Raw genomic sequence first — 56,668 nt, 5'->3', positions numbered from 1 at the left:
CGGCCATCACCTTCGGCCCGTTCGGCAGCGCCGATCGCTTGAACTGGCTGAACGCGAAGAAGCGCTTGATGAACACCTCGAGCCAGGACCGGATCTCCGGCAGGTCGTACGCGATCCGCTTGTCCTGCGGGTATCCCGCGGGCCACTCACCGGTCGTGTCGTCGTGCCACCCGTGCCAGGCGAGGAAGGCGATCTTGCTGGGTCGGTAGCCGTAACGGAGCGTGTAGAAGATGTTGAAGTCCTGCAGCGCATACGGTCCGATGGCCTCCTCGGTCGACTGCGGCTTGTCGCCCTCCTTGCTGGGCACGAGTTCGGGGCTGATCTCCTGATCGACGATCGCGGTGAGCACCTCGCCCACCTCGTCGGTGAACAGTTCGTGCGCGACGACCCAGCGAATGACGTGCTGGATCATCGTCTTCGGGATACCCGAGTTGACCGTGTAGTGCGACATCTGGTCGCCGACGCCGTAGGTGCACCAGCCGAGCGCCAGCTCGGACAGGTCGCCGGTGCCGAGGACGATTCCGTTCTCCTTGTTGGCGATCCTGAACAGATAGTCGGTCCGCAGGCCGGCCTGCACATTCTCGAAGGTGACGTCGTAGACCGGCTTGCCCTCGCCGAACGGATGACCGAGGTCCTTCAGCATCTGGGTGGCGGTCGGCCGGATGTCGAGTTCGGTGAAGGTGACGCCAAGTGCCTCGCCGAGCTTCCAGGCGTTGGTCTTGGTGGAGTCGGACGTCGCGAACCCGGGCATCGTGTAACCGAGGATGTCGGTACGCGGGCGCCCCATCCGGTCCATCGCCCGCGCGGCCACGATCAAGGCGTGGGTGGAGTCGAGACCGCCACTCACGCCGATGACGATCTTCGGGTTGCCGATCGCGCGCAGGCGCTGGACGAGGCCGGCCACCTGAATGTTGTAGGCCTCGTAGCAGTCGAGGTCGAGGCGGGCGGGGTCGTCCGGCACGAACGGGAAGCGGTCGACCTTGCGCAGCAGGCCGATGTCGCCGGCGGGCGCCTTGAGTTGGAAGTCGACGGTGCGGAACTCCAGTACCCGGTCGGTGTAGGTGCGCGCGTTGTCTCCGATCGACCCGTCGCGCTGCCTGTCCTGCCGGATGCGGTCGAGGTCGATGTCGACCACGGTCCGACGCGGGCCGTCCGGGAAGCGCTCGGTCTCACCCAGCAGGTCGCCGCACTCGTAGACCATCGTCATGCCGTCCCAGGACAGGTCGGTGGTCGACTCCCCGACCCCGGACGCTGCGTACAGGTAGGCGGTCAGGCAGCGAGCCGACTGGGCGCGCACCAGCAGATGACGGTCCTCGGCTCGGGCCACGGTGATCGGGCTGCCGGAGATGTTCGCCAGGACGCTCGCGCCGGCCAGCGAGGCGATGGACGACGGCGGGACCGGCACCCACATGTCCTCACAGACCTCGGCGTGCACGACGAGCCCGGGCACGTCGGTCGCATTGAAGAGCAGATCGGGACCGAAGGGAATCTCGTTGTCCCCTAAACGGATCGACTCACCGATCTGATCATCGCCGGGCGCGAAGTGGCGCTTTTCGTAAAACTCGCGGTAGTTCGGCAGATAGGACTTCGGGGCGACGCCGAGGATCTCACCGCCGTGGATGACGACGGCGCAGTTGTACAGGCGCAGACCCTTGCGCAAAGGCGCGCCGACGATGACCAACGGTCGCAGTCGCCTGGTCGCGTTCGCGATGGTCGCGAGCGCGTCTTGGACCGCCTCCAGCACCGGGTCCTGCAACAGCAGATCCTCGATCGCATAACCGCTCACGCAGAGTTCGGGGAAGATCGCGACGGCGACTCCCTCCGCATGGACAGCTTTGAGTTCCTTGACGATCGACGCCGCGTTGGTCGCCGGTTCGGCGATCGCGGTCGGGACCGTGCACGCCGCGACGCGTGCGTAACCGTGGGCGTACGCCGACCAGAAGTCCGTGCTCGAAGCCATGCGGAGAGTCTGCCAGTCCGACGCCCCACACCCGCGTGGAGCCGCTCATCGACGCACCGGCACCGCTCGGCGAGACAAGCGCCCCCGTGTGACCTGGCTCACTTACGCTCGCGAAATGACCGAGCCGTCCGCGCAGCTGTCCCACACCCACGGCGAGACCGACACTCCGCTGATCGAGCAGACGATCGGCGACAACTTCGACGCGACCGTCGCGAGCTTCGGCGATCGGGGAGCCCTGGTCGACGTCGCACAGGGCAAACGCTGGACGTACGCCGAACTGCAGTCGGACGTCGATCGGTTGGCCCGCGCGCTGCTCGCCGCCGGCGTCGCCAAGGGTGACCGCGTGGGCATCTGGGCACCGAACCGCAGCGAGTGGGTCCTGGTTCAGTACGCGACCGCGAAGATCGGCGCGATCCTGGTCAACATCAATCCCGCCTACCGTGCACACGAGTTGAAGTACGTGCTGAAGCAGGCCGGCATCTCCTATCTGTTCGCGGTCAGCGAGTTCAGGACCAGCAACTACGCACGGATGGTGCAGGGCGTGCGGCACGACTGCCACGATCTGATGGACGCGATCTACTTCGAGACCCCGGAGTGGGACGCCCTGCTGGCCCAGGCGGACGACGTCACCCCGCAAGCGCTCGCCGACGTCCAGTCGGGCCTCGACAACAACGACCCGATCAACATCCAATACACCAGCGGCACAACAGGATTCCCGAAGGGTGCGACGCTGAGTCACCGCAACATCCTGAACAACGGTTTCTTCGTCGGAGAAACCTGCCGCTACACCGAGCAGGACCGGGTGTGCATCCCGGTGCCCTTCTACCACTGCTTCGGCATGGTGATGGGCAACCTTGCGTGCACCAGTCACGGCGCCTGCATGGTCATCCCGGCGCCTGCGTTCGACCCGGCCGCCACTCTTCAGGCGACCCAGGACGAGAAGATCACCAGCCTGTACGGCGTCCCGACCATGTTCATCGCCGAGTGGGGTCTGCCGAACTTCGCCGACTACGACCTGTCGAGCGTCCGTACCGGCATCATGGCCGGCTCACCGTGCCCGGCGGAGCTGATGAAGAAGCTCATCGCCGCCGGCATCGAGCAGATGACGATCTGTTACGGCATGACCGAGACCTCGCCGGTCAGCACGCAGAACCGCACCGACGACACCTTCGAACAGAAGGTCGGCACCGTCGGACGCGTGATGCCGCACCTGGAGATCAAGATCGTCGACCCCGTCACCGGTGAGACCCAGCCGCGCGGCAGCAGCGGCGAGTTCATGACCAAGGGCTATTCGGTGATGCTCGGCTACTGGGAACAGCCGGACAAGACCGCCGAGGCCATCGAGGACGGCTGGATGCACACCGGCGACATCGGCGTGATGGACGACGCCGGCTATGTGCAGATCAGCGGCCGGATCAAGGACATGGTGATCCGCGGCGGCGAGAACATATATCCGAGGGAGATCGAGGAGTTCCTCTACACCCACCCCGACATCGTCGACGCACAGGTGATCGGGGTGCCGGACGAGAAGTACGGCGAGGAGTTGTGCGCCTGGATCCGCCTGAGGCAGGGCGCCGAGCCGATCACCTCCGAGTCGTTGAGGCAGTTCTGCTCCGGCCAACTGGCTCACTACAAGATCCCGCGTTATGTCGAACTCGTCGACGAGTTCCCGATGACCGTAACGGGCAAGGTACGCAAGGTCGAGATGCGCGAGACGACCGCCGCGAAGCTCGGCCTCGGCGGAGGGTGACCACTTTTTTTCGGATAGTGCTTGTTCCCCAAAATATCAATGCGGAAGATCTCGGTACGAGACGATGATCGTTGCGTAATACGGTGAGGGATCGTGGCCGCTCGCAAGGGGGACGACGGGGTATGAGCTGGGGAAAGATTCGGGGTGCACCCCGGCGCCTGCCCGCCGACGAACACGACCTGTTCGACTCCTCGATCGACGTCGCGGCACGCACTGCCTGGTTGCTGAGGGTCAGCAGAATGGCCTCACCGTGGGGAGCCCGCACCGCGGACTCGTTCGTCCATCGTCTCGCCGAGGTCGGCTACCGGATCAAGCATGGGTCACAGGTATCGCATTGGGAAAGCGGACGTTTCACCGCTCCGCTCGCTCTGGTCGCTGCCTACGAACGCGCGCTGAGCCTGGCACCCGCCGAGTTGCTCGGAGCCGTCGCGAGCATGCAGCAGACCTACCGGGTGGCGGTGGCCGAGCCGATCCCCGACGACCGTGACCAACTCTTCACGCAGAACTCGATGCTCAACGAGGCGATCGCGGAAGGCAGGGCCACCGGTCACGACTGGTTGACCCTGGTCATCCTCATCACCGACCCCCGCATCACCCCTCCGCCGCGCGGCACAGCGCGAATGATGGCACACGGTCTGACAACCGAGATGCTGCGGGCGGGACATTTCGACTACTCCTCGCGTTGGGCGGCGTTGTCGATCCTGCTCGGCGACAGCCTCTACCAGGAGCTGGCGGAGCAGGAGATCGTCGCGGTCGCGCAGCAGCCCGGGGCCCCGTTGGCCCGCAATGCCTGGGACGCGTTGTCCCAATCGACCCGCAAGGGTGTCGCCGCAACCCTCATCGAGCAGTTCGTGCCCGGCGACGACGAACGGGTGCTCGGCGTCTCGTTCGGTCTGGCGACCATGATCGGCCGGCGTCAGCTCGGCGCCCAGGATGTCGAGGCCTTGCAGGACCGGCTCCGGGTGATGGCCCGGGAAGGATCCCAACAGGATCGCGACATCGCTTACAGCCTGGCGGGTCGGCTCGGCGGACGCACGATGGCCGCGGTCGGCCACCCACCACCGACACAGTGGAGTCAACGCGGCTTCGTCGAGCGCCCGCCGCACTACGACGATTACCTCGCCGCCGTCCGCGAGACCTCCGGCTTGGACGACGACCCGATCATCGACCGCCTCCTGCAGGAGGCGCTGTCGAACCTGTGGCTGGAGAAGCGACAGTTGGCGCAGGAACTCATCGGTGCCAGCCCCTACCGGGACGCCGTGGCACGCACCGCGATCCATGTGGCGACGACGTCCGCCGTCTGCCAGGCGCGTCGCAGCGCCTCGAACCTGTTGCGGCAGCTGACCCCGGACGACCCATCGTTGTTACGCCGGTTGCTGTTCGCGACCGACCCGAAGGTGGTCTCGGACGGACTGATCGCGATCGGACGTGGTGGCGTACTCGATCCGGCAGCCTTGGCTCCCTTCCTCGATGACCCGACGACGCGGGAGGACGCTCTGATGGCCGCCGGAATGCTCGGCCACACGGGCGTCGCGGCGACGGACGAGGAGCAGGTCGCAGCCGACTGGTGGGCTCGCGGAGGCGGACGACGCACGACTCCGGGCACCCCGGTAGGCGGCTGACGCAGGTCAGATCCGCCCACGACACCGTCGATGCCGGTCGTTCCGTCAGGCTTGCGAATATCGTCCTCGCGGACGCGCAGCCAGGCGTTCTCATAGATCGGGCGGCTGTCGAGTTGCTCCCAGCTCATCGAAACGATCAGCGCCTCCCGCGCTCGACGAACTGCGGTGCTTCCCGCTTCAGGCCCGCTGCCCGGGCGATCTTCGCGTTGCGGCCGAACAGCAGTTTCACCTGCTCGCGTCGCTCAGCCGCGAAGGTGCGCCGGGCCGACGAACTGTGGTGCTTGTCGAACAATCGCTTGGCGGCGGCGAGGGCGTCCGGCGATTTCGTCGTCAGCGTGCGCGCCAACTCGAACGCGGCCCCGCGCGGGTCGGCCGCGACGGTGCCGGCGAGACCGAGGTCATGGGCGTCCTGACCGCTGAGCACCTCGGCGGTCATCGTCAGTCGCTTCGCGGTCTCCACCCCGACCAACTCCGAGAGCGAGCGCACCCCGCTCATATCCGGGATGAGGCCCCACTTCCCTTCCAGCACAGACCATTTGGCGTCCGGCGTCGTGATCCGGAAGTCGGCGGCGAGCGCGATCTGGATGCCGCCGCCGTAACAGTGGCCGTGCACGGCGGCGATCACCGGGACGGGGACACGTCGCCAGGCCCAGCACGCCTCCTGGAACACATTGGTGCCCCGCCATGGCACCGGCACCAGACCCACGGGGATCTGCCAGGGCTTCTTGGACACCGAGCCGAAGTCGAGTCCGGCGCAGAACGCGTCACCGTTTCCGCTGATCACGACGGCGCGCAGCGTTCGGTCCTTGCGCAGCCGGTGCGCGGTGGATGCCAGATCGCGCAGCATCTCGAAGGTGAGGCCGTTGTACTTGTCCGGGCGATCGAGGCGGACGTCGGCGATGCCGTCTCGGACGGTGCAGCTGATCAAGGAGGTCACACGCTCACGCTACTTCGCCGCGGCCCGACACCTGCGGGAATGCTGCGGCCCGTGAGACGTTGGACGAACAGAACCCGATTTCAAGGAGGGCCGGCATGGCCACCACCACCCTGACCACCGAGAACTTCGTCGAGACCATCCAGAACAACGACATCGTTCTCATCGACTTCTGGGCCGACTGGTGCGGCCCGTGCAAGATGTTCGCTCCGGTGTACGACGCCGAATCGAACAAGCACGAGGACATCGTCTTCGGCAAGGTCGACACAGAGGACCAGCGCGAACTCGGCGGCGCAATAAACATCAGCAGCATCCCGACCGTCATGGCCTTCCGTGAGGGCGTGATGGTGTTCAGCCAGTCCGGTGCGATGCCGCCGGCGATGCTGACCGATCTGATCAAGCAGATCCGCGATCTGCCGATGGAGAAGATCCACGCCGAGATCGCCGAGCAGCAGGCCGCCGAGGGCGACGCCGCCCAGCAGTAATGACTCAGTAATGACTCACTACTGACTCATTACTGACTTACTACTGACTCGATCAGTTGAACGCCGCGGCCTTCGGGTTGCGGCGTTTGCTGCATCCGGCTACTCAGGTCCGCCCGGATTGCAATAGGCGCTCACGACCTGGTCCATCGGGACGACCATCCGCCAGGTTTCCAGGTTCCAGGTCGCTTTGGATCGGGCGTAACGCCAGTGACAGGCGAACTGGCGTTGCATCGACACTGTGTCGGCCCGCGGCTCACGCCTGGCGACCTCCGCCCAAGCAGCCGCCTCCTTCTCCTCCCCCAGCACGGCGCGTCCGGCGCCGGTGGGCGTGACGATCAGGTCGTCACCGTGCCGTCCGGGCCGCCAGGTGAGCGTGCCGATGTAGGGCGGACCCGGCTGCGGTGTGCTCGTCGATGTCGTGGCCGGCGACGGCCGGCTCGAACTCGACGTCGAGCTCATGGTGGACCTGTTCGGGGAGGACGTGGTGGTCGGCTCGGTGCTCGAGCAGCCGGTACACAGCAGCGCGACTGCGAGGACGACGACCCGGCGCACGGTCTCAACTACGCGATGTCGGGCGGCGCAGGACTCGCAACGAACCATGCACCTCGACCTGCTCGAAGCCGTCCGTGAGCGCCGACTGCACCACGTGCCAGGGCGCCTGGCCACCGTCGGCAGGGTCGGGGAAGACGTCGTGCACGAGCAGCAGACCGCCGGGGACGAGGTGCTGCGCGAACGCGCGGTAGTCGTGCTGCGCGGTCTCCTCGGTGTGGTTGCCGTCGAGGAAGAGCACTTCGAGCGGTGTCGCCCACCAGGCGCCGACCACCCGGGTGTCGGCGACTACGGCACTCAGCACGTCGGCGTACTCGTCGAGCACCGGGCGGAAGGTGGCGAAAGTGTCAAGGCGTCCGGATCGTTCGTCGACCATCGACTCGTCGTGCCACTCCCAGCCGGGCTGGTTCTCCTCGGACCCGTGGTGGTGATCGACAGTGACCAGCCGGGCACCGGCCTGCCGTGCCGCGTCCGACAACAGAAGGGTCGACTTGCCGCAGTACGTACCGATCTCGAGCCAGACGTCGGGCTTGGCGGCAAGCGCGGTGGCATGCAGCGCCTCGCCCTCGTCGTCCGGCATGAATCCCTTGGTCGCGTCGACCGCCGCCCGCAGTTGCTCCGAGATCAACTCGCCGCTCCTTCGATCGCGCCGCCCCAGCCACTCCAACCACCGGCATCACGAAACAGCGAGGCTCCCCCGGTGGCTTGTCCTAGCGCGTCGGCCGCGAGCAGGACGGCCGCGGCCGACCAGGTGGTCTGTTCCACCGGCCAGACCTGCTCGTTCGGAATGTTCATGCCGGTCCAGTAACCACCGGTCTCCTCGTCGAAGAGGAACTGCACGTCATTGAAAAGCTCTGTGGCACGGTCGGATTCACCGATTGCATCCAGAGCTGCGACGAGCTCGACGGTCTCGGCCGCGGTCACCCACGGCTCGTCGGCCACACAACGGATACCGCGTCCGGGCCATCCGAAGGTCTCCCAGCCGGAGTCGATCAGCCGCGCGGCAGCTTCGTCGCGCACGGCCCCGGTGAGCACCGGGTAGTACCAGTCCATCGAGTATCGACTGCGATCCTCGAACACCTCGGGCGAGTTACGGATCGCGTCCCGCAGCCCACGACCGGCGGCCCGCCAGCGCGGGCGGTCGTGACCCAGCGTCTCGGCGATGAGACAGGCGCATTCGATGGCCTGCAGGGTGCTGCACGAGCCGGTGAGCAGCGCCTGGTCGTCCCATTCCCGCTCGACGTTCATCGCCCAGGAGATCGCGCCGGACGCAAGCTGTCCACGCACCACGAAGTTGATCGCCGCTTCGACCGTCGGCCAGAACCGCGCCAGCGTCGCGCTGTGTCCGGTGACCAGGTAGTAGTGCCAGACACCGACCGCGATATAGGCGCACTGGTTGGTGTCGGCTGCGGCTTCCTCGACGACGCCGGCGGTCTGCTTCATCGGCCAGGATCCGTCGGGCCGCTGGGTACGCGCCGACCACAGGTAGGCCCGGATCGCCTCGTCGTGACGACCGGCCACGGTCAGACCCATCGCGGCCTCGACGTGATCCCAGGGGTCGAGGTGACCGCCGCGGAACCACGGCAGCGCACCGTTCGGATCCTGTTGCGAAGCAATGAAATCGCCGATCCGGACGACGCGCTCGTGGGTGAGCGCGTCGTGCAGCGAGAGGTCGCGTGCGGGTGCCGTCATGAATGCTCCGGCTTGCGGAGGTAGACCACGAAACTCTTGCCGAGCACCGGGTCGAGCGACTTCTCGGCGAGCCGGGTGACCAGCGGCGCGCTCATCATGTCCCAGACCAACAGGCGGTGGTACGTCTTCGTCGCGAAGTTGTCGTTGTCGCTGCCGACCGCGCACTTCAGCCACCAGTACGGGGCGTGCAACGCGTGCGCGTGGTGCTGCGCGTACGGCTGGAATCCGGCGCGGGTGAGCCTGTCGACGAGTTCGGACGCCTTGTAGATACGGATGTGTCCGCCCTCGACCTCGTGGTACTCATCGGAGAGCTTCCAACAGACCTGCTCGGGCCAGTTGCGCGGCACGGTCACGGCGACCAGACCACCGGGTTTGGTGATCCGGAACAGTTCGGCCATCACGGCCTCGTCCTCATGGATGTGCTCGAGGATCTCCGAGGCGATCACCCGGTCGAAGCTGCCGTCCTCGAACGGCATCGCGCGGGCGTCGCCGGCCTGCACTTGGGCGATGGCTGGGAAGCCCGCTTCACCCTCGGCCTCCATCGCACCGAACATCGTCTTCACGTCGGCCAGGTCGGATTCGTTCATGTCGAATGCAGTCACGTTGCAGCCACGGCGATAAGCCTCGAAGGAGTGCCGTCCCTGACCGCAACCGACGTCGATCAGGTTCATCCCGGGTGAGACCGGGAAGCGGTCGAAGTCAACGGTCAACATGTTCGTTCTCCTTCATCGTGCCGGGCGTCCGTCGAGCACGGATCACGTCCCGGTAGAGGTCTGCTGTTTGTTCGGCGACGGCACGCCAGCTGTACGTCGCCACCGCGCGCCGTCGACCGGCCGCGCCCATGGCGGTACGAAGATCCGGCGAACTCAGCACTTCGGTCAGTGAATTTGCCAGTGCGACAGGGTTGTTCGGCGGCACGAGTGCACCTGCGCCACCGGACACGAGCGTCGGCAGGGCGCCGACCGCGGACGCGACGACCGGCGTCCCACACCCCATCGCCTCGATCGCCGGGAGCGAGAATCCTTCGTATCGCGAGGGCACGACGAGGGCTTCGGCCGACCCGATGAGGCCGGCGAGTTCGAGATCGGTGAGGCCGGAGCGGAAGCTCACCCGGTCGAGCAGGCCGGCGTCTGCCAGCGACTTCTGGGTGCGTTCGCTCGCGGCTGCGACGATGATCAGTTCCGACCACGCGTCGGTGCGCATGTTCTTCAGCGCTTCGATCAACACCGGCACGCCCTTGAGCGGCACGTCCGCCGACGCGATCGTCACCAGCCGCCCACGGACGCGCGGCAGCGACGGCGGCGCGAACGTCTCGACCGCCACCCCGACCGGGACGATGCTGATGCGTTCGCGGGGCACGCGGAAGTCGGTGACGATGTCCTGCGCCGAACCCTCGGACACCGTCAACACGTGTGAAGTCTTTCGAGCGACGCGAGCCTGCATCTGGACGAAGCCGTAGAACCGACGCTTGGTGACGCGATCCCACCCACGGGCGTGCTCGATCTCCAGGCGACGGTCCCGGCTGATCGGGTGATGGATCGTGGTGAGCAACGGTAGCCCGCGTCGCTCCAGTTCGAGAATGCCCGGAGCGAGCGTCTGGTTGTCGTGCAGCACGTCGAACTGCGACAGCCGCGAGCGCAGCAGGCGATCCAGGCGAAGACCGAACACGCGGGGCTCCGGGAACCCCGCAGTGCACATCGTCGCGAACTCCAATACGTCCAGATCGGAACGAAATTCGCGAATGTTCGGGGTACGGAAGGGGTCGGGCTCGCGGTACAGGTCAAGCCCCGGGACCGTTGTCAGCCGCACCCCTGCGTCCAACTCGGGATAGGGCGGACCGCTGAACACCTCGACGTCGTGGCCGAGTGCGACCAGTTCCCGCGAGAGGTTGCGGACGTACACGCCCTGGCCGCCCGAGTGCGGCTTGCTGCGATACGACGACAGCGCGACCCGAAGGCCGCGCTCGGCGCGTACGTTCTGCGGCACGGACTCACACCACCGCGGGAGCGGCGATCTCCTGGATGTCGTGCTGCTCCGCGCGACGGACGAACGTCATGTCCTTGCTGACGTCGGCTCGCCGGGTGTCGCGCCGGTCGCGCAGGTAGTTCTGGTGCAGGAACCACGGTGCGCGGTCACCCTGCTTGGGGAACTCGGCCATCGACCGCAGCACGTACCCGGCGTCCAGGTCGAGGGCCGGTCGGGCGTCCATGGCGGAGTCGACGTGCGGGTAGCCGTACGCGTACCCCTGGGCGTCCAGGTGGTTGATGAACGTCGCGAAGTACTGCGACGTCAGATCGGCACGCAGCGTCCACGAGGCGTTGGTGTAACCGACGCACATCGCGATGTTCGGCACCCCGTTGATCATCATGCCGCGGTAGATGTAGCGGCTGCCCATGTCGACCTTCGCCCCGTCGACGGTGAGCGTGATGCCGCCACCGGCGAGCATCTTCAGCCCGGTCGCGGTGACGACCGCGTCCGCCTCGATGACCTGACCGGATCCGGTGCGGATGCCTTCGGGCACGAACGAGTCGACGGTGTCGGTGACGACATTCGCCTTGCCACTCCTGATGGCCATGAACAGGTCGCCGTCCGGCACGATGCACAGCCGTTGGTCCCACGGCCCGTACGGCGGGGTGAAGTCGCGCTCGGTGACGTCGGTGCCGCGCACCTGGGCCATGACGCCCTTGCGCAACATGTTGCCGATCGTCTTCGGCGCCCGGCGGCTGGCCAGGTAGAGGGAGAGCGCCTGGGTGGCGTTCTTCATCCGGATCATGCTGTAGGCGCGTTGCGGTGACAGTGTCCGTTGCAGCACGTTCGCGATCGGGTCGGTGTTCGGCAGCGCCAGGACGTAGGAAGGCGTGCGCTGCAACATCGTCACCTCTGCGCCCCGGTCGGCGAGCGCCGGGACGAGGGTGACGGCGGTCGCGCCCGAACCGATGACGACGATCTTCTTGCCTGCCGGGTCGAACTCCTGCGGCCAGAACTGCGGATGGATGACCTCACCCCGGAAGTCGTCACGGCCGGTGAACGCGGGGTCGTAGGGCTCGTCGTAGTCGTAATAGCCCGAGCAGAGGTAGACGAAGCTGCTGCGTACGGTGCTTTCGCCGCCCGGGGTGGTGAGCGTCAGCGTCCACTCGGCGGCGGCGCTGTCCCAGGAGGCGTCCGTGACCTTGGTGCGGTGGACGATGCGCTCGTCGATGCCGTGCTTGGCCGCAGTGTCCTTGAGGTAGTCCAGGATGTCGGCGCCGTCGGCGATGGACTTCTTGCCGGTCCACGGCTCGAACGGCAGCCCGAGGGTGAACATGTCCGAGTCGGAGCGGATGCCCGGGTACTTGAACAGGTCCCAGGTGCCGCCCATGCTCTCGCGGCCTTCGAGGATGACGTAGTCCTTGTCCGGACACATCGTCTGCAACCGGTAGCCGGCATCGATCCCCGACAGACCGGCACCCACCACGACGACGTCGTAGCGGTCCTTGAGGGCAGGGTGCTGCCGCGTCTGCTCGTGCATCTGCTGTTCGGACACCGTCGGCTCCTTGCTGTTGCGGCTGACCCAGCCTAAGTTACCGGCGAGTTCAGGGGAACCGTCACGGGTGGACGAACGAGTCAGCCCTTCGCGGGACGAGCCGTCGTCGTCCGCGCGGTACGGCCCTTGTTGGACGTCGAAGTGAGTTCGGCGCTCTCCTGACCGATGGCGACCGAGTCGTCGGCCAACCAGCCCTCGGGTCCGTCCGAGCCGGCCTTGTACTGCTGGATCGGCACCAGATTCTGCTCGAATGCCTTGATCGCCGGAGCGACGATCTTCCAGCACAGTTCGGCCGAGTCCGCTCGCACGCTGAGCAACTGGTTGTCGTCCATCAGGTAGCGCAGCACTTCGCCGTAGGCCGTCATCTGCGCTCCCGCGAGATCGGCCGACAGCGTCTTCTGCTCCAGGTCGAGCGGGTCACCCTCGGCGTTCATCGACAGCTTGAACGACACCCGTCCGGGCTTGAGATCGATGATCATCGCGTCACCGGTGTGGTCGCCGATGAACCCCTTGGGCAGGTGCGGCACATCGCGGAAGTAGACGATGACCTGCTTTCGGGGAGCGCCCATCGCCTTCCCGCTGCGCAGCACGAACGGGACGCCGGCCCACCGGTTGTTGTCGATCTGGACGGTGAGCTGGGCGAGCGTCTCGGTGTTGCGCGAGGATTCGACGCCCTTCTCCTTGACGTACGAGGGCACGCTGCGGCCGTTGATCGAACCGGCGGTGTAGCGCGCGCGCTGCGCGTACTCCTTCGGGTTGTTCTCCCAGATGTGGGTGGCACGCAGCACCTGAGCTTTGAGATCGGCCAGTTCCTGCGGATCGAGACTGGCGATCGGCTCCATCGCGAAGATGGCCAGGATCTGCAGCAGGTGGCTCTGCAGCATGTCGCGCAGCGCACCTGCCTGGTCGTAGTAGCCGGCGCGGCCCTCGAGCGCGAGGTCCTCGTCGTAGAGGATCTCGACCCGCTCGATGTGCTCGGCGTTCCAGATCGGTTGGAGCATGCGGTTGGCGAACCGCAGGCCGATGAGATTGAGGACGGTTGAGACGCCGAGGAAGTGGTCGACGCGGAAGATGCGGTCCTCGTCCACCACTCGCTGCAGTTGCTTGTTGAACTGCCGGGCCGACTTCTCGTCGGCGCCGAACGGCTTCTCCAGACCCAGACGGGTGGACGCGGGCAGGTCGAGCTTCTCCAGTTGGGCGCAGACCTTCATCGAGATGGCCGGCGGGAGCGCGAAGTAGACGACGAGTTCGCCCTCGGCCGCCTGGACGAGGTCGGCGAGCGCGGTCGGGTCGAGCAGGTCGGCCTTGATGTAGTGCGCCTTGCCGGCGATGCGCCCGGCGGTCTTCGCATCGGCGCCGCCTTTCTTCAGCCGATCGCGCACCAGGGCGCGGAACGAGGCCGTGGTCAGGTCGGCACGGTCGGCACCAATCACCTGCACCTCGCGGTCGGACTCGACCGCCAGCAGGCTGCCGAGTCCGGGGAGCAGCAGGCGCTGGGTGAGGTCACCGCCGGCGCCGAGGATGAGGAAGGTGACGGACTTGGTCGTCTGCTTCGTCGTCATGGTGACCGATCGTGCCACTCCCGGCGTCGTGGCGGGCGACTGCCGACCTCAGGCGTCGGTCACCTCGACGACCGTGTGCTCGCCGTCGCCGGTGACGAAGGTGGCGCGCACGGTCATCCGTGATCGCAGTGAACGGGCGATGAAGCACTCCTGGTGAGCGATCCGCAGCCAGCGCTCCCACTTGTCCGGTTGCTTGCCGCCGCTGATCTCGATGACCGGGTTGAGTCGGATCTCGTTGACCCACAACGGTCTTTCGTCGTTCGCCATGACCGCTTCGGCGTGGTCGACGTACGAACGCACGTCAGCCCGTGCGCGTGCTGCGACGGCGAGAAAGGACAGCAGTTGGCAACTGCTGGCTGCGGCGAGCAACAGTTCTTCGGGGTTGGTCAGGCCCGGGTCGCCACGGAAGGCGGGGTCGGAACTGAGGGTCAGATGATGCTTGCCCACGACGTCGATCTGGTGTTGCCGCGAGTAGTCGTCGTACCCGGTCGCCGTCGTCCCTTCCCACCGCAGCGAGGTCGAGTAGGAGTGGTTCACGCGGTCGCCGCCACCGTCGAGGCGGCCGGTGTACGTTCGGCCAGTTCCACGGTCTCTTCGATGACTCGCGTGATCAGCTCGGGTTCATCGAGCATCGGGACGTGCCAGCAGTTCGGGAGGGCGACGTGGCTTCTGGCTGAACAGCCGGATGATCGGCAACGGTGCGTGGCTCGCCGCCTTCATCGACAGCAGCGCGGCACCCGCGACAGCGAGTCCGGTCGGCAGGTAGAACCCGGCCGGCGAGATGGCCGTACAACTCGCGACCGAGCCTAGCGGCTCGAACGAAGGCGCGATTGGCGCGACTTACGCCCCGGTACGCGGCACTACCGGGGCGTAACGCGCGACTGTCGCGCTTTGCGCCCGGCGGCATCCAGATCGACGCAGGTGACGAACTCGCCGACGAAGTCGTAGCCGATGGTCGCTGTGACCACGTCGCCACGCAGCACGTTCGGCAGCCAGATGCGGTCGTCGTCCCACATGTCCGCATACGGGATCTCCTCCAGTGGGCACCAGAACGGCGACAACTCAGCTGACGCCTCGGCCTCGCCCGTCCAGCGCTCGATCATCACCAGCGACACCCGGAACGGCGTCCGCTGCGGGTCGGCCCAGGTGAACAACAACTCCCCCACCGACCGCGCGTCCCGGACATCCGCACTCAGGGACGTCTCCTCCACCAGTTCCCGTACCGCCGCTTCGAGCGCGGACTCTCCCGCTTCGAGCTTCCCACCGGGTGCGATCACCTTGCCCTCGCCGAACCCCCGCAGCTTGCGACCCAACAAAACCCGTCTCCGCTCCAGGTCGACGACCAGCGCAAGGCACATGTCGATCGGTTGCTCGGTCACCTGCGAATCCTTGCACCCCGCGCCGAATTCGCCGACTCGCATGTTGAGCAGGCTCGCGGGGCGGTTTCGCCGACCGGCGGGTAGCAGCCATGCTTGACCACGTGAACATCGGCATTCTGACCAGCGGCGGCGACTGCCCCGGCCTGAACGCAGTTATCCGTGGTGCGGTGATGAAGGGCGACCGCATCTACGGCGTCAACTTCCAGGGCATCCGCGACGGATTCCGTGGGCTCGTCGAGGACGACATCCGCCCCCTCCCCCGCCACGACGTTCGAGGGCTCTCCCGCACCGGCGGCACGATCCTCGGCACCTCCCGCATCGGGCCGTTCGGCGAAGGTGGCGGCGGCTCGGCTCGGGTGAAGCAGGTGATGGAACGCAACGAGATGGACGCGATCATCGCCATCGGTGGCGAAGGCACCCTCACCGTCGCGCGGATGCTGCACGATGACGGCATCAAGGTCGTCGGCGTGCCGAAGACGATCGACAACGATCTCTCGGCGACCGACTACACCTTCGGTTTCGACACTGCGGTGTCGATCGCGACCGAGTCGATCGACCGGCTGCGCACCACCGCGGAGTCGCACCACCGCTGCATGGTGGTCGAGGTCATGGGACGCCACGTCGGTTGGATCGCCCTGCACGCCGGTCTCGCCAGTGGTGCACACGCGATCCTCATCCCCGAGCAACCGGTGAGCATGGAGCAGATCTGCGGATGGGTGGAATCGGCACTCGACCGCGGCCGCGCACCGCTGGTCGTCGTGGCCGAAGGCTTCATGCCGGACGGTGTGGAGATCGTCCGCGATGCCCTCGACGGCTTCGGACGACCCCGCCTCGGCGGTGTCGGCGAATGGCTCGGCCCGATCATCGAACAGCGCACCGACATCGAGACCCGGGTCATGACGCTCGGTCACCTGCAGCGTGGGGGTGTGCCGACGTCCTACGACCGGGTGCTCGCCACCCGGTTCGGGCTGGCCGCGATCGACGCCGTGATGGACTCCAAGTGGGGCCACATGGTGTCGCTGCGCGGCATCGACATCGAAACCGTTCCACTGAGCGAAGCCACCGCCGACCTGAAGTCCGTGCCCCAGAGCCGCTGGGACGAAGCCGCCGTCCTGTTCGGCTGAGGAGAAGACATGACCCATATCCTGCTGCTGCACTCCGCCCTCGGCCTGCGACCGGCGGTGCGAGAGTTCGCCGATGCGCTCACCGAACGCGGCCACACCCTCGTGGTGCCCGACTACTACGACGGCCAGGTGTTCGACGACGAGGAGTCGGGCGTCGGATACCGCGACCGCACCGGCGCCAAGGAACTGTTCAAGCGGATCCTGCCGGTGGTCGAGGAACTTCCCGCGGACGCCGCACTCGCTGGGTTCTCGCTGGGCTCGGCCTTCGCGCAGACCCTCGCCGCGACCCGGCCCGAGGCCGCGGGCGTGGTCCTGATGCACAGCGTCGCGGCGCCGTTCGGACGGTGGCCGGGTGCGCCGGTACAGGTGCACCGCTACGAGTCCGACCCCTGGATCGAGCAGGACGACCTCGATGCGTTGCGTGCGTCGGTCGAGGCCGAGGGCACGTCCTTCGAGGACTTCGTCGTCCCCGGCCGCGGCCACCTGTTCACCGACGTCCATGGGCCGGACGGCGACGGCGAGGCGACCGCCGCCACGATCGACCGGATCGACGCGCTGCTGACCCGTCCGTGAAGGTCACCACCTGGACGCTGGAGATGCGTTCACCGGACGACCTCCGTGGCCCTGCCCAGCTTCCCGAGGGCTTGACCGTCACCGAATCAACTTCGGTGACACCGGAATTTGCTCGCTTCCTGTACGGACTGGTCGGCGGTCCGTGGCGCTGGACCGACCGCCTCGATTGGTCTCGTCAGCAGTGGTCCGAGGACCTCGCCGCGCCCGGCACTCGTTTCCTGATCGCCTACGCCGACGGCGTTCCACAGGGCTACCTGCAACTCGGTGCGTCGTCGATCGGGCAGACCACGGACATGGAGATCAAGTACTTCGGACTGGTGGAGTCGGCGATCGGTCGTGGACTGGGGTCGGCGCTACTCACCCGAGGCATCGAGCGCGCCTGGCAGACAACGGGATTGCCGAAGGTCTCGCGTGTCTGGGTGCACACCTGCTCGCTCGACGGACCTGCCGCGCTACGCACCTACCGAGCACGCGGGCTGAACGTCGTCGACGAGGTAGTCACCGATGAGGACTACCCCGATCAGCCGCTGGGCAGCTGGATGTCGACCGGCGGCCGGTGATGCCGATGGATCAGGCGAGGTGCAGCCGCAACATCGCCAGCGAACGCTGCCACAGGTCGCGAGCCAGTGCCGACTGCGGCCCGGCTGCCGCCAGATCACGCAGCGTGTTGAGGTTGCCCGGGTACTTCTTGGCGCAGAACGGCACTCCCGCACGGCGCATCGCTGCCCGTAACTCGGGCAGACCTTCTGCGGCCGCCGCGTTGTCGGCCGCGTAGAAACTGACCGCTGCACCCTTGATGTTCTCGACCAGGTCGATATCGGTGGCCACACAGTCGTAGGACAGTGCGAGGCGAACCCGAGAATCGACCGCCGCGAGCGCGAACGCGAGTCCCCCGCCGGTGCCGTAGCCGATCACCGCGATCCGGGTGTCGACGCCCGGTTCCTTGGCCAGCTCCGCGACCGTGGCGCGCAGGGCCTTCATCACCCAACGCTCGTAGTCGGGGCTCTGCATGACGGCCATGACATCGCCGACCGTCGGGTCGTCGGCGAGGTCGGCGTCCTGCCAGGCCTGCTCCGCGCGCGCGGCCGCCTGCGGGTCGAGGCCGAGGCCCGCGACGAGTTCGGGGACGAGGACGACGTAGCGCTCCTGAGCGAAACGGCGCGCGAGTTCCATGACGGTCGCGTCCGACTCACGCAGCCCGGGCAGCATCACGATGCCGCCGCGCACGCTCCCGCCCGGCGCCACGCGGTGTGCGCTCAGGGGCATGGTCGTCGAAGCGGGTCTCAACGTCTTGCCTTTCATCGGTCTACGGCCAACTGTCCATCCCAGGGTAGGACCGTCGACGCATCGCCGGGCGGCAGTCGCACAACAACTTGGAACCTTTGAGCAATGACTTAGGTCTCAAATCTCACGCCGACCGGACAGGCGTTCATGACGTCGGCGGCTGCCACCATCCGTAGCGAAGTGGGCGGACGCACGGTCCGGTCGTCGGCCACACCGACTCCAAGGGCACGCCCGCCGCGCACCTCTCACTCGGCATGCGCCGGGCCACCGCCGTCTCCAACGAATTGGAGAAGCAGATCTCCGGCCTGCGGACGGAGATCGCCAGCGCCAGCCAGACCCAGCCGACCGTGATCAGCCGGCTGCGGGCGGCTGCGTTCCGGGCTGGGTGCCCGCCTGGGTGCCAGGCTGGTTCGGCTGCGGAGCCGGAGTGGTCGGCGGCTGCTCGCCACCCTGAGGCTGCGCGGGAGCGTCCGGCACCCCGAGCTGGTCCTCGAGGGCGTCTGCGCCCTGCCTCACCTTGCCGGCGTACTTGTTGCCGGTCTTGGCGTTGACCGCGGCCTCGGCCTTGTCGATGCCGTCGCGCACCTTGTCGGGGTTCTTCGCGGCGTAGTTCTTCGCCTTGGCGATGATGCTTGTGAAGTTCATGCTCCGGATCCTAAATCCACCCGATCGGGTAGTCGATCGGTGACTCAGTCGGTTCGGCCGAGCTCGTGCTGCAGCGCCTCCCGCAGGCCCGGGTGTCGGAACCTGTGTCCGGCGTCGATGAGCGCGGCGGGCACGACGCGCTGGCTGGCGAGCGCCAACTCCCGCGCGCCGCGTTGGCCGAGCAGCAACTGCGGGCCCACCTTCGGCACCGCGAGCGAACTCGGCCGGGAGATCACCGACGCGAGCACCTTGCTGAACTCCTCATTGCGAAGTGGCTGCGGGGCAACGGCATTCACCGGACCGGCGAGCACATCGTCGAAGATCGCGCGGTGATAGACGTCGATCAGGTCGTCGATGGCGATCCACGACATCCACTGCTGCCCGTCACCAAGACGACCGCCCAGGAAGGCCTCGTACAACGGACGAAGGACGGCCAGCAGGCCTCCGCGGGCCGACTGCACCAAACCTGTGCGGACCAGCACCGTCCGGACACCTGCGTCGGAGGTCGGCGAAGTCGCCTCTTCCCACTCACGCACCACACTGGCCAGGAAGTCGTCGCCCGACGGGCTCGACTCATCCAGCAGTTCGTCGGTGTGCTCGGAGCCGTAGAAACCGATCGCGGATGCGGAGGCGAACACCCGCGGACCGCCGTGCTGCACGATCGCCTCCGCCAGCCGATGGGTCGGACCGACCCGACTGTCGTGCACCTTGCTCATGTGCTCGGCGGTGAACCTGCCGGCGATCGTCTCGCCGGCCAGGTGGACCACCGCGTCGACCCCGTCGAGGATCGCCGGGTCGGGGGTTTCGAGATCCCAGTGCCGCTGCTGGTGGATCGCGTCGGGATCGGGTTCGCCACGCACGAGGTGGATGACCCTGTGGCCACCGGTCGAAAGGAACGCGGTCAGCGCCGTCCCCACCAACCCGCGCGCGCCGGTGATCGCGATGGTGCTGGGTTTCGCATCCCACTGCCGAGCGGCAGCCGCGTGAGCGTTCAGATCGTCGGTCACCTGACGTCCGCGGTAGCGGAACATCGGGGTGAGCACTGACTTCGGGACGCGGGTCGTCACTTGGTCGATCAACCGGCAGGACGCGTCGTCGCCCTCGAAGCGATGCAGGTGCTTCCAGCCGGTGATCGCCGAGAACGGCTGGGACACACAGTGATCGCCGAACTGACTCCCGTCGATGTACTCGTCCGGCTGGTGCTGGGCCACCCACCGGCCACGGGGCACGGACGCCGTCGCGACCTTCGCTTGGAGCACCGCCCGGCCGTCGGCCAGACTGCGCGCTTCCTCCAGTGGTTGCAGAGGTGTCCACGGAGCCGCCAACCGGTGGAAGGCACCCGGACGGGCGAACCAGTCCCAGACCTCCTGCCGGGAATGAGGCACAGGAACGGTGAACGCGTGCGTCCTGGTCAGCATGCGACCACTATCCCACGCGGGCCGCCCTCCGTCCGTTCACGCATCCTGAGGCCCCAGGCTCGCCGGGCCAGTTGTCCAAATGTCAGAACAAGGCCGATAGCCTGGCTTGACCGTCCCGAGGGGAGCACCGATGAGCTCGAGTTATCCGTACGCCCACGCGCCCACCGTTCGCCTGACGGTCGGCCAGGCACTCGTCCGCTTTCTGACGCAGCAGTACTCGGAGAGAGACGGCGATGAGCGGCGTTTGATCGCAGGCACATTCGGGATCTTCGGACACGGGAACGTCGCCGGCGTGGGCCAGGCCCTGCTGCAGAACTCGGTCGATGCGAAAGAAGACGACGAGATGCCGTACTGGCTGATGCGCAACGAGCAGGGCGGGGTTCATGCGGCCGCCGGGTTTGCGAAGGAGACGCGGCGCCGCCAGACACTGGCCGTCACCACGTCCATCGGCCCCGGCGCGACGAACATGGTCACCGGCGCCGCCCTCGCGACGACCAATCGACTACCGGTACTGCTGCTGCCGTCCGACCAGTTCGCCACCCGCTACCCCGACCCCGTACTGCAGCAATTGGAAGACCCGCGTTCGCTCGACATCTCGGTCAACGACGCATTCAAACCGGTCTCACGTTTCTGGGACCGCATCAACCGTCCGGAACAGTTGATGCCCTCGCTGCTCGCTGCCATGCGGGTGCTGACCGATCCGGCCGAGACCGGTGCGGTGACGATCTGCCTCCCACAGGACGTGCAGGCCGAGGCGTACGACTGGCCGCAGGAGTTCTTCTCCCGCCGGGTCTGGCACATTCCCCGACCGGCCCCCGACCCGGCGGCTCTCGAACGAGCAATCGCCGCGATCAAGGCTGCCGAGCGACCCCTGATCGTCGCCGGTGGTGGGGTCGTCTACTCGGAGGCGAGTGACGTCCTGCGCGAGTTCGCCTCTGTCACAGGGATTCCGGTGACCGACACTCAGTCCGGCAAGGGTGCGATCAACTTCGACCATCCGCTGGCCGTCGGTGGAGTCGGCTCGACCGGCAACTCCGCGGCGAATGCGCTCGCTGCGCAGGCGGATCTGATCATCGGCATCGGCACCCGGTACTCCGACTTCACCACCGCGTCACACACCGCGTTCGCGCGTCCGGACGTGAAGTTCGTGAACATCAACGTGCAGTCCTTCGACGCCGCGAAGAACTCGGCGACGATGGTCGTGGCCGATGCACGCGCCGCGCTCGTCGCATTGCAGGAGCAGATGGCGGGGTGGCACACCGACGACGCGTATCAGCAGGAAGCAGCGGGGCTCTGGGACGAGTGGAACGACGTCATCGAGCAGTGCTATCACCGCGACCACGAGCCGCTCCCGGCACAGACCGAGGTGTTCGGTGCACTCAACGACGAACTGGCCGAGCGCGACGTGATCATCAATGCGGCGGGTTCGATGCCGGGCGACCTGCAGTGCCTGTGGCGCGCGACCTCGCCCGACCAGTACCACCTCGAATACGCCTACTCGACCATGGGATACGAGATTCCGGCAGCGCTCGGCGTCCGCCTCGCGATCGGCGACGAAGACCGGAATGTCGTCGCCGTCGTCGGTGACGGTTCCTACCAGATGATGCCGATGGAACTCGCGACCATCGCGTCCGAAGGCATCAAGGTCATCGTCGTGCTGCTCGACAACGCGGGCTTCGCCTCGATCGGTGCGCTGTCGGAGTCTGTCGGGTCGCAGCGCTTCGGCACGAAGTACCGGATGCGGGACGCGTCCAGCGGGCGTTTGGACGGGGCGCCGGTGCCGTTCGACCTCGCGGCAAATGCGGCGTCCTGGGGTGTGAAGGTGGTGCGCAGCGACGGAATCGAGGAGTTCCGCAGCAGTCTGCGTACTGCGCTGGACGGCGAGGAGTCCGTGGTGCTCTACATCGAGACCGACCTCACCGGCCCCAATCCCCCGGGTTCGTCCTGGTGGGACGTACCGGTCAGCGAGACCTCCACCTTGCAGTCGACCACAGCTGCGCGTGCGGCGTACGAGCAGGGCAAGCGCGATCAGCGCCATCACCTGTGACGGTGCTCAGCTCTTGTGGACGGTGATCTCGATGGCGTACTGGTCGGCGCGGTAGACGTGGTCGCCGTATTCGACCGGTGCGCCCGACTCGTCGAACGCTCGACGGGTCATCGTCAGCAGCGGTTCGCCCTTGTCGGTGCGCAGCATCGAACGTTCCTTGCCGGTCGGACGTCTGGCACCGATGCGCTGCTTGCCGACCACCGGACGCACTCCGGCCTCGCGCAGCAGCGCGTACAGGCCACGGTCGACCAGTTGCCGCTCGTCGAACTTCGCCGTTTGCGGCAGCAACCAGTTCGACAGGATCGACAGGGGGACGTCACCCGTGTATCGCAGACGCCGCACGAACACCAGGTCGGCATTCTTCGGGACACCGAAGAACTCGGCAGCCACCGGCGAGTGAGCGGTGCGGTCGAAGTCGAGCAACTCGGTACGTGGCTCCTTCCCGGAGCGGACGAGGTCCTCGTAGAGACTGGTGAGCTCGTCGCGGCGGTGGATCACCTCGTTGGCGACCGTCGTACCGATGCCTCGGCGCCGGGTGACCAGGCCACGCTGCACCAGCTCCGCTATCGCCCGGCGCACCGTCGGGCGGGACAGGTCGAGCCGTTCGGCCATCGCCAGTTCGTTCTCGAACGGATCGCCCGGTTTGAGCGACCCGCTCTCGATGGCAGCGGTGAGCTGCTGGGCGAGTTGGTAGTACAACGGGACTGGGCTCGCCCGATCGATGACCACCGGCACTGTCTCAGCCATGGGCCGATCATAGACAGCAAAGGTCGTTCGGAAGTAAAAATGTCATTACATTGCAGGATCACCCGTCCGGTCCCCCGAGAAGGGCATTCGTCGTGACCTCGTCCGCACCCGACCTGCTGGCCATCGGCCGGCTCGGCGTCGACCTGTACCCGCTCACCAGCGGCGTCGGCCTGGAGGAGGTCGACACGTTCGGCAAGTTCCTGGGTGGCAGCGCGGCCAACGTCGCGGTCGCCGCCGCGCGGTACGGACGCACCTGCGCACTCATCTCACGGACCGGAGACGACCCGTTCGGTCGTTACCTGATCAGGCAATTGGAGGAGTTCGGGGTCGACCCCTCCGCCGTGACGCCGACCCCGGAACTGAAGACACCGATCACCTTCTGCGAGCTCTTTCCGCCCGACGACTTCCCGCTCTACTTCTATCGCGAGCCGATCGCACCCGACCTCACGATCGATCCCGCGCAGATACCGGTCGAGCAGGTGCGGGACGCCCGCGTGTACTGGTCGACGGTCACCGGCCTGTCCCGCGAACCCTCGCGCGGAGCGCACTTCCACGCCTGGGGTGTTCGAGAGCGGCGCCCGCTCACCGTGCTCGATCTCGACTGGCGACCGATGTTCTGGCCGTCGCCGGACGGCGCCCGCGCGATCGTCGGTGAGGCACTCGCGCAGGTCACGGTCGCCGTCGGCAACCAGGACGAGTGCGAGATCGCGGTGGGTGAGACCGATCCGACCAGAGCTGCCCGAGCTCTGCTGGATCGTGGGATCGAGCTGGCGATCGTGAAACAGGGTCCGCGTGGGGTGCTGGCGATGACCGCCGGCGAATGCGTGGAGGTGCCGCCGTTGCCGGTCGACGTCGTCAATGGCCTCGGTGCGGGTGACGCGTTCGGTGGGGCGATCGTCCACGGGCTTGTGTCCGGCTGGGATCTGGAACGGATGCTGCGTTTCGCGAACGCCGCCGGCGCGATCGTCGCCGGTCGGCTCGAGTGCTCGTCCGCCATGCCGAACACTGCCCGGGTCGAGGCTGCGCTGGCAGCGGGCGCCGTGCGTCAGGAGGGATGATGATGAAACTGTCCGACAACGAAATTCACGAACTGACCCGCCGACGGATCAGCGACCCGGACGCGATCGCATCTGCCTGGGCGGCGCGTGGGCGCCGCAAAGGCCCGGACAGTCGGCTCCTCATCGTCGCCGCCGACCACCCGGCCCGTGGCGCGCTCGGGGTGCGCGACAACAACGACGCGATGGCGTCCCGACCTGAACTGCTGGGCCGGCTGGTGACGGCGCTGGCCAACCCGCGTGTCGACGGCGTGCTCGCCACGGCCGACGTGTTGGAGGACCTCCTGTTGCTCGGAGCGCTGGACGACAAGTTGGTCATCGGGTCGATGAACCGCGGCGGCTTGCAGGGGGCCGGCTTCGAGTTCGATGATCGGTTCACCGGGTACACGGCGGCGCAGATCGACGATTTCGGACTGGACGGCGGAAAGACACTTGCTCGAATCTGCTTGCAGGACAGCGGAACCGTCGCCACTCTCCAGGCGACAGCACGTGCTGTCGACGAGCTGGCAACCCGCCGCAAGATCGCGATGATCGAACCGTTCTGGTCGGAGTTCGGCACCGACGGCCGTGCCCGCAACATCCTCACCGCCGACGCGACCATCCGGTCGATGCACGTGGCGTCCGGTCTCGGAGCCACCAGTGCGTACACCTGGCTCAAGGTGCCGATCGTGCCCGAGATGCACCGTGTCCTGGAGGCCACCACCCTTCCGACCCTGCTACTCGGCGGCGACCCGACGACCGGATCGGATGAGAGGTACGCCAGCTGGGAGGACGCGCTCAGCGCTCCGTCCGCGGCCGGGCTGGTGATCGGTCGCGCGTTGCTCTTCCCGCCGGACGACGACGTCGCCGCGGCCGTCGACGTCGCGGCTCGCCTCGTCCACGGCACCGAACCTTCATCGAGTGGCCGGGCTACGGACGAGTGGCCGGGTTATACCCCGGCCACTGGTTCACATCCCGGCCACTCGGCGAAGGGGACTGAATCATGAATTGGCACAGGCCTGCCGGGTCGATCAGCGACGAGCAGTACGACGTCGTGGTGCGACCGGGTAGTGACGACTGGCGGCACACCGGGCTGCTGGTGGCGACGCTCGATGCCGGCGAGTCACGCACGCTCCAGACCGGCGACGACGAGTACATCGTGGTTCCGCTGTCCGGCCTCGGTGTCGATGTGTCCTGCGACCCGGATCAGGTCCGGCTGATGGGTCGAGCCGACGTGTTCCAAGGTCCGAGCGATGTGGCGTACGTGCCCCGTGGCCGAACTCTCACCGTCACCGCGTCCGAGCCGAGTCGGGTGGCGCTGTGTTTCGCGCCCGCGTCGTCCGATCAACCGTTCGCTGTCATCAACAAGGACGCCGTGCCGGTCGAGCTTCGCGGCGCCGGCAACTGTTCTCGGCAAGTGCACAACTTCGGCACTCCCGCTGCGCTGCAAGCGGATTCGATCATCTGTTGCGAGGTGCTGACGCCGTCGGGCAACTGGAGTTCGTACCCGCCGCACAAACACGACGAGGAACGCCCCGGCGTCGAGACCGAACTCGAGGAGATCTACTACTTCGAGTCCCGTATCGCCACGGGTGGCCCGGCCGAGGCCGAACCGCACGGCTACCAGGCCGTGCACGGCACGGCCGATCGTCCGATCGAGGTCAACGCCCGCGTCGTCTCCGGCGACGTCGTGCTGGTGCCGCACGGCTGGCACGGGCCGTCGATGGCCCCGCCCGGGTACGACCTGTACTACCTGAACGTGATGGCCGGACCCGGCGACGAACGGGCGTGGCGCATCTGCGACGACCCGGCGCACACCTGGGTCCGCGAAACCTGGACCGACCACCCGATGGACCCCCGACTTCCCTTCACCGGACCGACACACGAGGAAACGCCATGAGCACGCCCACCCGGATCACCCATCTCGTCGGCCACCAGGAGTTCGACGGCTCCGCCGAGCGCACCAGCGAGGTATACAACCCTGCCACCGGGCAGGTCACCGGAACGCTCGACCTCGCGTCCGCCGAAGTGGTCGACCGCGTGGTCCAGCACGCCGCCGCAGCTGCGAAGCAGTGGGGATCGACCTCGCTCGCGAAGCGAACGCCGGTGTTGTTCAAGTTCCGCCAGCTGCTGGACGAGAACAAGGAGCGGATCGCCGAAATCATCACCTCGGAGCACGGCAAGGTCACCTCGGACGCCCTCGGTGAAGTGACCCGCGGCCTGGAGGTCGCCGAGTTCGCCTGCGGCATCCCGCAATTGCTCAAGGGCGGGTACTCCGAGAATGTGTCGACCGGGGTGGACGCCTACTCGATCCTGCAGCCCCTCGGCGTGGTCGCCGTCATTTCGCCGTTCAACTTCCCGGCGATGGTGCCGCTGTGGTTCGTGCCGATCGCGGTCGCGTGCGGCAATGCCGTGGTGATCAAGCCGTCCGAGAAGGACCCGTCCGCCGTCGTCGAGGTCGCAAAGCTCTGGAAGGAAGCCGGCCTGCCGGACGGCGTCATGAACGTCGTCCACGGTGACAAGGAGGCTGTCGACGCGCTGCTCGATCACCCCACCGTGAAGGCCGTCTCGTTCGTCGGTTCGACCCCGATCGCGAAGTACGTCTACGAGCGCGGCGTGGCGACCGGCAAGCGGGTTCAGGCTCTCGGCGGTGCGAAGAACCACATGCTGGTGCTGCCCGACGCCGACCTCGACCTCGCTGCCGACGCGGCCGTGAACGCGGGGTTCGGTTCCGCCGGTGAACGGTGCATGGCGATCTCCGTGGTCGTCGCGGTCGACTCGATCGCCGACGAGTTGATCGAGCGGATCAAGAGCCGGATGGCCGGACTGAAGACCGGTGACGGTTCGACCGGCTGCGACATGGGTCCGGTCGTCACCGCGCAGGCTCGCGACCGGATCACCGACTACATCCAGGCCGGCCTGGACGCCGGTGCCCGCCTGGTCGTCGACGGTCGCGACGGGGAGTTCCACGGCCCGGACGAGGGCTTCTTCGTCGGACCGACGTTGTTCGACGAAGTCGGCACGGACATGTCGATCTACACCGACGAGATCTTCGGACCGGTGCTGTCGGTCGTCCGGGTGCAGAGCTACAACGAGGGTCTCGACCTCATCAACTCATCCGAATACGGGAACGGCACAGCCATTTTCACCAACGACGGCGGTGCTGCTCGCCGCTTCCAGAACGAGGTCGAGGTCGGTATGGTCGGCATCAATGTGCCGATTCCGGTGCCGGTGTCGTACTACTCGTTCGGTGGTTGGAAGTCGTCGCTGTTCGGCGACAGTCACGCGTACGGCGTCGAGGGCGTCCACTTCTTCACCCGCACCAAGGCCGTCACCTCTCGCTGGCTCGACCCCTCGCACGGTGGTCTCAACCTCGGGTTCCCGCAGAACAACTGACCGGAGTCAGGGCTTCTGAGGCGTCGCGGGAAACCCCCGTGAGCGAATATCGGGTGCGCGGGGTGTTGCCAGCACCTAGCGTCACGCCATGCCAACTGTCGCCTTGGTGGGAGTCCGGCTGGATGCCGCAGACGTCCTTACCGTGGCCGGCTTCTGGGCAAAGGTCCTCGGGTGGAGTCGTGAGCAACGGGAATCGGGTGAGATCGCCGTGATCCCCAGCGATCCATCCGACTATCCGGTCCTGGTCGCCATCAGACCTGACCACCCTGTACTGGTGGCGGACCTCGTCCTGGCGCGCCGCCCGATAGGCCCGGAACGCGGAGAGTCGGGCGTTCTGGAACGCTGACGGTTCGTTGAGGCACGGGATGGCGCTCGGCGCGGGCGAGGCCCGTCGTCAGCCGGTGTTGTGGAACTCGATCCAGTGCAGGTTGAGGGGTTCCCAGGATTGTCGCTCGTACGGTTTCGCCGGCTCTGCTGGCTTGGAGTACGTGCCGGGTGAGGTCTCTGGGTCGGGTGGTCGGTGCCCGAAGCGGTCGCCGTACCGGTCGTGGAACGTGAAGAACCCTGGTGCCATCGTGGTGATGGTGAAGTCGCCGGCGTGTAGTCGGTCGTGGTGGAACGGACAGAGACTGATCAGGTTGCCCAGGTCGGTGTTGCCGCCTTTGGACCAGTGGATGACGTGGTGCACTTCGACGTAGCGGTGGGTTCCGCACCCTGGGAAGTGGCAGCCGTGGTCGCGGTCGTGCACGAGGCGGCGGGTTCGTCTAGGGACGATGCGTTGGGTGCGTCCGACGTCTACGGGGTACCCGTTCTTCTCGATGATCGGCACGATCAGCCCGTCACACGAGAGTTTCTCGCGGAGTGCGGGTGGGAGGGCTCCGGCACCGCCCGACCAGCCGTGTCCGTGGGCATCGAGGTGGAACAGCACCCGGTAGGTGTCCGCCCGACCCGAGACCCCGCCGGTGCCGGCGTGAAGCGAGCGGAGCATGGCTTCGAGGAACGCGTCCGCCAGAGTGATCCGTGGTTTCCCGGCCGCGTCCAGACCGTCACCCAGGTCCGTGCCAAGGTCGGCGCCACGATCGGGGGCGTGGTGGGCACCGAGGTGGGTGCCGCCGAACGCGGCCGGAATCACCGGTTCGCTGCCGTCGACGCCGCCCTCGGGCTCATCACAACCGCAGTCCTGATCGCAGTTGTTGTCGCGATCACTGTCGGTGTGGCGGGTTTGCTGGAACAGCGCGTTCTTGGCTTCGTTCAACACTTGCTCGAGGAGTTCGCCTTGGTCGACGGGTCCGTCGAACTCCAAGTGATATCGGCCTTTGTCGAACCAGGACCGTAACTGCGCCGGGCGGGTGGACGGGTCGGGTTCGGGCACCTCGTCCCCATCGTCGTCCAAAGCATCGTCGGTGTCATCAGTGCCATCGGTGGGGAAGGGGTATTTCGCGACGGTTCGTCGCAGCNGCGATCGCGTGCGGGAGTTCGTTCGCGCGGGAGGCGATGCGGACGATGTCTGTTGCGGCGGCGCGGGAGACGCCGGCGAAGCAGGTCAACCAGTGTTCCGGGGACCGGATCCCGGAGACAGCCCAGTGCTGTTCGGTGAGGGATTCGCGCATCACGGTGATGAGGTCGGCGTACGCGCCGGTGAGGGCACCGGCGACGCGTTCCAGGTCGTACCTGGCCACGTACGCGGGGTCGTACTCGTCCGCGTTGTCGAGCACAGCCTTCGACGAAAACGGTTCGGGTTCAACCGTTTTCGTGGTGTCGACTGCTTCGTTCTCCCTCATACGAATAGTCAACCATCGAGCACTGACAACCACCGTGTGGTCACGTTTGCGTCGAGGGTTCGGCGTGGTTTCGGCACCGACGGACTCGTTCCTCATCCGTCGGGCTCAACCAGCGGGCGTGTGGGGGTTCTCGACCCCTTCGACACAACGCTCGTACCTCGCGTCGGCTCAGGACAAGCGCTCATGCTGCTCCGCTTGTCGAGCAGCGGGTGGGTGGGCCTCGAAGTCGGCGTTCAGCACCTACTCGACCTGGCTTGCGACGTGGTGGTCGCGGTAACTCGGCATGCCAGCTTCGCTCTCGGCGTGCCACATCGCGTGGCCGACGGCGCGGGTGACGCAATCCCCGGCCGCTGCGAGCAGGGCGTGAAAACCCGTGGCGTCCGGCGCTTCTCGGGTCATCGTCGACACCGCGAACACGGTGTCGCCGTCGAACATCGTGTGCACGGGATTGATCGCCCGCGCCATGCCATCGTGGCCGATGCCGGCGAGTTTCTGACACTGGGCCTTTGTCAAAGTGGCGTCAGTCGCCACCACGGCGAGCGTGGTCGCGGTGCCGACGGCCGGTGTCTGCGGCGGTGGGTCGTTCGGATGCACCGGTACCTGCGCGAACTCGTCCGGCAGGGCCTGCCGCGCCGCGTACAACTCACCGGTGGCTGGGGCGACCGTGCTGCCGACGGCGTTGACGACGACCAGGCAGCCGACGGTCGTCCCGTCGTCCAGCACCACGCTCGCCGAACCGATGCCACCCTTCAAACCGCCTGCACGCGCGCCGGTTCCGGCGCCGACTGCGCCCTGGCCGACGGCCGAATCGGTCGCTGCGGCAAGGGCATCCGCGCCGAAGGAGGCGTCCGGCCGGGCGTTCGCGTCACCACCGCGGCCCAGGTCGAAGATGACCGCAGCGGGCACGATCGGCACCGGCACCTGTCGTCCGGCCGCTTCCACCGGCAGGCCGATGCCTTCGGCGGCGAGCGACTGCATGACACCGTCTGCAGCGGCGAGGCCGAACGCGCTGCCACCGGTGAGGACAATGGCGTGCACCCGCTCGACCATGTTCCGCGGGTCGAGCAGATCGGTCTCGCGGGTACCCGGTCCCCCACCGCGGACGTCCACGCCGCCGACGGCTCCGTCGTCGGGCATACGGACCACCGTCGTCCCGGTCAACCATCCGTCAGCGCGCCGGGTGGCATGGCCCACCCGAATGCCGTGGACGTCGGTGAGCGAGTTCGTGATTCCGGGGCGCATGGATCCAACCGTGGCATATCCGGATGCGCCGCGACCGTCGCGGGAGGATGCTTGGCGACATGAGCATCGACCTCCCACCTGGCCTCACCAGCCGCCCCCTCGTCCCCGACGATCTGGACGCTGCCTTCGTGGTCTATTCGGAGGCCGAGTTCGCCGACACGGGGAAGCCCGGCATCGAGGTCGAGGACATCGAGGGCGACTGGGCCAGGACGAACTTCGATCTGTCGTCGCAGAGTGTCGGCGTCTTCGAGGGCGAGCGCCTGGTTGGGACAGCAGAGGTGGCCGACGGCCGTAGAGCCGATGCCGCTGTCCTTCCCTCCCATCAAGGGCGTGGCATCGGGTCGTGGCTGGCGCGATGGAGCGAGGAGCAGGCGAAACGCGACGGGGGCACGCTGGTCGGGCAATCCCGGTTCGGCGGCAGCCCGGGCGAGACGCTGCTACGCGGACGCGGTTACGAAACGCTCTGGACGTCGTGGGTGCTCGAGCTGTCGCCCGAGAAGGAGGTTGCCGAACAGCCCCTCCCCCAGGGATATTCGATCCGCGGACTGGTGCCCGGACAGGACGACCACATCGCGTATCAGGTGGTCGAGGACGCGTTCAACGAGTGGCCGAACCGTAACCCGCAGACCTTCGACGACTGGTCCGTGCGGTTGCTGCGTCGCCGCGGGTTCGAGCCGTGGCAGATGCGGTTGGCCATCGACCACTCGAACGAGGTCGTCGGGGTGGCAGCCCTGCTGATCGATTCGGCCGGCGAGGCCTACATCGACCAGCTCGCGGTGCGAGGCGACCAGCGCGGACTCGGGCTGGCACGAGCCCTGATGGCGGACGCGTTCCGGCTCGGTCGGGAGAAGGGCGCCGTCCGTTTCGGGCTGTCGACCGACTCGCGCACCGGCGCGCTGGGGCTGTACGAGAAGGTCGGGATGCACGTCACCCAGACCTGGTACCACCTGGCGAAGCAGATCTGACCCTGGTCAGAGTGTCGCGCTCATGGCCTCGGTCTCCTGGTGCAGGAGGCCGACGATCACGCTCCTCGTCAGGCAGCGACCCCGAGTCAGTCGACGGCGCCGGTTCCGGCAACCTCCCGAGCCGAATGGCCGAGGACCGGCATCAGCCGGTCGATCGACCAGCCGATACCTGCGGCCAGGATCAACGTGCCGATCCCGACCGTCGCGCCGCAGAGCCAACCGACCAGCACGCACAACCCCTGGAAGATCGTGTAGCTCCACTTGAACGGTACCGGCGGGTCGAACGCCAGAGCCGCAGCTTCGGTCGGACCGGCGCCGAGATCGGTCGCCAGGTACGCCGCGACGCCGATGCACAGCACCACGTAACCGACGGCGAACATCCCGATCCGGGCCGACAGATCGTCCGGAGTCGGCATCACCTTGAGAAAAGCACTGACCGACAGGCCTACGACGACGAGTTGGCAGACAGTGCCGATACCGGGCTTCTGCCCGCGCAACCAGGCCAGGGCGACCAGCACAGCGGCGCTGATCCAGCTGACCACCGCGAAGTCGACACCGGTCGCGTCCGTGAGACCGCTCATCAGCGTGGAGTAGCCGTCCGAGCCCAGCTTGGCGGCCAGCAGGAAGGTGACCCCCAGACCGAGGACGATGCAGCCGATCGGAAGTTGCAGAGCGCGGCGGATCGGGGACACGCCCTGCAGACTATGTGTCGACCAACCTCACGTTCGCGGTGGCCGGGCCGTCTTTCGAAGGTGATGACCATGAAGCAGCCGTTCGACCACGCCGTGCGCGAGCACGGCGACGTGGTGCTGCGGGTGTGCCGGGCGGTGCTCGGCCATCACACCGCGGCGGACGATGCCTGGTCGGAGACCTTCCTGTCGGCCATGCGTGCCTGGCCGGATCTGCCGGACGACGCGAACGTGCGCGCCTGGTTGGTGACGATCGCCCATCGCAAGGCGATCGACGTCGTCCGGCGCGAATCACGTCACGTTCTGGTGTCCGATGTACCGGACGCACTGGACGACAACGGTTTTCCGTCTGAGGACGATCGGGAACTGTGGGCGCGAGTCGCGGCGCTGCCGGATCGGCAGCGGCAGGCCATCGCGTACCACCACCTGGCCGGGCTGTCCTATACCGACGTCGCCTACCTGATCGGCGGATCAGCCGAAGCTGCGCGGCGCGCAGCCGCCGACGGCATGAAGAAACTACGCATCATGTATCGCGAGGAGGAGTCATGAACCAGCTGGACGACCTGCGCACCGACCCGGCGCACCTGGAGATGTTGCGCGCTCACCTCGCGGATACGGCAGGGGACGAGGTCGAGGTCGCCTACCGCACGGTCGACTCCCCCGTCGGTGAATTGCTTCTAGCCACAACGACTTCGGGACTGGTTCGGGTCGCTTTCGAACTCGAGGACTTCGACACCGCGCTCGTGATGCTGGCAGCGCAGATCAGCCCACGGGTGTTGCACGCTCCTGGTCGACTGGACGAGGCTGCCCGGTCGCTGGAGGAGTACTTCACCGGACGTCTGCGCGCCTTCGAGCTCCCGCTGGACCGCTCGCTGTCCCGCGGTTTCCGCGCCCGCGTGCACGAGTACCTGCCGTCCATCCCTTTTGGGAGCACCGAGTCGTACAGGCAGGTCGCCGAGCACGTCGGCAACCCCCGCGCCGTCCGGGCGGTCGGCACCGCGTGTGCGATGAACCCACTCCCGATCGTGGTGCCCTGTCACCGGGTGCTGCGCTCGGACGGGACCATCGGCGCCTACCTCGGCGGCACCGAGGCGAAGCAGACCCTCCTCGATCTGGAGTCCGGTACCCGCTGAGCGGCTCTCCGCGAAACCGGTCAGCCGGAGTTGCGCAGGGCTGTGGCCAGACCGTTCATGGTGAGCAGGATGCCGCGGCGCACCTGTTCGTCCTCGTCCCCGGCACGGTAGCGGGCGAGCAGTTCGACCTGCAGATGGTTCAACGGCTCCAGGTACGGAAAACGGTTGAACACCGATCGCTTGAGCGCGGTGTTGTCCCACAGCAGGTCCTCGTGACCGGTGATCGCGGCGTACATGCGCAGCGTGCGCGCGTGCTCCTCGGTGATCTTGCCGAAGACCCGCTCGCGCAGTGCTTCGTCGTCGACGAGGCGCGAATAACGTTCGGCAATACCGAGATCGGACTTCGCCATGACCTGCGCCATGTTCGAAACCACGGTGCGGAAGAAGGGCCAGTGCTCGTAGTAGTGCTTGAGCTTGGCGAGCTTGGTCTCGTCGCCGTCGATCCAACGTTCCAGCGCGGAACCGGTGCCGTACCAACCCGGCAGCATGACGCGGGCCAACGACCAGCTCATCACCCACGGGATCGCCCGCAGGTCGGAGATCTGCTCGGTGGGTTTACGGGACGCCGGACGCGAGCCGATGTTCAGCGCACCGATCTCGGCGACCGGGGTGGAGGTCTTGAAGTACTCGACGAATCCGTCTGTGTGGTGGACCAGTTCGCTGTACGCGTCCCGGGCCAGGGCCGCCAGTTCATCGAGATCACGGTAGGCCTGATCGGTGTCGTCCAGCCCTTCGATGTCGAGCAGCGACGATTCGAGGGTGGCGGCGACGAGAGCTTCGAGATTGCGGTACGCGAGCGCGGGCTCGGCGTACTTGGCGGCGATGATTTCGCCCTGCTCGGTCAGTCGCAATGAGCCACGGACGGCACCCGGAGGCTGGGCGAGGATCGCGTCGTAACTCGGGCCGCCGCCGCGTCCGACGGTGCCGCCGCGTCCGTGAAACAGGCGCAGACGGATGTCGAATTCCGTTGCCACGTCGACGAGGTCGAGTTCCGCGCGGTAGAGCGCCCAGTTCGCGGCGAGGTATCCGCCGTCCTTGTTGGAGTCGCTGTAGCCGAGCATGACCTCCTGCAGACCGCCCTTCGAGTCGACCAAGGCGCGGTACGCGGGCAGGGCGAGGGCCGCCCGCAGTGTGGTGGCCGAGACCTGAAGATCCTCGATGGTCTCGAACAACGGCACAATGTTCACCGAGCAGGTCGCGCCGTCCGTGTCCGGCACGTAGAGACCGGCCTCCTTGAGCATGACGGCGCATTCGAGGATGTCGGAGACACTCGTACACATCGAGATCACATAGTTGGGAATCGCTTCCGTACCAAAGGTTTTCACCGCGTCCGCGGCGGAGGCCACGATCGCGAGTTCGCCGGAGGTCTGCTCGGAGAACTCCGCGCCACGACCGACCAGCGGTCGCCGGGAGCTGAGTTCCTGCACGAGCAACTCGACCTTCGCGTCCTCGTCCAGGGCGGCGTAATCGTCGTGCACGCCCGCCCACGCGAACAACTCGGCGATGGTCTCCTCGTGCACGTCGGAGTTCTGCCGCAGGTCGAGCCCGTACAGGTGGAACCCGAAGGTGCGGACCGCCTCACGAAGACCGGCGAGTTCGGCGTCTGCGAGCAGGTCGTCGTGGTTGGCACGCAACGAGTCGTCGACGACGTTCAGGTCGTCCAGGAACTCCTGCGCCTGCGCGTACGGCGCAGCTCCTTCGACCTCGATCGCACCGTCGGCGGGGCGACCGAAGAAGTTCTCGTAGGTGCGCTCCAGCCGTCCGCGGATCCATCGGATCGCGCGACGGTAGGGCTCATCGTCCCGCTCGTCCTCGGTGTTGAGGTCGGCCAGCGTCGTGAGCGAATCACTGATCGGAGCGAGTCGTTTCGACAACGACAGGCTGACCTCGAGGCCGTCGAGTTCACGCAGGTAGTGGCCGAGTGCGATCTGGGATGCACGTCGCGAGGCCGTGGCGACGACGTCGGCGTTGACGTTCGGGTTGCCGTCCCGGTCGCCACCGATCCACGAGCCGGCACGCAGCATTGGCTCCTCGAGCAGATCGGCGCCCGGGTAGAGCTCGTTCAGCTCGCGACGCACCTGCGCGTTGATGCGCGGCATGACGTCGAACAGCGATGCCTCGAAGAAGCGCAGCCCGACCTCGATCTCGTCCTCGATCTGCACACGCTTCAGCCGGATGAGCGCGGTCTGCCAGAGAGTGATGATCTGGATCTTGATGTCCCGCGACGCATCCCGCTCTTCCTCTGCGTTGAGGGTCATGCGCTCGCGGGTTCGCATGATGCGTTTGATCTTGCTCTGCGCCTCGAACACGGTGCGGCGCCGGGTCTCGGTCGGGTGCGCGGTGACCACCGGGACGACCGTCGCGTCCCGCAGCGCGCTCTCGACCTGGCGGTTGTCGAGGTGCGCAGCCTGCAGTTTGGGGAAGGTAGCCGCGAGCGAACCGTCGATCGGTGCCTCACCCGCGTTGACGTGCACGGCGCGACGACGCTCCCGGTGCAGGTCTTCGGCAAGGTTCGCGAGCAGCGCGAACAGGCTGAACGCCCGGATCACATGCAGCGCGTCCTTGGTCGACAGGTCGTGGAAAAGCTCTGCGAAACCCTCGCGATCGACCTCCTGGCGCCGGACGGCGAATGCCTTCTTACGTGCCTGCTCCACAAGTTCGAAGACTCGCTCGCCCTCCTGCTCGCGCACCACGTCGCCGAGCATCCCGCCGAGCAGGCGGATGTCGTTGCGAAGTGGTTCGGTCGCGGCGCGGCCCTCGTCGGTCGCCTCGAACACCATCTGCGGCTGGTCGATCATGGCGCCCAGTATGGTCGCGACCGCCCGGTAACCGAGACGCCCTGTTCAGCCCGCGGACGCGACCTTCGTCACGTCGAGACCACACCCAGTGCCTGCCGCAACGCACCGAGCGCTTCGGCGAGGTGCTCCCTGCTGGTGCGCGCGAGGGGTGAGTTGACCCAGGGATGCACTCCCCCGGCGACCACCCGCAGCTGCACCTGGTTACCGGCTGCCTGCATGGCCTCGGCGTAGGCGATGCCCTCGTCGCGCAGCACGTCGAAACCGGCAACGCCGACGTACGCGGGCGGCAGGTCGGTGAGGTCCTGCGCCAGCAGTGGTGAGACGCGCGGGTCGGCCGCGTCACCGTCCGGACCGATGTAATGGTCCTGATACCAGTCCATTTCGGACGCCGTGAGGAAGTATCCCTCCCTGAACTTCGCATAGGAATCGGTGCGTCGCGACAGGTCGGTGACGGGCACGAACAACAGCTGGAAGGCCGGTTGCACCGCGTCGCCGCGGGTCTGCTGGGCGATCACCGCCGACAGGTTGCCGCCGGCGCTGTCGCCACCGACGGCGATACGGCGGGGATCGACACCGATCTCGGACGCGTGCTCGACGGCCCACCGGAACGCGCCGATCGCGTCGTCCACGGCTGCCGGGAAACGGTGTTCGGGCGCGAGCCGGTAGCCGACATTGAGTACGGCCACCTGCGCCTGGTCGCAGATGCGGCGACAGAGTCCGTCGTGCGACTCGATGCTGCCGAGCACCCAACCGCCGCCGTGGAAGTAGACCAGCAGCGGGAGCTTCGGGTCTTCGGACGGCTTGTAGAGACGAGCCGGAATCGACGCGTCCGGCAGATCGAGGGTGAGGTCTTCGACCTGCCTGACCTCGACCTGTGGACCGGCAGACACGAGCGACTCGTGTTCGAGCAGGTCGCGGGCTTCCTGCAGGGTCATGCCCGCGTACTCGGTCGCCCCACCGAGTTCGAGCATTCTCAAGCCCACGGCGAAGTCGACATCGAGGGTCCGACCGTCCGCCGTCGGCGGCTTACCGGCAATCGCCCGCTTCACCACTCGGGGCAACTTGGCACCGCCGTTGAAGACGGTCTTCTCGATGCGCAAACGCAGATCGCTCACGGGTCAGTCCTTGTCGGCGAGGTGCGGCGGGAAGCCACCGGTGGCGATCGGGCCGGTGCGGTCGATCGTGATCCGGATGCGCGACTTGCCCTGGTCGACGACGCCACGGGTCACCGGCGAACTCTGCAGCGAGCCGTCGCGGCGGAACGTGGTGCGCACCATGGTGGGCCGGGAGCGGACGAAATCGAGCACCTCCTGCAGTAGACGTCGGTCGGCGGTCGCAATCTTGCGGGACATCTCGGGCTTCCTTCCGTCGGTGCGCTCAGTCTCGCCGAAAGTTCGTGAGCGCACGCCGCAAGGTCGAAGTCTGCACGACCCTGAATGCAGGGACGGCAGGCCCCGACCACATGCGGACCGCCAGAGTGAGGACTCAGTCGAGGTTCAGAGGATCTGCGTCCGGACGCCACCGTTGCGCGTAGGTTCGCAGCACCCGCAGCTTGTGCACATCACTCTTGTGCGCCTCGGCGAGCGCCACCCGCAGGCGGCACAGAGCAGCATCGACCGCCTCGTCCACGTCCTGTTGCGGCGAGCGTCCCAGCTCATCCACGAAGCTTCTGGCCGTGGGTGAGAGCTGCCCGACGATGGCGTAGGCCTCTGCAATGGTGCGGGCGGCGAAGGTCGCTGTCTGCTGCTCGGTGACGGGGAGAGCGTCGATCCGTCCACGCACCTGTTGAACCAGTGCGGCGTCGCTCGATCGCCCTGCCGCATCGAGCACTTCCGCGGCAAAGTCCCAGGGGCTCCTGGCAGCGCGTGCGGCCGCTGTTCCGCGGGGGAGACTCCAAGCCATTCCTACGCGCTCCGTGTGCTGCGCAAACGGCGGACGGTTCGGGTCGAGGACGAAATCGACGATCACACCGAGCCGGTCGATGTCATGCAATTCGATTGCGCGCCACCAGTCCTCGGTGAGGCGTCGACACCTCGGGTCGTCCAGGCCCGTCTGAAGGATCAGAGCGCTGCGGCGAACCCGGTGGTGTTCTCCCTTGTGCACGACGACAAGGACATTTCCAGCCGACGGTCTCGGCCTTGGCCGACCGCTGATACGCGGCTCGGCGATGAAATGTGGCCGACCGACGGACATGCCCCCGGAAACGGCGCGAATCTCGGTCTGCGACGGATGCTCGACGTTGATCACGAGTCGATCGATTGCCGGCATTTCGTGGGCCCCTTTCCGAAGATGTGCACGTTAGTGGCGCACCACCATCGGATGACCGCCGCGCCGCAACGGTTCCGGCGTGGCCCGCGGCGCGCTATCAGGCAGTCCGACGTGCTGCTGCGCGTAGAACTCGCCCCAACCCAGTGTCGGCTTGAGCTCCAAAGGGATCGGTTCCGACAGTGGGCCGAAGTAGCCGTCCCCCTCCCAACCGTCCGGGGGTGAACCGAACGCATCCGCTCCCGCATCGTGTGTGCGGGCGAGGGCGCGTCCGAACTCCTCAGCCGCCCGCGCCGTCGGAGCCACCTCGGTGAGCTCGACGAGGTCGAGGTGATGCTCGCGCACGTCCAGCACATCGACGACCGTCGCGCCGGCGGCGTCCTCGAGCCAGCGCAGACCGGCGGCTTCCCAACGAAAGAAGCCGGTCGGCGCGGAGGCGCTCTGCTTACGGAACATCGACCAAGCCTGACATCGACGGGCTGCAGCCACACCTGCGCCACCGAGCACGACATCATCGAACGGGCACGTCCACTCTCGGGAGGAACGCAGTGAGCGAAGAGCACGTCGACCGGATCCGCCGGCTGCAGGAGGGGTGGACGCGACGGCACGAGGAGCGGGAGATCGTCGACATCTTCTGTTCCGTGCACGGCGAGGAACTGACGCAGCTGAAGAACGCGCTCAACCGGCGCGACGATCATCACGACCTCGAGGAACTGATCTTCGGCGACATCGACGACGAGTCGGTGCGCGAACGGGTCCTCGATCACTTCGCGGCGCAGGCCGAGCCACTCGGGCGACTCGGGGTGAAGGTGCTGTCGGACATCGACGACACCGTCTTCCCGATGATCCACGAGACGCGTTACCCCCGCGGCCACTTCCTGGTTCCCGGGTCGCTGGCCTTCCTGCAGGCCCTGGACGACGGTCCCACCGAGTCGCCGTGGTCACGCGGCGACCTCACGTTCCTGACCGCGCGGCCCGAGATCGCGTTCGGTCTCATCGAATCGAACTCCAAGGACGTGCTGCGCAAAGCGGGGGTCGCGAGTTCATCCCTGCTGGCCGGCAGCCTGATGAACCTTCACTCGAAGGACGCCATGGCGGACGGCAAGGTGGCGAACTTCGCGCACTACCGCAAGCTCTTCCCCGAGTACGGCGTCGTGTTCGTCGGTGACTCCGGCCAGGGCGACGTCCTGGTCGGACAACGCGTCCGGACCGATTATCCGGACGCCGTGTCGGCGGTGTTCATCCATGATGTCGTCGACACCCCGGCCGCTCGACGCGAGGAGTTGGCGGCATGCGGAGTCCACGTTTTCGAGACATACGTCGGTGCAGCCATGAAGGCGTACAGCCTCGGCCTGGTCTCGCCCCACAACGTGAAACGGGTTGTCACAGAATCACTTGCCGCGCTCGACGACATCGATTGGGAGACCGCCGAACAGGAGGCCTCGACCAGGAAGTTGTTGCAGCGCGACGCCGACGAGGCGCTCGCGCTGGGGTGACGTCAGCGCCGCAGCACGGCGGGAAGAGTGCGAGCTGCTTCGACCATCGCCGGTCCGTACCAGGTGATCAACCGGCCGCTGATCAGTTCCGTGGGAACCTCGACGAAGGCCTCCGGGCCGTCGTCGGCGGTGAAGACGTACGGCTCGTCGGGCAGCAGCACGAGATCCGCGCGGCTCGGGTCGTCGAGATCGGCCAGGTCGGCGTGCGGGTATCTGCCCTCGGCGCCGTCCGGAACGACCACGTCACAGCCGAGGCACTGGAGGAGGTCGGCGGTGTACGTCGGCCGCCCGACCACCATCCACGGATCGCGCCAGATCGGCACAACCACTCGCCGAGTGTCCGCAGAACCGCCGACCTCACCCGCGCGTCCTGCGGACATTCGCCACAGAGCGTCGGCCTCGTCCATCCAGCCGGGTGACCCCCAGCCGAGAGCTTCGGTGAACAATCGGCGCATCGAGTCCAGCGCCTGCGGCACGGTCTCGATGTCGGTCACCCAGACTGCAATCCCTTTATCCCGCAGGCGCTTCACGTCGAGCTCGCGGTTCTCTTCCTTGTTGGCGACCACCAGGTCGGGTGCCAACTCGGCGATGGCCGCAACGTCGGGGTTCTTCGTGCCTCTGACGCGCGGCACATCGAGGTCCACGGGATGGGTGCACCAGTCGGTGGCACCGACCAGAGCCTGTGGACGGGTCGCCGCGATCGCTTCGGTGAGGGAGGGGACGAGGCTGACGACTCGTTGGACCTCGTCGGGGAGGTCGCCGTGGAATCCGAGATCGTCGATCTGTGTTCGCACCCGCCCGACCTTACTCAGCGCGCGAACGGAAGTGGTCGCGATCACGACCACTTCCGTTGACTACGGGTGTAGAGGCTGGTCAGACGTTGCGCCGGTACTGACCGCCCACCTCGAAGAACGCCTCGGTGATCTGCTGCAGCGAGCACACCCGCGCGGCGCGCATCAGCACGTCGAACACGTTGTCGCCGTTGACCGCTGCGGCACGCAACTCGTCCAGCGCCTGCTTGGACTCGCCCTGGTGCCGCTGCTGGAACTCGCGGACGCGGGTGAGCTGACCCTGCTTCTCGGTCTCGGTGCCGCGGGCGAGTTCGATGTGCTTCGGCGTGCCGTCGTCGGCCTTGGGGTTGCGGAAGGTGTTGACGCCGACGATCGGCAGCGAGCCGTCGTGCTTGCGGTGTTCGTAGAGCATCGATTCGTCCTGGATGCGACCGCGCTGGTAGCCGGTCTCCATCGCGCCGAGCACGCCGCCACGCTCGGTGATGCGGTCGAACTCCTTCAGCACCGCCGCCTCGACGAGGTCGGTGAGCTCGTCGATGATGAACGATCCCTGGAGCGGGTTCTCGTTCATCGCCAGACCCCACTCACGGTTGATGATCAACTGGATCGCGAGCGCACGACGCACCGACTCCTCGGTCGGCGTGGTGACAGCCTCGTCATAAGCGTTGGTGTGCAACGAGTTCGCGTTGTCGTAGATCGCGATGAGCGCCTGCAGCGTGGTGCGGATGTCATTGAAGTCCATCTCCTGTGCGTGCAGGGACCGGCCGGACGTCTGCACGTGGTACTTCAACTTCTGGCTGCGGTCGTTCGCGCCGTACTTCTCCTTCATCGCCACCGCCCAGATACGGCGGGCGACACGGCCGAGCACCGAGTACTCGGGGTCCATGCCGTTGCTGAAGAAGAAGCTCAGGTTGGGCGCGAAGTCGTCGATGTCCATGCCCCGTGCGAGGTAGCTCTCGACGTAGGTGAACCCATTCGCGAGCGTGAACGCCAGCTGGCTGATGGGGTTCGCGCCGGCCTCGGCGATGTGATAGCCGGAGATGCTGACCGAGTAGAAGTTGCGCACCTGGTGGTCGATGAACCACTGCTGGATGTCGCCCATCATCTTCAGGCTGAACTCGGTGGAGAAGATGCAGGTGTTCTGGCCCTGGTCTTCCTTGAGGATGTCGGCCTGGACGGTGCCGCGCACGTTCGCGACGGCGTACGCCGCGAGTTCTTTGCGCTCGTCATCGTTCGGCTCACGGCCTTCACGCTCGGTGAATGCGTCGACCTGCTGGTCGATGGCCGTGTTGAGGAAGAACGCGAGAATCGTCGGCGCCGGGCCGTTGATCGTCATCGACACGCTCGTCGTGGGCGAGACGAGGTCGAATCCGCCGTACAACACCTTCATGTCGTCCAACGTCGCGATCGAGACGCCGGACGTGCCGACCTTGCCGTAGACGTCGGGACGCTCGTCGGGGTCGCGCCCGTACAGGGTCACCGAGTCGAACGCGGTCGACAGGCGGGTGGCCGGCTGGCCTTCCGACAGCAGCTTGAAGCGGCGGTTCGTGCGGAACGGGTCGCCCTCGCCGGCGAACATGCGGGCAGGATCCTCACCCTCCCGCTTGAACGGGAAGACGCCGGCGGTGTACGGGAAGTAGCCCGGCAGATTCTCCCGGCGAAGGAACTTCACCAGCTCGCCGTGGTCGTCGAAGCGCGGGAGCGCGACGCGCGGAATCTTGTTGCCGGACAGCGATTCCCGAGTGAGTCTGTTGACGATCTCGCGGTCGCGGATCTTCACGACCTGCTCATCGCCGGAGTAGGACTCGACGATGCTCGGCCACTTCACCAGCGCCTTGGAGATCTCGTCGGGCACGTCCTGCTGCGCCTTCTCCATCAGCTCGGCGACACTGTGCGGCACCTCGCCGAGTTCGCCGGCGACCAGTTCGAAACGCTGCGCACGGGCTGCCGCCTTGGCGAACTTCGCGGTGTCGGAGTGATAGTCACGTACCGTTTCTGAAATCTCGGAGAGGTAGCGGACGCGGGACGCCGGCACGATCGTGGCGATCCGGGTCGACTGCTTGGTGTCGACCTGCGGAAGCACGCCGTCCTCGACGTGCATTCCCTTCTCCGACAGCAGGTTTCGCAGCTCCTGGTAGAGCGCGGTCACGCCGTCGTCATTGAAGGTGGCCGCCGAGGTGCCGTAGACCGGCATGTCCTCGGGCTTCTTGCCGAAAGCCTCACGGTTGCGCACCATCTGGCGTCCGACATCGCGCAACGCGTCCTCGGCCCCACGGCGTTCGAACTTGTTGATCCCGACCACGTCGGCCAGGTCGAGCATGTCGATCTTCTCCAGCTGGCTGGAGGCGCCGAACTCCGGAGTCATCACGTACATCGACACGTCGGAATGGTCGATGATCGCCGAATCGCCCTGGCCCACACCGGGAGTCTCGAGGATGACGAGGTCGAAACCGGACGCCTTGGTCAGCGCGATGATCTGGTCGAGGTGCTCGGGCACCTGGTTGTTGCCACGGGTGGCGAGCGACCGGAAGAAGATACGGTCACCGTCGAGCGAGCTCATCCGGATGCGGTCGCCGAGCAATGCACCACCGCCGCGCGAACGCGTCGGGTCGATGGCCAGCACCGCGACCCGCAGCTTGTCCTGCTGGTCGAGGCGCATGCGGCGCACGAGTTCGTCTGTCAGAGAAGACTTTCCAGAACCACCGGTGCCGGTGATGCCGAGCACGGGCACCGGACGCTTGGCCGCAGCCTGGTTGATCGCGTCGACGAACTCGGCGGAGAGCGCACCCTGCTCCGCGCCGGTGATCGCTCGCGCGATGGCTGCACGATCACCCGACAGCACTGCGTCCAGATCGGCCCGGCCCAGCTGCCAGAGGTCGTAATCACAGTCGGCGACAACAGAATTGATCATTCCGACCAGGCCCATGCGCTGGCCGTCCTCGGGCGAGAAGATCGTGACGCCGGCCTTGCGCAGGCGGTCGATCTCGTCATGCACGATGACGCCGCCGCCGCCACCGACGACCTTCACGTGTTCGGCGCCCGCCTGCTTGAGCAGATCGACGAGGTACTCGAAGTATTCGACGTGGCCACCCTGGTAGGAGCTGACCGCGATGCCCTGCGCGTCTTCCTCGAGCGCAGCGTCGATGACTTCCTGCACCGAACGGTTGTGGCCCAGGTGAATCACCTCCGCACCCTGCGTCTGCATGATCCGCCGCATGATGTTGATCGAGGCGTCGTGGCCGTCGAACAGGCTTGCGGCAGTAACGATCCGGACGTGGTGCTCCGGCTTGTGCAGTTCAGGCTTGGTGTCGGCCATGGGGTCCTCCGGGTGCGTGGACGTGACTCAGCTCTCGCAAAATAGTATGACTTCCTATTAATGGACGTCAACGCGAGTTTGATCTACTCTCGATCCATGACCGAAGCACCCGCCCGCCTCGCTGCCGACCCCATCGGGGTCGCGCGGGATCAGTGGGTGGATCGCGGGTGGGCCGATGCTGCGCCGGGCATGGCGGCAGTCACCTCGATCATGCGGGCACAACAGATCGTCTCGGCCCGAGTCGATGCGGTGCTGAAGCCGTTCGGCGTGACGTTCGCCCGCTACGAGGTGCTGATGCTGCTGACCTTCAGTCGTCGCGGCAGCCTGCCGATGAAGCTGATCGCATCCCGCCTGCAGGTGCACCCGACGTCCGTCACCAACGCGGTCGACCGGTTGGTGCAGGCCGGGCTCGTCACCCGTACCACGCACCCCGACGATCGGCGCGCGTTCATCGTGGCACTGACACCAGAAGGACGCTCACTCGCGCAAGAAGCGACGGCTGCGCTCAACGAGCAGGTCTTCGGCCGACCGGAACTCGACCGCGACGACCTCGAGTCACTCGTGTCGATCATCGCCCGGATGCGTTCTGCCGCAGGCGATTTCTGAGCACAACTCAACCGCCGACGCACAGGCCGAGCGCGGCGACCAAAACTGACCCGATGACCATCCCGAGCGCATGCACGACGCCCGCCCAGTGCACCTTCGGCGCGAGCAGCAGCCGGGCCGACTCCACAGACGCCGCGCTGAACGTGGTGAACCCGCCCATGGCACCCGTACCGAGCACCTTCGTGGCCTCCGAAGCGTGTCCGAAGTGACCGACGAGCAGGCCTAGCACGAACGATCCGAGCAAGTTGATGACCAGAGTGCCGACCGAGACCCTCACTCGCACCCGCGCGGCGATCCAGGTGTCGAGCACACAACGCAGGAGTGCGCCAGTGCCTCCCCCGAGGGCGATCCAAAGCATCATCGGTTCATGCCCGGCAGTCGGAGCCCGATCCCTGCGGCGAGCACTCCGGCCACGACGCTCGCGGTCGCATAGGCAAGACCGGCGCCCAGGTCACGCTCCACCACCTCGACCGCGAAGGCGCTGTAGGTCGTGAATCCGCCCAACAGACCCGTCCCGAGTCCTAACCGAACTCGTCGGCGTGCACCGCTGTCGTCGGCGAGATGCGCAAGCACCCCGAGCAGAAGGCCGAGCAGAAGCGCACCGAGCACGTTGATGACGAAGGTGGTCCACGGCCAGCCGTCCGCCCGCATCGGGAACCGCTCACTCAGCAGTGCACGCGCGGTCGTGCCGGCGGAACCACCGACGAAAACCAGCGCCGGGAGCACCAGCCGGTCGGAACGAACTGCGGCGGCGTCCGTATCGGGTGGCTGGCGGTTCACCCGGGAAGGCTATCCAGCCGGGTGCTCACTTCACAGGCGAAGGCGTCGCCGCGGACGCGCGGACGGCTCGCTCCATACGCAGCACCGCCGGATCATCGACGCCGCCGACCGGCTCGTCGCCGAAAATCGGGACGATCATGATCAAGCCCCTCGGTGTGCGGCGACCGGCTTCGGCGTCGAATTCGAGGTGCACGTGAACACGGTAGTTCGGACTGTTGTGGCTGGTCCGGATGAACGTCACCTTGGTTTCGGCGCCTACGGATTCGTTCCTCATCCGTAGGGCTCAACCAGCGGTGTGGGCAGGGCTCGACCAGCGTGTTCGGGAGCTCGACCAGCGTCTGATCTCGATCGAGTTGCTTCGTGAACGCGAGAGGTATCGGCGCGCGGGACTTCGTTCCTCAGTCCCCGGCTCAACCAGCGGTACTCCGGAGCTCAACCAGCGGTCCTTGGGAGCTCAACCATCGTGGCAGACATCTGCCAGTACGTCATCGGGGTGGACACCCACGCCGCCACGCACCACTACGCCGTGATCCATCCCGGGACCGGAGCAGTCCTGGACGGAGTTGGAACGGCGCCGCACCGTCACGATCAACATGCTCACCGCGCTGTTACACGCGACCGCGCTCGGTACGGATGCCCGGCACGCGCTCACGATCGCCCAACTGGGGCAGGTCGCGACCTGGCGACCACGCTACGAACCCCTGGACATGACCATCCTGCGTGAACTGGCTACCGAGTACGCCCAAGACATCCTGGTGCTGGATCAACAACGGGCCGCGAACAAGAAACAGATCCGACAGATCGTGCGTCGGTACTCGGGGGCTCACCCAGCGTTGGTCAGGGGTTCTCGGCAGCGGTGATGGCCTTCTGGGCGAGCTTCTTGACGCGGCGGCGGCGCTTGGGGCGCTCGGGGATCATGGAGCGCATCTCCTCCAGCTTGCCGAAGCAGAGCAGACGGTCCTCGGCCTCCAGCACCTTGCCCGGACGCGGCGACGGGGTGACCGAGGTGCCGCGGTGCAGGGTGAGAACAGTGATGTCGCGGTCGGACAAACCGCTGTCCCGCAACGCTTTTCCGACCATCTCCGAGCCGGAGTGCACTGCCAGCTCGGCGACGCCGTACCCGGTCGAGACGGCCAGCCGCTGGCGGACGTCGATCTCGGGGAAGTCGACCTGGTCGCCGATGAAGTCGATGATCGCGCCGGCGACGTCGAGCCTGGTCGCGGTCTCGATGCCCTGCAACCCGGGTGAGGAATTGACCTCCATCACCAACGGCCCGTCATTGCCTTCGAGCATGTCGACACCGGCCACCCGCAGACCCATGATCTGCGCCGCACGAACAGCAGTCGCCTCGTACTCCGGATCGAGTTCGACGGCCTCGACCGAGCCACCACGGTGCACATTGGAGCGGAACTCATCGCCCTGAGCCGTCCGGCGCATCGCAGCGACGACACGGTCACCGACGACCAGCGCCCGGATGTCGCGCCCCTTGCTCTCCTTGACGAAGGCCTGGATCAGCACGTTCTGCGAGGTCGACTGCAAGGTCTCGATGATCGCCTCCGCCACCTTGACCTCCGGCGCCAGGATCACGCCGATGCCCTGCGTCCCCTCGAGCAGCTTGATCACGACGGGAGCGCCGCCGACCTGCTCGATCGCCTGCTTCACATCGGCGCGGTTGCGCACGAAGAAGGTGGCCGGCATGCCGATGTTGTGCCGCGACAGGATCTGCGTGGCGCGCAGCTTGTCGCGGCTGTTGCTGATGCCGTTCGCGGTGTTGGGCGTGTAGACGTCCATCTGCTCGAACTGGCGCACGACAGCCGTACCGAAGTAGGTGATCGAAGCACCGATGCGCGGCAATACCGCGTCGTACGAGGACAATCGGCGACCACGGAACTGCAGGTCGGGTTCGTCGTTCGACAGGTCGATTCCGAAGCGGAGCGTGTTGAGCACCTTCACGTCGTGCCCGCGTTCGAGGGCAGCGGTTCGCAGGCGTTGGGTCGAATAAGCACGCGGCGCACGGGACAGAATCGCGAGTTTCACGGTGGCACCCTGCCACACTGTCCGGGTGCCAGCGCCCAGCGAGTCCAACCTCACCGTCGGCTGGCGCGAGTGGGTCTGCCTGCCCGACCTCGGAGTCGACTGGGTGAAGGCCAAACTCGACACCGGCGCGCGCACCTCCTCGATCCACGCGTACGAGGTGCAGGAGTTCGAACGGGACGGCGTCGACTGGGTGCGCTTCGACGTTCGGCCCTGGCAGAAGTCCACCGACGACATCGTCGCGGCCGAACTCCCCGTGCACGACCGCCGTGACATCCGCAGTTCCAACGGGCAGATCCAGCGCCGCATCGTCGTCTCCACCACGCTGTCGATCGCCGACCGCAGGATCCCCGCCGAGTTCACACTCACCGACCGTGACGAGATGGGTTTCCGGATGCTTGTCGGCCGCGAAGCGCTGCGCCAGGGCTTCCTGGTCGACTCCGGCCACTCCTACTACGGCGGACGCCCGTCGCTGCAGACCCGGCGACGCAACCGGGGCCACGCATGAAGCGCGAGTCGTTCGCGATCGGCAACGTCCGCGTCCGCCCGGGCAGCACGAAGAACACCGAACTGCCGATCACCCGGCTGGTCACCGGCGCCGAGGTCTCGCTGCCGATCCGCGTGGTGCACGGCAAGGAGGACGGCCCGGTCGTCTGGGTCAACGCGGCGATCCACGGCGACGAGGTGGTCGGGGTCGAGGTCATCCGTGAGGTGCTGGCCTCGTTGTACCCCAAGGAATTTCGCGGCACGCTGATCGCCGTCCCGGTCGTCAATGTGCACGGCTTCCTGGCCGGCGACCGCTACCTGCCCGACCGGCGCGACCTCAACCGCAGCTTCCCCGGGTCCGCCCGCGGCTCGCTCGCCGGACGCATCGCGCACCTGTTCCTGCAGGAGGTCGTCGCCAAGTGCGAGGTCGGCATCGACCTGCACACCGCGTCCGACCGGCGCACCAACCTGCCGCAGGTGCGCGCGGACCTCGACGACGCCCGCACCCGCGAACTCGCCACGGCCTTCGCGGCACCGGCGATGATGCACTCCGAGATCCGCGACGGGTCGTTGCGGCACGTCGCCGGCGAGCGCGGCGCGCGCGTCCTGCTCGTCGAATCAGGTGCGCCCCTGCGCCTGGACGACTGGGCGATCGAACCCTGCGTGGTCGGCGTCCGACGGGTGTTGGCGGGGATGGGGATGATCGATCCCTTCGAGGGCGAACCGCCCACGCCGTCCATCGAGTGCCGTGGCAGCGGCTGGGTGCGCGCTCGCCGCACCGGGATCCTGCGCCTGGACGCACACCTGGGACAACACGTCGCCCTCGGCGAGCGGCTCGGTGCGCTCTACGACTCGTTCGGCAAGACGTTGCGCGCCGTGTACGCCGACCGCGACGGCATCATCGTCGGCCACACCGAGGCACCGTTGGTGAACTCCGGCGATGCGCTCGTGCACATCGCCACCATCGTCTGAGCCGATCAGGTCTCGTCGACCCATGCGGCGGCCAACCGCACGCAGCGGCGCAGCGACTGGGTGATCCGCTCGGCGATGTACGGAGCCTCGTCCCGCATGCTCGCGTCGAGCAACTCGTTCGCCGCCCGCGCCCGTTCACCTGGCACGACCGCGAACTGGGCGTTGTCGATCGCGGTCTTCACCGCAGCCGCGGCGTCGCCCAACGCACGGCGCTGATCGTCCGCGACGGTCTCGAGTCCGTCCTCGAGCACCTCGCGAGCAAGGTCTTCGAGCAACAGCGCGCACGCCTGCGTCGCCTCCTTGAGCCCGAGGACATCGGCTCGAACCCGGTCCCACCGCGCCCTCCGGAAGTTGCCGCGTCCCGCACGCCCGGCCTCCTCACCCAATTCGCGAAGAACCGCGGCGGACGCCGGCAGTCCCTGCAGACAGGACGTGCGCAACTGTTCCTCCGTCTGCGGCGTGGGATGACGGAAGTGGTCGGCGAAGGCCTGCAGTGAATCCCCGATGTCGGTACGCACGACCATCGCGTGGCGTTCGACGTCATGCAATCCGAGGGAGGGGAAGACAGTGGCATTGACGACGAGACCCACCACCATGCCGAGCGTGATCTGCAGCAGGTAGCCGAGCGTGTAGTCGTTCAGGTCGTTGCGCCCGGCGGTGAAGACGAACAGCGCCGCCAACGGAACCCACGTGCTCTGCGCGCCCAACCGGGCGACTTTGCCGACCAGGATGCCCGCCCCGAGCGCGATGCCGACACTGAAGGCGTTGGGCAGCGCCGTCTTGTAGAGCGTCAGCGCACCCAGGACTCCGATGGTGAAGGCGATCCCGGCCTTGAAGGCTTCCTTGACGGAGTCGCTGAGCACGGAGTACATGACGGTGAGCGCGCCGAGCGGGGCGTAGTAGGAGTACTGCGCGAGTTCGGGTGGCAGCAGGTTTCCCAGCTTCCACGCAACCGCGGACGCGACGCCGGTCTTGATCGTCAGCCCGACCAAGGGATGCTGGTTGATGCCGCTGACCTTCGCGATGTTCCTACCGCGGTGATGGCGTACGTCGTCCGCCCTTCGACGGCGGATCCGTTCGATCACCCGCGCCCTTCTGCGGCGGTGCTGCGTGTCGTTCAAGTGCGGCCCTGTCTGATGGTGCGACCCCCGAGGTGCATCGGATCGACGATGCCAGCCGATACCGGACGTATGGGGGCCGTGCAGCCCTCGACTTCGGCACGTCTATTGAGGCCACCCGTGGGTATGAGTGAATCAGTCACGCGTCCAAGTGCGGGCTCCGGGAAATCGTCTGAAATCGTGGAGCTCATGGACGAGTTGACCATCGCGGTGTTGATCCTGGTCGCGTGCGATCTGCTGGTGGCCGCCGCCATCGGCTGGACGACGTGGGCCGCCGTGACCGGACGGCTGAGGCCCAATCAGTGGGCGGGTATCCGCACCGCGCGGACGATGCGCAACCAGGCCGCGTGGCGGGCCGGGCACACGGCCGCCTGGCCGATGGCCCGATCCCTGACCGTTGCGTCCGGTATCTGCGCCGTCGCCGGCTTGCTGCTCCTGATCCCTGGGTGGAAGATCGCGGCTGCCGTCGTCGCGTTCGCGCCCGAGGTTTTCGTACTGGCGGCCGCATGGCCCCTGACCCGGACCGCCGGCGAGGCTGCCGATGCAACCGACTGAGGCCGGCGGCTGTCCGGGAGGCCTGCTGATGCCCGGACGGTGCAGTACGGGTCGAATCTCAATACCCTTACCGTGTGGTTGATTCCTTCCTGCCGCAACGGGCGAAGGCCGTCGAGAAGTGGTTCGTGGAACGGATCGGGTGGATCGAGTCGGCGATCTTCGTGCTCGAACAACCCACCTCCACCGGTGCAACGGCCGGTGCTGCAGATGCCTGACAGCCGGCGGGTGGTGGTCGTCGGCAGCGGGCCCAACGGTCTGGCTGCGGCCGTCACTCTGGCCCGGGCCGGCCTGGAGGTCGAGGTTCTCGAGCGGAACGGCTGGGTCGGCGGCGGCACCGCCACCCGCGAGATCACCCTTCCCGGGTTCCGGCACGATCTGGCCGGCGCCGTCCACCCGATGGCACTGGCGAGCCCGTTCTTCCAGGCATTCGGGCTGACCGACCGGATCGAACTCGTCGTGCCCGAGGTCTCGTTCGGTCACCCGCTGCCCGACGGACGCACGGGCCGCGGCTACCGCGACCTCGACCGCACCGCCGAAGCGATCGGTGGACGCGACGGCGAGGCGTACCGCGACCTGCTGCGGCCGATCGTCGACCGGATCGACGCGGTCTCGCAGTTCGCGACCAGCCCGCTGATCGGTGTGCCGAAGCACCTGGCCGGACCCGCGATCTACGGCGCACGCTCGCTGGAGCTTGGAACTTACTTGTGGGGGTTGCGTTTTCGCGACGAAGTCGCCCCGGCGATGCTCATCGGGTGCAGCGCGCACACCATCGGTCAGCACCCACGCCTGGCGATGGCGGGGGCCGGCCTGATGCTGAGCGCAACTGCACATGCCGCCGGCTGGCCACTGCCCGTCGGCGGGTCGCAGGCGATCGCCGACGCCCTCGTCGCCGACCTGGAGCATCACGGCGGACGCGTCCGCACCGGTGTCGAAGTGACCGACCTGCGCGAGTTGGACGGGTACGACGGGGCGGTGCTGGACGTCGCGGTGCCCGGCTTGCTGCGCCTCGCCGGCGACCGGCTCCCCGCCGGGTATCGGCGTGCACTTCAGCGCTTCAAGCACGGCAACGGCGTCTCGAAGGTCGACATGGCGCTCGACGGTCCCATCCCCTGGACCGACCCGGTGCTGCGCGAGACGCCGACCATTCACCTCGGCGGCACCCGCGCACAGATCGCGGACGCCGAGCGTCAGGTCGCGCGCGGTCGCATCCCGGACCGGCCGTACATCCTGTTGGTACAACCGACCGTGGTCGACCCGTCGCGAGCACCGGCAGGCAAGCACGTGCTGTGGGCGTACGGGCACGTGCCGTACGCCAGCGACCATGACATCACCGAGAGGGCCACCGCGATGATCGAGGAGCATGCACCCGGTTTCCGCGACCTGATCCTGGCTTCGACGGCGACCAGGGCAACGGACTTCGAACGTGCGGTGAGCCCGAACTTCGCCGGGGGCGACTTCTCCTCCGGTGCGGTGACGATGACTCAGATGATCAAGCGCCCGGTGGCATCGCCGACCCCGTGGCGAACCCCGTTGGACGGCGTTTACATCGCTTCGGGTGCGACCTCGCCCGGTCCCAGCGTGCACGGCATGTCCGGCTGGTGGGCCGCGCGAACCCTGTTGGACGACAACAACATTCCGCTGCCCTCGCTCAGTGCGTGAGTTTGAGCTTGCCCCCAGGGGCCGTCTTGTCGCTGTCCGGGTACGGCGCCCCTCGTCCGGGAATCTCATCGCTGAGGTTCTGCTTCGAAGGTCTCACATCTGTCGCCGGCAGGCGACTCGCCCCGGCTCGGGTTCCTTCGTGGAATCGGACGGCGGCGCGTGGATCCCACGAAGGAACCCGAGCCGGGCTGCCCGCGTTGGAGCGGGCAGCCCGTACTCTGTGTAACGACCTGTCACCCCACCAGAAACGACGATGGACGACCAACCTCCGCATACCGGCCCCTTCCCCTCCTACCCGGTTGAGGCCCGCCGATGAGCATCGCGCTCTCGCTGCTGGCCGGAATCGTGGTCGTGCTGCTCATCACCGCAGTCACCGCATACTTCGTCGCGCAGGAATTCGCCTACATGGCGGTCGATCGTTCCAAGCTGGCTGCTCGGGCAGCCTCCGGGGACGAGGGCGCGCAGCGCACCCTGGAGATCACCAAGCGCACCTCGTTCATGCTTTCTGGCGCGCAGCTGGGCATCACCGTGACCGGACTGCTCGTGGGTTACGTCGCCGAGCCGCTGATCGGTTCGGCCCTCGGCGAGGTGATGGAACGCGGCGGCCTCACGATGGGAGTCTCGGTCGCGATCGGCAGCATCCTGGCGCTGCTGTTCTCCACCTTCGTCCAGATGCTCTTCGGTGAGCTCTACCCCAAGAACTACGCGATCGCGCGTGCCGACCAGATGTCCGGGCTGCTGTCGCGCTCGACGAAGATCTACCTGGCCGTGTTCGGCCCTATCATCTGGGTCTTCGACAAGGCGGCCGAGCTCTTCCTGCGCATGCTGAACATCGAGCCGGTGCACGACGTCGAGCACTCGGCCACCGCGGTCGACTTGGAACACGTCGTCGAGGAGTCGCGCGAACGCGGCGAACTGTCGGCCGAACTGTCGAACGTGCTTGACCGCATCATCGACTTCCCGCGGCAGAACGTCGAGCACGCGATGATGCCGCGCTCGCGCGTCGACGTCGTCCGTGACACCGCCACCGTCGGCGAGGTGCGCGAACTGATGTCGACCGGGCACACCCGTTACCCCGTGCTCGACGACGAGGAGCACATCCTCGGTGTCGTGCACCTGGTCGACGTGTTGAACGTCGTCGACCTGGCGACCCCGGTCACCGACATCGCCAAGCCGCCGTTGGTGCTGTCGTCCCTGATGGACCTGCCCGACGCCCTCGAGCAGATGGACGCCGAGCGCCAGGTGCTCGCCTGCGTCGTGGACGAGTACGGCGGCTTCACCGGCATTCTCACCGTCGAGGATCTCGCCGAGGAGATCGTCGGCGAACTAACCGACGAGCACGACCCCGAGGACGAGTCCTACGAACCCAAACCGGACGACGGAATCTGGGTGATGGGCGGTGATGTCCACGTCGACGAGGTGGAGCGTTCCCTGCACATCGACCTGCCCGAGGGCGACTACGAGACCGTCGCCGGCCTGATCATCGATGCCTACGGTTCGCTGCCGGAGGAAGGCGTGATCGTCGACGTCGAACTACCGATCGACGCAGCCGATCTCGTGGCCGACGAGCCGACCGACCCGCACGTCCTGCGGGCCGAGGTGCTGGAGGTGGAGCACTACGTGCCCACCCGCGTGCGACTCACCCTTCCGGAGCCCGCGCTGGTCCGCGAGGAGCGCGAGGATGAGGCGGACCGCGTCGAGCGGGCAGCCGCGGACGAGGAGGGACGGGCATGAGCACGACCACCGTCGTCCTTGCGACCATCGCGATCATCGTGTTGTCGGCGTTCTTCGTCGCGACGGAGTTCTCGCTCATGGCCGCGCGCAGGCACCGCCTCGAAGAACTCGCGTCCAACTCACGTGCGGCGCGCGCTGCGCTGCGCAACTCCAGCGAACTGACGCTGCTGTTGGCCGGGTCCCAGCTCGGCATCACCATGTGCACCCTGGCCCTCGGTGCGATCACCAAGCCTGCGGTGCACCACTGGTTGATGCCTCCGCTGGAGGCGGTCGGGCTCGGACCGACGTTCGCCGACGTGCTCGCGTTCGTCTTCGCGCTGATCATCGTCACCTTCCTGCACCTGGTGATCGGTGAGATGGCGCCGAAGTCCTGGGCCATCGCGCACCCGGAGATGTCGGCCACCGTGCTGGCCATCCCGATGCGCGCCTTCATGTGGCTGACCCGCCCGGTGCTGCGCCTGCTGAACGAGTCGGCCAACCGGTTGGTGCGCCGTAGTGGCGTCGAGCCGGTCGACGAGCTGACGATCGCCGGTGACCCGCAGGCTCTTCGCGCGCTGGTCGAACACTCCGCGAACGTCGGCGCGCTCGAACTCGGCTACCAGTCGTCCATCACCCAGGCCCTCGGCCTGGAGGACCTCACGGTCGGCAACCTGTTGCGCAAGGGCGCTCAGGTCACCTCGGTCGCCGGCTCCGCCACCGTGCGCGATGTTCAGGAGGCGACCCGTCGCAGCGGTCACCTGCGGGTGCTGCTCAAGGACGGCGACCACGTCCGTGGGTTCGTGCACGTGCGCGACACCCTCAGCGGGGTCGAGTTGGACGACTTCGCCGGGCCTCTCGCGCGTCCGGTGGTGGAGTTCCAGCGCACCACTCCGTTGCACCAGGCCATCGCGACCATGCGGGAGACCAGCACTCAACTGGCGGTCATCCGCAACGGCGAGAGGTTCGCCGGTGTGCTGACGTTGACCGACATCCTGCCGAGCTTGTTCCCGCGCGGGGTCGAGGCCCACGACTGACCTTTGAATGCATGAACGGCCACCCGGCGACCTGGGTGGCCGTTCATTCTCACCTTGGTTTCGGCGCATGCGAATTCGTTCCTCATTCGCATGGCTCAACCAGCGGTCAGGAGTCGCCGGGTCAGGTTTCCACTCGCGGTAGATCGACTCGATCTGTTCGGCGTACTCAACCAGCGGTCGGGTTTCGCCGGGTCAGGTTTCCACTCGCGGTAGATCGACTCGATCTGTTCGGCGTACTCAACCAGCGGTCGGGTTTCGCCGGGTCAGGTTTCTACTCGCGGTAGATCGACTCGATCTGTTCGGCGTACTCAACCAGCGGTCAGGGTTCGCCGGGTCAGGTTTCTACTCGCGGTAGATCGACTCGATCTGTTCGGCGTACTTCTGCTCGACGACGTGGCGCTTGATCTTCATCGTGGCGGTCAGTTCGCCGGTCTCCTCGGTGAAGTCGTCGGGTAGCACGACGAACTTGCGGATGCCTTCGGCCTTGGACACGGCGGCGCTCGCCTCATCGACGGCAACCTGGATCTCGGCGCGTAATTTGTCGTCGGAGGCGAGGTCGGGGCCGACCTGCTTGCCGTTCGCCGAGGCCCAGTCGGCGACGCCCTCGGGATCGAGCGCGATCAACGCCGACACGAACGGGCGTCCCTCGCCGACGAGCATCGCGTGACCGATCACCTCGTGCGAGCGCAGTTGCTCCTCCAACGGTCCGGGGGCGACGTTCTTGCCGCCGGCGGTGACGATGATCTCCTTGGCGCGTCCGGTGATCCGCAGATAACCGTCGGCGTCGAGTTCACCAAGATCGCCGGTCTTGAACCAGCCGTCGTGGAAAGCATCGCGGGTGGCGTCCGAGTTCTGCCAGTACTGCTCGAACACGACCGGACCGCGCAGTTCGATCTCACCGTTCTCGGCGATCCGGACCGCGTTGCCGGCGACCGGTCGACCGACGGTGCCGATGCGCTGCACGCCCGGACCGTTCACCGTGATCGCCGCGCAGGTCTCGGTCAGGCCGTAGCCCTCGTACGCGGGCACCCCGATGCCGCGGTAGAAGTGGGTGAGCGTCTCCCCCAGCGCGCCACCGCCGGTGATCGCGACCGAGCAGCGTCCGCCCATCGCTTCGCGCACCTTGGAGTAGACGAGCTTGTCGAACAGCCGGTGCTCCGCGCGCAGCCGGACCGACGGTTTCGTGGCGTCATCCAGACCCGAGTTGCCCTGGCACTTGCTCCACTCGATCGCGACCCGTTCGGCGCGACGGAAGATCTCGGCCTTGACCGGTCCGCCGGCGAGAGCCTTCGCGCGGACGCCGCCGTGCACCTTCTCCAGCACCCGCGGCACGCACAGGATCATGTCGGGCCTGAAGGAACCGAACTTGTCCACGATCGTCTTGAAATCGCCCCAGAACCCGATCGTGGCGCGACCCTCGTAGGCCGCGTAGGTCACGGCCCGCGCCAACACGTGCGCGAGCGGCAGGAACATCAGGGTGCGCTTGCCGGAGCCGGCGACCGACTCACCGA

56 protein-coding genes, 1 pseudogene and 1 riboswitch (2 of these 58 running past the window's edge) are annotated in these 56,668 nt (G+C 66.9%); of the genes and pseudogenes, 25 read left to right on the top strand and 32 right to left on the bottom strand.

Features of this window, described 5'->3' with window-relative positions; all coding sequences use genetic code 11:
• Positions 1–1,960 carry the 5' portion of an NAD(+) synthase gene (locus ACYU8W_RS04570; protein WP_499467004.1) on the bottom strand. It extends 95 nt beyond the left edge of the window, so only the first 1,960 of its 2,055 coding nucleotides appear in the window; the start codon lies at positions 1,958–1,960; its stop codon lies off the left edge, out of view.
• Positions 1,961–2,075: 115 nt separating this feature from the next.
• On the opposite strand from ACYU8W_RS04570, the gene ACYU8W_RS04565 reads away from it, so the two are divergent.
• Positions 2,076–3,710, top strand: a complete 1,635-nt coding sequence (locus ACYU8W_RS04565; protein WP_499467002.1) for an AMP-binding protein — start codon at positions 2,076–2,078, stop codon at positions 3,708–3,710.
• 122 nt (positions 3,711–3,832) lie between these two features.
• A complete protein-coding gene (locus ACYU8W_RS04560; protein WP_499467000.1) occupies positions 3,833–5,332 on the top strand; it encodes a hypothetical protein in 1,500 nt (499 codons plus the stop codon).
• A gap of 41 nt (positions 5,333–5,373) precedes the next feature.
• On the opposite strand, the pseudogene ACYU8W_RS04555 reads toward ACYU8W_RS04560, so the two are convergent.
• Together ACYU8W_RS04555 and ACYU8W_RS04550 are read right to left on the bottom strand one after the other, a co-directional pair.
• Positions 5,374–5,460 (bottom strand): annotated as a pseudogene (locus ACYU8W_RS04555) (NUDIX hydrolase); the annotation flags it as partial.
• 8 nt (positions 5,461–5,468) lie between these two features.
• A complete protein-coding gene (locus tag ACYU8W_RS04550) occupies positions 5,469–6,269 on the bottom strand; it encodes a crotonase/enoyl-CoA hydratase family protein (RefSeq protein ID WP_499466998.1) in 801 nt (266 codons plus the stop codon).
• Positions 6,270–6,364: 95 nt separating this feature from the next.
• Here ACYU8W_RS04550 and trxA point away from each other — a divergent pair, with 95 nt between their 5' ends.
• Positions 6,365–6,751: a thioredoxin gene (trxA, locus tag ACYU8W_RS04545; protein WP_499466996.1), complete on the top strand. Its 387-nt coding sequence runs from the start codon at positions 6,365–6,367 to the stop codon at positions 6,749–6,751.
• 99 nt (positions 6,752–6,850) lie between these two features.
• Here trxA and ACYU8W_RS04540 read toward each other — a convergent pair whose 3' ends face one another.
• From ACYU8W_RS04540 to ACYU8W_RS04500, 9 genes are all read right to left on the bottom strand, one after another.
• A complete protein-coding gene (locus ACYU8W_RS04540) occupies positions 6,851–7,210 on the bottom strand; it encodes a DUF2599 domain-containing protein (RefSeq protein ID WP_499466994.1) in 360 nt (119 codons plus the stop codon).
• 97 nt (positions 7,211–7,307) lie between these two features.
• Positions 7,308–7,928 (bottom strand): class I SAM-dependent methyltransferase, encoded by a 621-nt coding sequence (locus ACYU8W_RS04535; RefSeq protein ID WP_499466992.1) that lies wholly within the window; start codon positions 7,926–7,928, stop codon positions 7,308–7,310.
• Positions 7,925–8,992 (bottom strand): prenyltransferase/squalene oxidase repeat-containing protein, encoded by a 1,068-nt coding sequence (locus ACYU8W_RS04530; RefSeq protein WP_239700767.1) that lies wholly within the window; start codon positions 8,990–8,992, stop codon positions 7,925–7,927. The genes ACYU8W_RS04535 and ACYU8W_RS04530 overlap by 4 nt, the downstream gene beginning before the upstream one ends.
• The gene (locus ACYU8W_RS04525; protein WP_499466990.1) at positions 8,989–9,705 is read right to left on the bottom strand and encodes a class I SAM-dependent methyltransferase; all 717 of its coding nucleotides are present in this window, start codon (positions 9,703–9,705) and stop codon (positions 8,989–8,991) included. Before ACYU8W_RS04525 ends, ACYU8W_RS04530 begins: the two co-directional genes overlap by 4 nt.
• Positions 9,692–10,978: a glycosyltransferase family 4 protein gene (locus ACYU8W_RS04520; protein WP_499466988.1), complete on the bottom strand. Its 1,287-nt coding sequence runs from the start codon at positions 10,976–10,978 to the stop codon at positions 9,692–9,694. Before ACYU8W_RS04520 ends, ACYU8W_RS04525 begins: the two co-directional genes overlap by 14 nt.
• Positions 10,979–10,982: 4 nt before the next feature.
• Entirely contained in the window at positions 10,983–12,515 is a 1,533-nt protein-coding gene (locus ACYU8W_RS04515) for a flavin-containing monooxygenase (RefSeq protein WP_499466986.1), read from the bottom strand.
• A gap of 80 nt (positions 12,516–12,595) precedes the next feature.
• Positions 12,596–14,077, bottom strand: coding sequence for a glucose-6-phosphate dehydrogenase (locus tag ACYU8W_RS04510; protein WP_499466984.1), 1,482 nt, complete (start codon positions 14,075–14,077; stop codon positions 12,596–12,598).
• A 48-nt stretch (positions 14,078–14,125) separates the two neighbouring features.
• Positions 14,126–14,614 carry an OsmC family protein gene (locus ACYU8W_RS04505; protein ID WP_499466983.1) on the bottom strand — a complete coding sequence of 163 codons (489 nt, stop codon included), beginning with the start codon at positions 14,612–14,614 and terminating at the stop codon, positions 14,126–14,128.
• Positions 14,615–14,937: 323 nt separating this feature from the next.
• The gene (locus ACYU8W_RS04500; protein WP_499466981.1) at positions 14,938–15,456 is read right to left on the bottom strand and encodes an 8-oxo-dGTP diphosphatase; all 519 of its coding nucleotides are present in this window, start codon (positions 15,454–15,456) and stop codon (positions 14,938–14,940) included.
• 101 nt (positions 15,457–15,557) lie between these two features.
• Between ACYU8W_RS04500 and ACYU8W_RS04495 the strand changes: the two genes are divergently transcribed.
• The 3 genes from ACYU8W_RS04495 to ACYU8W_RS04485 are packed head-to-tail and all read left to right on the top strand — an operon-like array spanning position 15,558 to position 17,713.
• Positions 15,558–16,580, top strand: coding sequence for an ATP-dependent 6-phosphofructokinase (locus ACYU8W_RS04495; protein WP_499467022.1), 1,023 nt, complete (start codon positions 15,558–15,560; stop codon positions 16,578–16,580).
• 9 nt (positions 16,581–16,589) lie between these two features.
• Positions 16,590–17,153 (top strand): dienelactone hydrolase family protein, encoded by a 564-nt coding sequence (locus ACYU8W_RS04490; RefSeq protein WP_499466979.1) that lies wholly within the window; start codon positions 16,590–16,592, stop codon positions 17,151–17,153.
• Positions 17,150–17,713: a GNAT family N-acetyltransferase gene (locus ACYU8W_RS04485; protein ID WP_499466977.1), complete on the top strand. Its 564-nt coding sequence runs from the start codon at positions 17,150–17,152 to the stop codon at positions 17,711–17,713. The genes ACYU8W_RS04490 and ACYU8W_RS04485 overlap by 4 nt, the downstream gene beginning before the upstream one ends.
• 10 nt (positions 17,714–17,723) lie before the next feature.
• Here ACYU8W_RS04485 and ACYU8W_RS04480 read toward each other — a convergent pair whose 3' ends face one another.
• From ACYU8W_RS04480 to ACYU8W_RS04470, 3 genes are all read right to left on the bottom strand, one after another.
• Positions 17,724–18,419, bottom strand: coding sequence for a dienelactone hydrolase family protein (locus ACYU8W_RS04480; RefSeq protein WP_499466975.1), 696 nt, complete (start codon positions 18,417–18,419; stop codon positions 17,724–17,726).
• A gap of 369 nt (positions 18,420–18,788) precedes the next feature.
• Positions 18,789–19,082 carry an antitoxin gene (locus ACYU8W_RS04475; RefSeq protein WP_141927104.1) on the bottom strand — a complete coding sequence of 98 codons (294 nt, stop codon included), beginning with the start codon at positions 19,080–19,082 and terminating at the stop codon, positions 18,789–18,791.
• Between the two features lie 44 nt (positions 19,083–19,126).
• A complete protein-coding gene (locus ACYU8W_RS04470) occupies positions 19,127–20,500 on the bottom strand; it encodes a TIGR01777 family oxidoreductase (protein ID WP_141927105.1) in 1,374 nt (457 codons plus the stop codon).
• A gap of 130 nt (positions 20,501–20,630) precedes the next feature.
• Here ACYU8W_RS04470 and iolD point away from each other — a divergent pair, with 130 nt between their 5' ends.
• Positions 20,631–22,547 (top strand): 3D-(3,5/4)-trihydroxycyclohexane-1,2-dione acylhydrolase (decyclizing), encoded by a 1,917-nt coding sequence (gene iolD, locus ACYU8W_RS04465; RefSeq protein ID WP_499466973.1) that lies wholly within the window; start codon positions 20,631–20,633, stop codon positions 22,545–22,547.
• A 6-nt stretch (positions 22,548–22,553) separates the two neighbouring features.
• Here iolD and ACYU8W_RS04460 read toward each other — a convergent pair whose 3' ends face one another.
• Positions 22,554–23,294 (bottom strand): GntR family transcriptional regulator, encoded by a 741-nt coding sequence (locus ACYU8W_RS04460; protein WP_499466971.1) that lies wholly within the window; start codon positions 23,292–23,294, stop codon positions 22,554–22,556.
• A gap of 92 nt (positions 23,295–23,386) precedes the next feature.
• Between ACYU8W_RS04460 and iolC the strand changes: the two genes are divergently transcribed.
• From iolC to ACYU8W_RS04435, 5 genes are all read left to right on the top strand, one after another.
• Positions 23,387–24,352 carry a 5-dehydro-2-deoxygluconokinase gene (iolC, locus tag ACYU8W_RS04455; protein WP_499466969.1) on the top strand — a complete coding sequence of 322 codons (966 nt, stop codon included), beginning with the start codon at positions 23,387–23,389 and terminating at the stop codon, positions 24,350–24,352.
• Positions 24,352–25,335: a Cgl0159 family (beta/alpha)8-fold protein gene (locus ACYU8W_RS04450; RefSeq protein ID WP_499466967.1), complete on the top strand. Its 984-nt coding sequence runs from the start codon at positions 24,352–24,354 to the stop codon at positions 25,333–25,335. The genes iolC and ACYU8W_RS04450 overlap by 1 nt, the downstream gene beginning before the upstream one ends.
• Positions 25,329–26,228 (top strand): 5-deoxy-glucuronate isomerase, encoded by a 900-nt coding sequence (gene iolB / locus ACYU8W_RS04445; RefSeq protein WP_499467020.1) that lies wholly within the window; start codon positions 25,329–25,331, stop codon positions 26,226–26,228. Before ACYU8W_RS04450 ends, iolB begins: the two co-directional genes overlap by 7 nt.
• Complete coding sequence (locus ACYU8W_RS04440) at positions 26,225–27,724, top strand: CoA-acylating methylmalonate-semialdehyde dehydrogenase (RefSeq protein WP_499466965.1); 1,500 nt, start codon at positions 26,225–26,227, stop codon at positions 27,722–27,724. Before iolB ends, ACYU8W_RS04440 begins: the two co-directional genes overlap by 4 nt.
• 88 nt (positions 27,725–27,812) lie before the next feature.
• The gene (locus ACYU8W_RS04435) at positions 27,813–28,070 is read left to right on the top strand and encodes a hypothetical protein (RefSeq protein ID WP_499466963.1); all 258 of its coding nucleotides are present in this window, start codon (positions 27,813–27,815) and stop codon (positions 28,068–28,070) included.
• 48 nt (positions 28,071–28,118) lie between these two features.
• Here the strand turns inward: ACYU8W_RS04435 and ACYU8W_RS04430 are convergent, their stop codons facing one another.
• Positions 28,119–29,096 (bottom strand): HNH endonuclease, encoded by a 978-nt coding sequence (locus ACYU8W_RS04430; protein ID WP_499466961.1) that lies wholly within the window; start codon positions 29,094–29,096, stop codon positions 28,119–28,121.
• Between the two features lie 649 nt (positions 29,097–29,745).
• Positions 29,746–30,747 carry a P1 family peptidase gene (locus ACYU8W_RS04425; protein WP_499466959.1) on the bottom strand — a complete coding sequence of 334 codons (1,002 nt, stop codon included), beginning with the start codon at positions 30,745–30,747 and terminating at the stop codon, positions 29,746–29,748.
• 59 nt (positions 30,748–30,806) lie between these two features.
• On the opposite strand from ACYU8W_RS04425, the gene ACYU8W_RS04420 reads away from it, so the two are divergent.
• Positions 30,807–31,712, top strand: a complete 906-nt coding sequence (locus ACYU8W_RS04420) for a GNAT family N-acetyltransferase (RefSeq protein WP_240795975.1) — start codon at positions 30,807–30,809, stop codon at positions 31,710–31,712.
• 86 nt (positions 31,713–31,798) lie between these two features.
• Here the strand turns inward: ACYU8W_RS04420 and ACYU8W_RS04415 are convergent, their stop codons facing one another.
• Complete coding sequence (locus ACYU8W_RS04415; protein ID WP_129625415.1) at positions 31,799–32,404, bottom strand: YczE/YyaS/YitT family protein; 606 nt, start codon at positions 32,402–32,404, stop codon at positions 31,799–31,801.
• A gap of 69 nt (positions 32,405–32,473) precedes the next feature.
• Between ACYU8W_RS04415 and ACYU8W_RS04410 the strand changes: the two genes are divergently transcribed.
• Both ACYU8W_RS04410 and ACYU8W_RS04405 read left to right on the top strand, forming a co-directional pair.
• Positions 32,474–32,950, top strand: coding sequence for an RNA polymerase sigma factor (locus tag ACYU8W_RS04410; protein WP_499466956.1), 477 nt, complete (start codon positions 32,474–32,476; stop codon positions 32,948–32,950).
• Positions 32,947–33,534, top strand: a complete 588-nt coding sequence (locus tag ACYU8W_RS04405; protein ID WP_141927114.1) for a methylated-DNA--[protein]-cysteine S-methyltransferase — start codon at positions 32,947–32,949, stop codon at positions 33,532–33,534. The genes ACYU8W_RS04410 and ACYU8W_RS04405 overlap by 4 nt, the downstream gene beginning before the upstream one ends.
• Before the next feature lie 20 nt (positions 33,535–33,554).
• Here ACYU8W_RS04405 and ppc read toward each other — a convergent pair whose 3' ends face one another.
• From ppc to ACYU8W_RS04380, 5 genes are all read right to left on the bottom strand, one after another.
• On the bottom strand, positions 33,555–36,332 hold the full coding sequence (gene ppc / locus ACYU8W_RS04400; RefSeq protein ID WP_499466954.1) for a phosphoenolpyruvate carboxylase: 2,778 nt from the start codon (positions 36,330–36,332) through the stop codon (positions 33,555–33,557).
• 68 nt (positions 36,333–36,400) lie between these two features.
• A complete protein-coding gene (locus tag ACYU8W_RS04395) occupies positions 36,401–37,447 on the bottom strand; it encodes an alpha/beta hydrolase (protein WP_499466952.1) in 1,047 nt (348 codons plus the stop codon).
• A 3-nt stretch (positions 37,448–37,450) separates the two neighbouring features.
• Positions 37,451–37,684, bottom strand: a complete 234-nt coding sequence (locus tag ACYU8W_RS04390) for a hypothetical protein (RefSeq protein ID WP_499466950.1) — start codon at positions 37,682–37,684, stop codon at positions 37,451–37,453.
• A gap of 133 nt (positions 37,685–37,817) precedes the next feature.
• A complete protein-coding gene (locus ACYU8W_RS04385; protein WP_499466948.1) occupies positions 37,818–38,435 on the bottom strand; it encodes a hypothetical protein in 618 nt (205 codons plus the stop codon).
• Between the two features lie 195 nt (positions 38,436–38,630).
• Positions 38,631–39,053 carry a fructosamine kinase family protein gene (locus ACYU8W_RS04380; RefSeq protein WP_499466946.1) on the bottom strand — a complete coding sequence of 141 codons (423 nt, stop codon included), beginning with the start codon at positions 39,051–39,053 and terminating at the stop codon, positions 38,631–38,633.
• A 92-nt stretch (positions 39,054–39,145) separates the two neighbouring features.
• Here ACYU8W_RS04380 and ACYU8W_RS04375 point away from each other — a divergent pair, with 92 nt between their 5' ends.
• Complete coding sequence (locus tag ACYU8W_RS04375) at positions 39,146–40,093, top strand: phosphatase domain-containing protein (protein WP_499466944.1); 948 nt, start codon at positions 39,146–39,148, stop codon at positions 40,091–40,093.
• Positions 40,094–40,095: 2 nt separating this feature from the next.
• Here ACYU8W_RS04375 and ACYU8W_RS04370 read toward each other — a convergent pair whose 3' ends face one another.
• Together ACYU8W_RS04370 and icmF are read right to left on the bottom strand one after the other, a co-directional pair.
• Positions 40,096–40,887 (bottom strand): helical backbone metal receptor, encoded by a 792-nt coding sequence (locus tag ACYU8W_RS04370; protein ID WP_499466942.1) that lies wholly within the window; start codon positions 40,885–40,887, stop codon positions 40,096–40,098.
• A 79-nt stretch (positions 40,888–40,966) separates the two neighbouring features.
• Positions 40,967–44,200 carry a fused isobutyryl-CoA mutase/GTPase IcmF gene (gene icmF, locus ACYU8W_RS04365; protein ID WP_499466940.1) on the bottom strand — a complete coding sequence of 1,078 codons (3,234 nt, stop codon included), beginning with the start codon at positions 44,198–44,200 and terminating at the stop codon, positions 40,967–40,969.
• Between the two features lie 96 nt (positions 44,201–44,296).
• Here icmF and ACYU8W_RS04360 point away from each other — a divergent pair, with 96 nt between their 5' ends.
• Positions 44,297–44,806, top strand: coding sequence for a MarR family winged helix-turn-helix transcriptional regulator (locus ACYU8W_RS04360; protein WP_141927120.1), 510 nt, complete (start codon positions 44,297–44,299; stop codon positions 44,804–44,806).
• A gap of 7 nt (positions 44,807–44,813) precedes the next feature.
• Here ACYU8W_RS04360 and ACYU8W_RS04355 read toward each other — a convergent pair whose 3' ends face one another.
• The 3 genes from ACYU8W_RS04355 to ACYU8W_RS04345 are packed head-to-tail and all read right to left on the bottom strand — an operon-like array spanning position 44,814 to position 45,779.
• Positions 44,814–45,167, bottom strand: coding sequence for a fluoride efflux transporter FluC (locus ACYU8W_RS04355; RefSeq protein WP_499466938.1), 354 nt, complete (start codon positions 45,165–45,167; stop codon positions 44,814–44,816).
• Positions 45,164–45,586: a CrcB family protein gene (locus ACYU8W_RS04350; RefSeq protein ID WP_499466936.1), complete on the bottom strand. Its 423-nt coding sequence runs from the start codon at positions 45,584–45,586 to the stop codon at positions 45,164–45,166. The genes ACYU8W_RS04355 and ACYU8W_RS04350 overlap by 4 nt, the downstream gene beginning before the upstream one ends.
• 25 nt (positions 45,587–45,611) lie before the next feature.
• Positions 45,612–45,779, bottom strand: a complete 168-nt coding sequence (locus ACYU8W_RS04345; protein ID WP_168990206.1) for a hypothetical protein — start codon at positions 45,777–45,779, stop codon at positions 45,612–45,614.
• Positions 45,780–46,179: 400 nt separating this feature from the next.
• Between ACYU8W_RS04345 and ACYU8W_RS04340 the strand changes: the two genes are divergently transcribed.
• Positions 46,180–46,446, top strand: a complete 267-nt coding sequence (locus ACYU8W_RS04340) for a hypothetical protein (protein ID WP_499466934.1) — start codon at positions 46,180–46,182, stop codon at positions 46,444–46,446.
• On the opposite strand, the gene ACYU8W_RS04335 is transcribed toward ACYU8W_RS04340, so the two are convergent.
• Complete coding sequence (locus ACYU8W_RS04335) at positions 46,424–47,623, bottom strand: RimK family alpha-L-glutamate ligase (protein ID WP_141927124.1); 1,200 nt, start codon at positions 47,621–47,623, stop codon at positions 46,424–46,426. The two genes, ACYU8W_RS04340 and ACYU8W_RS04335, sit on opposite strands and share 23 nt — an antisense overlap.
• Positions 47,624–47,648: 25 nt before the next feature.
• On the opposite strand from ACYU8W_RS04335, the gene ACYU8W_RS04330 reads away from it, so the two are divergent.
• Positions 47,649–48,128, top strand: coding sequence for an ATP-dependent zinc protease family protein (locus ACYU8W_RS04330; RefSeq protein ID WP_129625402.1), 480 nt, complete (start codon positions 47,649–47,651; stop codon positions 48,126–48,128).
• Positions 48,125–49,078, top strand: a complete 954-nt coding sequence (locus tag ACYU8W_RS04325; RefSeq protein WP_141927125.1) for a succinylglutamate desuccinylase/aspartoacylase family protein — start codon at positions 48,125–48,127, stop codon at positions 49,076–49,078. The genes ACYU8W_RS04330 and ACYU8W_RS04325 overlap by 4 nt, the downstream gene beginning before the upstream one ends.
• Positions 49,079–49,083: 5 nt before the next feature.
• Here the strand turns inward: ACYU8W_RS04325 and ACYU8W_RS04320 are convergent, their stop codons facing one another.
• The gene (locus ACYU8W_RS04320) at positions 49,084–50,163 is read right to left on the bottom strand and encodes an FUSC family protein (RefSeq protein WP_499466931.1); all 1,080 of its coding nucleotides are present in this window, start codon (positions 50,161–50,163) and stop codon (positions 49,084–49,086) included.
• Between the two features lie 222 nt (positions 50,164–50,385).
• Here ACYU8W_RS04320 and ACYU8W_RS04315 point away from each other — a divergent pair, with 222 nt between their 5' ends.
• The 5 genes from ACYU8W_RS04315 (at position 50,386) to ACYU8W_RS04295 (ending at position 55,157) form a co-directional block, all read left to right on the top strand.
• Complete coding sequence (locus ACYU8W_RS04315; RefSeq protein ID WP_499466929.1) at positions 50,386–50,751, top strand: SdpI family protein; 366 nt, start codon at positions 50,386–50,388, stop codon at positions 50,749–50,751.
• 74 nt (positions 50,752–50,825) lie between these two features.
• On the top strand, positions 50,826–50,966 hold the full coding sequence (locus ACYU8W_RS04310) for a hypothetical protein (protein WP_499466927.1): 141 nt from the start codon (positions 50,826–50,828) through the stop codon (positions 50,964–50,966).
• Positions 50,959–52,410, top strand: a complete 1,452-nt coding sequence (locus ACYU8W_RS04305) for a phytoene desaturase family protein (RefSeq protein ID WP_499466925.1) — start codon at positions 50,959–50,961, stop codon at positions 52,408–52,410. The genes ACYU8W_RS04310 and ACYU8W_RS04305 overlap by 8 nt, the downstream gene beginning before the upstream one ends.
• Before the next feature lie 15 nt (positions 52,411–52,425).
• A riboswitch (guanidine-III (ykkC-III) riboswitch) is annotated at positions 52,426–52,493 on the bottom strand.
• Between the two features lie 229 nt (positions 52,494–52,722).
• The gene (locus ACYU8W_RS04300; protein ID WP_499466923.1) at positions 52,723–54,144 is read left to right on the top strand and encodes a hemolysin family protein; all 1,422 of its coding nucleotides are present in this window, start codon (positions 52,723–52,725) and stop codon (positions 54,142–54,144) included.
• Positions 54,141–55,157: a CNNM domain-containing protein gene (locus ACYU8W_RS04295; RefSeq protein WP_129625395.1), complete on the top strand. Its 1,017-nt coding sequence runs from the start codon at positions 54,141–54,143 to the stop codon at positions 55,155–55,157. Before ACYU8W_RS04300 ends, ACYU8W_RS04295 begins: the two co-directional genes overlap by 4 nt.
• 342 nt (positions 55,158–55,499) lie before the next feature.
• Here ACYU8W_RS04295 and ACYU8W_RS04290 read toward each other — a convergent pair whose 3' ends face one another.
• Positions 55,500–56,668, bottom strand: the 3' portion of a protein-coding gene (locus tag ACYU8W_RS04290) for an AMP-dependent synthetase/ligase (protein WP_499466921.1). The gene runs 652 nt beyond the window's last position; 1,169 of the gene's 1,821 nt are visible here — the last part of the coding sequence; its start codon lies beyond the right edge, outside the window — the gene reads right to left on this strand; the stop codon is at positions 55,500–55,502.

The sequence above is a fragment of the Yimella radicis genome (genome assembly GCF_054778255.1).
The sequence above is the reverse complement of the archived record's forward strand: the minus strand, read 5'-3'. Positions and strand labels throughout refer to the sequence as shown.

Excerpts from the sequence above, each read along its gene's own strand:
- ACYU8W_RS04325 (WP_141927125.1), top strand. The coding sequence starts at position 48,125 with ATGAAGCGCGAGTCGTTCGCGATCGGCAACGTCCGCGTCCGCCCGGGC.
- ACYU8W_RS04450 (WP_499466967.1), top strand. The coding sequence starts at position 24,352 with ATGATGAAACTGTCCGACAACGAAATTCACGAACTGACCCGCCGACGG.
- ACYU8W_RS04490 (WP_499466979.1), top strand. The coding sequence starts at position 16,590 with ATGACCCATATCCTGCTGCTGCACTCCGCCCTCGGCCTGCGACCGGCG.
- ACYU8W_RS04435 (WP_499466963.1), top strand. The coding sequence starts at position 27,813 with ATGCCAACTGTCGCCTTGGTGGGAGTCCGGCTGGATGCCGCAGACGTC.
- ACYU8W_RS04300 (WP_499466923.1), top strand. The coding sequence starts at position 52,723 with ATGAGCATCGCGCTCTCGCTGCTGGCCGGAATCGTGGTCGTGCTGCTC.
- ACYU8W_RS04410 (WP_499466956.1), top strand. The coding sequence starts at position 32,474 with ATGAAGCAGCCGTTCGACCACGCCGTGCGCGAGCACGGCGACGTGGTG.
- ACYU8W_RS04405 (WP_141927114.1), top strand. The coding sequence starts at position 32,947 with ATGAACCAGCTGGACGACCTGCGCACCGACCCGGCGCACCTGGAGATG.
- ACYU8W_RS04425 (WP_499466959.1), bottom strand. The coding sequence starts at position 30,747 with ATGCGCCCCGGAATCACGAACTCGCTCACCGACGTCCACGGCATTCGG.
- ACYU8W_RS04380 (WP_499466946.1), bottom strand. The coding sequence starts at position 39,053 with ATGTTCCGTAAGCAGAGCGCCTCCGCGCCGACCGGCTTCTTTCGTTGG.
- trxA (WP_499466996.1), top strand. The coding sequence starts at position 6,365 with ATGGCCACCACCACCCTGACCACCGAGAACTTCGTCGAGACCATCCAG.
- ACYU8W_RS04460 (WP_499466971.1), bottom strand. The coding sequence starts at position 23,294 with ATGGCTGAGACAGTGCCGGTGGTCATCGATCGGGCGAGCCCAGTCCCG.
- ACYU8W_RS04530 (WP_239700767.1), bottom strand. The coding sequence starts at position 8,992 with ATGACGGCACCCGCACGCGACCTCTCGCTGCACGACGCGCTCACCCAC.
- ACYU8W_RS04340 (WP_499466934.1), top strand. The coding sequence starts at position 46,180 with ATGCTCACCGCGCTGTTACACGCGACCGCGCTCGGTACGGATGCCCGG.
- ACYU8W_RS04475 (WP_141927104.1), bottom strand. The coding sequence starts at position 19,082 with ATGAACTTCACAAGCATCATCGCCAAGGCGAAGAACTACGCCGCGAAG.
- ACYU8W_RS04480 (WP_499466975.1), bottom strand. The coding sequence starts at position 18,419 with ATGCCCCTGAGCGCACACCGCGTGGCGCCGGGCGGGAGCGTGCGCGGC.
- ACYU8W_RS04355 (WP_499466938.1), bottom strand. The coding sequence starts at position 45,167 with ATGATGCTTTGGATCGCCCTCGGGGGAGGCACTGGCGCACTCCTGCGT.
- ACYU8W_RS04560 (WP_499467000.1), top strand. The coding sequence starts at position 3,833 with ATGAGCTGGGGAAAGATTCGGGGTGCACCCCGGCGCCTGCCCGCCGAC.
- ACYU8W_RS04360 (WP_141927120.1), top strand. The coding sequence starts at position 44,297 with ATGACCGAAGCACCCGCCCGCCTCGCTGCCGACCCCATCGGGGTCGCG.
- ACYU8W_RS04305 (WP_499466925.1), top strand. The coding sequence starts at position 50,959 with ATGCCTGACAGCCGGCGGGTGGTGGTCGTCGGCAGCGGGCCCAACGGT.
- ACYU8W_RS04510 (WP_499466984.1), bottom strand. The coding sequence starts at position 14,077 with ATGACGACGAAGCAGACGACCAAGTCCGTCACCTTCCTCATCCTCGGC.
- ACYU8W_RS04540 (WP_499466994.1), bottom strand. The coding sequence starts at position 7,210 with ATGAGCTCGACGTCGAGTTCGAGCCGGCCGTCGCCGGCCACGACATCG.
- ACYU8W_RS04420 (WP_240795975.1), top strand. The coding sequence starts at position 30,807 with ATGAGCATCGACCTCCCACCTGGCCTCACCAGCCGCCCCCTCGTCCCC.
- ACYU8W_RS04315 (WP_499466929.1), top strand. The coding sequence starts at position 50,386 with ATGGACGAGTTGACCATCGCGGTGTTGATCCTGGTCGCGTGCGATCTG.
- ACYU8W_RS04565 (WP_499467002.1), top strand. The coding sequence starts at position 2,076 with ATGACCGAGCCGTCCGCGCAGCTGTCCCACACCCACGGCGAGACCGAC.
- iolD (WP_499466973.1), top strand. The coding sequence starts at position 20,631 with ATGAGCTCGAGTTATCCGTACGCCCACGCGCCCACCGTTCGCCTGACG.
- icmF (WP_499466940.1), bottom strand. The coding sequence starts at position 44,200 with ATGGCCGACACCAAGCCTGAACTGCACAAGCCGGAGCACCACGTCCGG.
- ACYU8W_RS04390 (WP_499466950.1), bottom strand. The coding sequence starts at position 37,684 with ATGTCCCGCAAGATTGCGACCGCCGACCGACGTCTACTGCAGGAGGTG.
- ACYU8W_RS04470 (WP_141927105.1), bottom strand. The coding sequence starts at position 20,500 with ATGCTGACCAGGACGCACGCGTTCACCGTTCCTGTGCCTCATTCCCGG.
- ACYU8W_RS04525 (WP_499466990.1), bottom strand. The coding sequence starts at position 9,705 with ATGTTGACCGTTGACTTCGACCGCTTCCCGGTCTCACCCGGGATGAAC.
- ACYU8W_RS04440 (WP_499466965.1), top strand. The coding sequence starts at position 26,225 with ATGAGCACGCCCACCCGGATCACCCATCTCGTCGGCCACCAGGAGTTC.
- ACYU8W_RS04295 (WP_129625395.1), top strand. The coding sequence starts at position 54,141 with ATGAGCACGACCACCGTCGTCCTTGCGACCATCGCGATCATCGTGTTG.
- ppc (WP_499466954.1), bottom strand. The coding sequence starts at position 36,332 with ATGATCGACCAGCCGCAGATGGTGTTCGAGGCGACCGACGAGGGCCGC.